Origin of the sequence: Paraburkholderia bannensis, from assembly GCF_014200455.1 — a bacterium.
In the GTDB taxonomy this organism is placed as follows: Bacteria; Pseudomonadota; Gammaproteobacteria; order Burkholderiales; family Burkholderiaceae; genus Paraburkholderia; species Paraburkholderia bannensis_A.
This window is the reverse complement of record NZ_JACHBW010000001.1, coordinates 342068-396430: the sequence shown is the minus strand read 5'-3', so window position 1 is coordinate 396430 and position 54363 is coordinate 342068. Positions and strand designations below refer to the sequence as shown.

Here is a 54363-nt window from a genome sequence, read left to right as displayed (position 1 = left end):
GCCGGCGACCAGTGTGTCATCGACATGGTTTTCCACGCTGTCGGCCGAATCGAGCACCGCCGCAATGCCGCCTTGCGCGCGATCGCTCGCGCCTTCGGTCATCGCGCGCTTGGCGATCACCACCACGCGGCGCGTCTCGGCGAGGTTCAGGGCGACGCTCAATCCCGCCAGCCCGCTGCCGACGATCGCTACATCGAAATTCATGGTCCCGCTTCTCCGTCTCGCTTGTTCTGCTCTTTGCGCTGTCTGCCGCTGTCATGCGCGTGTCCACATCGCGTGGTAGCTGCGCTGGCGGCGGGTGAAGCGGCAAGCATACTCCGAGTAGGGAGCGTAGGAAAAGCCGCACTTGAGGAGGGAGGGGATTAAGGGGAGGGCAAAAAGGAAAAGCCCCGCCAGAGGCGGGGCTTTTCTTGTCTTCGTCAGGCTCGAAACCGGATCAATTACTTGATCTTGGTTTCCTTGTACTCGACGTGCTTACGAACAACCGGGTCGAACTTCTTGATCGACATTTTTTCCGGCATGTTGCGCTTGTTCTTCGTGGTCGTGTAGAAGTGACCCGTACCTGCGGTCGATTCGAGCTTGATCTTGTCGCGGATGCCCTTGGCCATGATTTACTCCTTACAGTTCGCCGCGTGCGCGCAGATCTGCGAGCACGGAATCGATGCCGTTCTTGTCGATCAGGCGCAGGCCTGCGTTCGAGATGCGCAGACGCACCCAACGGTTCTCGCTTTCAACCCAGAATCGGCGGTTTTGCAGATTCGGGAGGAAACGACGCTTGGTCTTGTTGTTCGCGTGGGAAACGTTGTTGCCGCTCATCGGCGCTTTCCCAGTGACTTGACATACGCGTGCCATGAGAGCACTCCTACGTATTCTGAGTTCGAAAGCCGCTGAGTTTTCTGGGCGAGAAATGGCCGGAAAAGAGAGCGCTCACGTATGGATGAGAGACAACCTCGAACCCAGGCCATATTTCCGCCGGTATGCCTCAAAGGGCTTCGGACAGGGTTGGAAATAGGCAAACCACGATTCTAGCAGGAAAATGCGTGGAAAATCAAACTCGATTTGGCGATAGTGTGGCGGCGCGTGTGTCGTGTTGCGGTTGCGCGCCGCCATCGGCTTAAAAGGGTTTGAGCAAATCGGGTTTGAGCAAATCGCGCGACATTAATCCAGACCGTGGCGCGCGAACGAAAACGTCTCCTGTGTGCCGATGATCAGATGGTCGACGAGCTGCACGTCGACTAGGGCCAGCGCTTCGCGCAGAATCCGCGTGAGGCGCCGGTCGCTCGCGCTGGGCTGCACGGCCCCGGACGGGTGATTGTGCGCAACGATCAGACGCGCGGCATTGAGCATCAGTGCGCGCCGCACGATCTCGCGAGGATACACGGCCATGCGCGTGAGCGTGCCGCGCGTACTCTCCTCGGTGCGGATCAGCCGGTGCCGGATGTCCAGAAAGAGGCAGACGAACACTTCATGCGCGCGCCCACCTATCAGCAAGCGCAGATAGTCCTCCACCGCGCCCGGCGAATCGATCAGCGGTTTTTCCTCGATCTGTTCGGCGAGCGCGCGCCGCGCCAGTTCCAGCACGGCCACGAATTTCGATGACTTGGCCGGGCCGATGCCGCGGATGCCCTCGAACTCCTCGCGCCCGGCGTCGAGCATCGCGCGCAGCGAGCCGAAGTGCTTGAGCAGCGAGCGCGCGACTTCGAATACGTCGTGACCCGGCAGGCCGGAGCCGAGCAGCAGCGCGACGAGCTCAAGATCTGACAGCGAGCCAGGCCCGGCTTCGCGCAGCCGCTCGCGCGGCATGGCCGGGCGGCGCGGCACGCCGGGCTCGGGCGGAGCGAACGCGACCGCTCCGCCAGGGCCCAGACCCGGCAACGGCGGCAGCGCGCTGGCACACGCGGCAGCGCTACCCCGGTGCGGCTTGTCACAGGCAATTTCGAACATTCGACCTCCTCTGCGAGGGCGGCTCCGGCCATGCGCGCGGCGTCCGTCCTGGAACTATGTGGCTTACAATACGGGTTTTCCGACCGCTGTCAGGCGGCGGCCGGGCCGGCCCCCAGGGGCGCCAGGGGCGAGCACGCACGGCGGGCGCGCCCAGACGAAAATGAGTACCGCATGAGCATCATCGACATCTCCGAGGTGAAACCCGGTTCCCACGTCACGTTGCACTACCGGCTTTCGCTCGCCGATGGCACCGAGATCGTCAACACCTTTGTCGACCGGCCCGCCACGCTGCTGCTTGGCGCCGGTCAGCTCGCGCCGCCGCTGGAAGATATTCTGCGGGGTCTCAAGGTGGGGCACCACTCCACCTTTCAGCTAGAACCGGGCGTTGCCTTCGGTCAGCGCAACCCCGACCTGATCCAGCGCATTTCGCTCAAGACCCTGCGCGACAACGCAGTGATCGGCGAGAGCTTCCGCCCCGGCGATCTGGTCGAATTCAACGCGCCCAACGGCGACCGTTACGCCGGCGTGCTCAAGGAAGTGAACGAAACCTCGGCGCTGTTCGATTTCAACCACCCGCTCGCAGGCCAGGCGGTTGCGTTCGAAGTGCAAATCATTGGAATCCTGTAAAGAAAGCCCATGACCACGGACACGTCCTTTCTCGCCAACGCTGAAATTCTGCTAGCCCAGCCGCGCGGTTTCTGCGCCGGCGTCGATCGCGCCATCGAGATCGTCGAGCGGGCCATCCAGATCCACGGCGCGCCCATCTACGTGCGCCACGAGATCGTCCACAACGCGTATGTCGTCGAGGATCTGCGCAAGAAGGGGGCGATCTTCATCGAGCAGCTCGAAGAAGTGCCGGCGGGCAACACGGTGATCTTCAGCGCCCACGGCGTCTCCAAGGCGGTGCGCGCCGACGCCGAAGCACGCGGCCTGCGCGTCTACGACGCCACGTGCCCGCTCGTGACCAAGGTGCACGTGGAAGTCGCGAAGATGCGCGACGAAGGCCTCGACATCGTCATGATCGGCCACAAGGGCCACCCGGAAGTGGAAGGCACGATGGGGCAGGTCGGCGAGGGCATGTATCTCGTCGAGGACATCGCCGACGTCGAAGCGCTCACGCTGCGCGACCCCGAGCGCGTTGCGTTCGTCACGCAGACCACGCTTTCCGTGGACGATGCCGCCGACATCATCGCTGCGCTCAAAACGCGCTTCCCCGCGATTCGCGAGCCGAAGAAGCAGGACATCTGCTACGCCACGCAAAACCGTCAGGACGCGGTCAAGTTCATGGCGCCGCAGTGCGACGTCGTGATCGTGGTGGGCAGCCCGAACAGCTCGAACTCGAACCGCCTGCGAGAAGTCGCGGAAAAGCGCGGCATCCCCGCCTATATGGTGGATGCGCCCGAGCAGATCGATCCGAAGTGGCTTGAGGGCAAGCGTCGTATCGGCCTGACGGCCGGCGCGTCCGCGCCCGAGGCGCTCGCGCAGCAGATCATTCAGCGTCTGAACGAACTGGGCGTGCGCAACGTGCGGGCGCTCGAAGGCATCGAGGAAAACATCGCGTTCCCGTTGCCGCGCGGTCTCGGTCAGCCCGTCTGACACGCAAGCCCCGCTTTTCGCTTGATGTCTGAAGCGCGCCAATGGCGCGCTTTTTTCTTGTCCGCACGCTGCAGTCGAAAGCCGACCGCATCCAATAATTGGGGATCAATCATGAGAAACGTGAGGTAAACCGCGTTGCTACACCCTGCTCGTATCAGTGTTTTCGCTATAGGGCAGGGTCGATTCCGAAGATATGACCCCGTTTAATCGGGTGTGCGCAGTCCTGAACAAATTCATCGCACCAACTTGGTGCTAGCACTCAATAATTGCTTAAATCCCCGGTATCACAGATGCGATGCCCGCCCCATAAGGGACAGCGGCCGCTGCTCACAACACTTGATGCGAATCGCGCCGAATTCTGGTGCAACTGATGCACGAAAATGCGGCGCAACCAAGGGTGCAACCTCTGTCGGCTTCTTCTTTCGGAGAGTGGTTGCAATGCAGGAAAACCCTGTCGGTTCAACAATATTGCCGGCCGCATAATTGGAGTTACAATGCGCGCGTTCTGAAGGGCCAAACGTCCGCGTGAGGCCCGCCAGGCAAGCATTTCGGAAGGTGCAGGAGACCTGTTTAAATGCAATTCGAGTTTGCTTTCGCCGCCTCTTTCGCGGCTGCGGTTGGCCACCCCTCAGGTGGTTTTCCCGTGGTCCTGAATCGGGCATGAATGCGACTTCGATGACCGTTGCGCTCCCGGAGAGAACCGATATGCATTCCGGAAACGACGATGACAACGGCCACGAACGCCTTGGGGAAAGGCGTTTGAGCCACGTGTGCCTGAAGCAGGTGCACGCTGCCGAGCCGACCGGAACCGCAATCCTCTCCGTTGTCATGAAAACTGGCACGCATGTTGCATATAGCAACGGCGCCGCGAAACCCGCAGAAGCGGATTTCGTAACGGACCCAAAAGTTGGTGTCGATGCTGCCGTAAAAGGTAGCGCGGCTCGAACCCAGGAACTGTTTGCCAGTTCGACCGCAGGACTGCGCGGCTCCACAGCGTCGATCGACGCCGTGACCGCGAGTGCCGCGATCCGCCTGGAAAGGGGAGTCATGACGCAAGGCGCAGATGTAGCTGGCCGCGAGGCTCGCTACATGCGCGTCGCAGCGAACGTGACAGGTAGTTGAACCCGACGGCACCGAACCATCCGACGGTGCCGTTTTTGCATCCGCCTCTGGCGAGCCTGCCGCTGCGACACAGCGGCAACGCGAACCAGATGTGGCCAACCGTTACCGGTCTTTTACTTCAGTACCCGAGAGTGTCGTTGCGGTTCCGTAAAACATCGCCCACCGGCTGATGACAAGCGCGAATCCGGTCGCACGGGCAAAGGAGCATTAAATGGATATTTTCATCCAGCAGGTCCTGAATGGGCTGGTGCTAGGCAGCATCTACGCCATCATCGCGCTGGGCTACACGATGGTGTACGGGATTCTGGGCATCATCAACTTCGCGCACGGCGACGTGCTGATGGTCGGCGCGATGGTTGCGCTGTCCGCGATCACGGTGCTGCAGAACCATTTCCCGGGCCTTGGGAACATCCCCACGCTGTGCATCGCGCTGGTGATCGCCGCCGTGGTCTGTGCATTCGTGGGCTACACCATTGAACGGGTGGCGTACCGGCCGCTGCGCCGTGCGCCGCGCCTCGCCCCGCTGATCACCGCGATCGGCGTGTCGATCCTGCTGCAGACGCTCGCGATGCTGATCTGGGGCCGCAATCCGCTGCCGTTCCCGCAACTCATCTCGACCGATCCGATCAACGTCATCAAGCCGACTGATACCGGCGTGGGCGCGGTGATCTCGCCGACCGAAATCGTCATCATTGTCGTCGCGTTCCTCGTGATGGGGGGCCTGCTGCTGCTGGTGCACCGCACCAAGCTCGGCCGCGCCATGCGTGCGATCGCGGAGAACCCGAACAACGCCTCGTTGATGGGCGTGAACCCGAACTTCGTGATTTCGGCCACCTTCATGATCGGGTCGGCGCTTGCGGCGCTGGCTGGCGTGATGATCGCTTCGGAATACGGCAACGCGCACTTCTACATGGGCTTCATCCCGGGTATGAAGGCATTCACCGCAGCGGTGCTGGGCGGTATCGGCAACCTCGGCGGTGCGATGGTCGGCGGCGTGGTGCTCGGTCTGATCGAGCAGCTTGGCGCAGGCTACATCGGCAATCTGACCGGTGGGGTATTCGGAAGTAACTATCAGGACGTCTTCGCATTCGTCGTGCTGATCGTCGTGCTCGTGTTCCGTCCGTCGGGGCTGCTGGGCGAACGTGTCGCGGACCGCGCATAAGAGGGGGTAGGACAACATGACTTCCATTCAACCGATCGAGCCGTCGACGACGCTCATCCCCGAAAAGAACATGACGAAGACGCTGACCGTGGGCGTTCTCACGGCGGCCTTCGTGATCGCGCTGCCGATGGTGGTGGGCGCAACGGGCGGCAATTACTGGGTGCGCGTGCTGGACTTCGCGATGCTCTATGTGATGCTCGCGCTGGGCCTGAACGTGGTGGTGGGCTTTGCCGGCCTGCTGGACCTGGGCTACATCGCGTTCTACGCGGTGGGCGCCTACGTGGCCGCGCTGCTGTCGTCGCCGCATTTGACCAGCCAGTTCGAGTGGATCGCACACATGTTCCCCAACGGGCTGCATGCGCCGTTCTGGGTCATCATCCCGTGTGCGATGGCGTTGGCAGCGTTGTTCGGCGTGCTGCTCGGCGCTCCGACGCTGCGACTGCGCGGCGACTACCTCGCGATCGTGACGCTGGGCTTCGGGGAAATCGTTCGTATCTTCATGAACAACCTCGACCGTCCGGTGAACATCACCAACGGCCCGAAGGGCATCACGGGTATCGATCCGCTGACGATCGGCGGCTTCAATCTCTCGCAGACACACACCTTCCTCGGGTTCTCGTTCCCGTCGGTGTACATGTATTACTACGCGTTCGTGGTGTGCGCGCTGTTCGTGATCTGGGTCTGTACGCGTTTGCAGCACTCGCGTATCGGCCGCGCATGGGCCGCGATCCGCGAAGACGAAATCGCCGCCAAGGCGATGGGCATCAACACGCGTAACGTCAAGCTGCTCGCTTTCGCGATGGGCGCGTCGTTCGGCGGTCTGTCGGGCGCGATGTTCGGCTCGTTCCAGGGCTTCGTGTCGCCGGAATCGTTCACGTTCTGGGAATCGGTCGTGGTGCTGGCCTGCGTGGTGCTGGGCGGCATGGGCCATATTCCGGGCGTGATCCTGGGCGCGGTGCTGCTCGCCATCTTCCCGGAATTCCTGCGCTCGACCATGGGTCCGCTGCAGAACGCGATCTTCGGTCATGAGATCGTCGATACGGAAGTGATTCGCCAGCTGCTCTACGGTCTCGCCATGGTCGTGATCATGCTGTACCGCTCGGAAGGCCTCTGGCCCGCGCCGAAGCACGAAGACAAGATCGCGAAAATCGCCAAACGCGGCAGCAAGAAGCCGGTGCGCGCTTAAGGGGGCCACACATATGAGCAACAAGCAAATCCGCCTCTCCGTCCAGGGCGTGAACAAGCGCTTCGGCGGCCTCCAGGCTTTGTCGGATGTGGGCCTGCAGATCGAAGAAGGCACCATTTACGGCCTGATCGGCCCGAACGGCGCCGGCAAGACCACGTTCTTCAACGTGATCACGGGCCTCTACACGCCGGATTCGGGCGAGTTCAAGCTCGACGGCACGGCCTATACGCCGACCGCCGTGTACCAGGTCGCCAAGGCCGGTATCGCGCGCACCTTCCAGAACATTCGCCTGTTCGGCGGTATGACGGCGCTCGAAAACGTGATGGTCGGCCGTCACGTGCGGACCAAACACGGCCTCTTGGGCGCCGTGTTCCAGACGCCTTCGGAGCGCAAGGAAGAGCGTGAGATCAAGGAACGCGCGATCGAACTGCTCGAATACGTGGGCATCGCGCAATACGCGGACTACACCTCGCGCAATCTGTCCTACGGCCACCAGCGCCGTCTGGAAATTGCGCGTGCGCTCGCAACCGATCCGAAGCTGCTGGCGCTCGACGAGCCGGCAGCGGGCATGAACGCGACCGAGAAGGTCGAACTCACGCGCCTGCTCGACAAGATCCGCGCCGATGGCAAGACCATCCTGCTGATCGAGCACGACGTGAAACTGGTGATGGGCCTGTGCAACCGCATGACAGTGCTCGACTATGGCAAGGTGATCGCCGAAGGGCTGCCGCAGGACGTGCAGAAGGACCCGAAGGTTATCGAAGCATATCTGGGCGCGGGAGTTCACTGATGGCTACACCGATGTTGAAAATCAAAGGCCTGCAGGTCAATTACGGCGGCATCCAGGCAGTGAAGGGCGTGGACATGGAGGTCCAGCAGGGCGAACTCGTCACGCTGATCGGCGCGAACGGCGCCGGCAAGACCACCACCATGAAGGCGATCACGGGCCTGAAGGCGTATTCGGCCGGCGACATCGAGTACATGGGCAAGTCGATCAAGGGCATCCCTGCGCACGAACTGCTCAAGCAGGGGCTGGCGATGGTGCCGGAAGGCCGCGGCATCTTCGCGCGCATGTCGATCGTCGAGAACATGCAGATGGGCGCGTACCTGCGCAACGACAAGGATGGCATCGCGAAGGACGTCGATCGCATGTTCGGCTTCTTCCCGCGCCTGAAGGAACGCGCCACGCAGCTCGCGGGCACGCTCTCGGGCGGCGAGCAGCAGATGCTGGCGATGGCGCGCGCGATCATCAGCCGTCCGAAGCTGCTGTTGTTGGACGAGCCGTCGATGGGTCTGTCGCCGATCATGGTCGAGAAGATCTTCGAAGTGGTGCGTACGATTTCGTCGGAAGGCATCACCGTGCTGCTGGTCGAGCAGAACGCGCGTCTGGCGCTGCAGGCGGCGAACCGCGGCTACGTGATGGATTCGGGTCTCGTGACGATGGAAGGCGACGCCAAGCAGATGCTCGACGATCCGAAGGTGCGTGCTGCTTACCTCGGTGAATAAGATGCTGCGGTCCGTGTGACCGCATCGCAGAAGGACAAAAAGCCGCATGAGCGTGATGCTCATGCGGCTTTTTTCATGGCCGATAGCGCGGCGCGTGGTTCAGGCGATCGCTTCGGACTCCTGCGGTACAGCGAGCCGCTTGCCAAGGCTCACCACCGCATCCGCGCGGTAGCCGAGCGCATCATAGAACGCGATCACCTCGGGTTTATCGGCGAGCACCTGCAGATTGAGCTTGAGGCAGCCCATCGCGGCTAGCGCGCTTTCCGCATGGCGCACGAGACGGGTGCCGATGCCCAGCCGCCGCGCGTCGGGCGAAACCGCCAGCGAGTAGAGCCAGCCGCGATGTCCGTCGTAACCCGCCATCGCCGTGCCGACGACCGCGCCATCCTCATCGCCGCCCTCGCGCACGGCGACGAAGAACAGCTCCGGCTGCGTGCCGAGCTTGTTCGCAATCGACAGGCGCGGATCGCGGTGCGGGCGGCTCGCGTCGTTGTACTCGGGAAACGCCTGCAGCCAGAGCGCGAGCACGGCTTCGGTATCGGCTTCCGAGAAAACCCGCAGGGTGAAAGACATCGCGTGCTCCGTGTGCTTACAGCGAATCGAGGATGGTGCGCAGCATCGCCATCATCTGGTCGATTTCCTCGTTCGTGACGTTCAGCGCAGGCATGAAGCGCAGCAGGTTCGGGCGCGCGGCGTTGAGCAGCAGGCCGTCCGGCTGCATGACGCGCGCCTTTTCGACGATTTCCGGGCCGATGTCCTTGCCAAGCATCAGCGCACGCAGCAGACCTTCGCCGCGCTCGCCCTGGAAGCCGCGTTCGGCCGACAGTTCGAGCAGCTTTTCGCGCAGATATTCGCCACGAGCGCGCACGCCTTCGAGGAAGCCCGGCGCGACCAGTTGCGAGATCACCGAGTAGCCGACCGCCGTCATCAGCGGGTTGCCGTTGTAGGTGCCGCCCTGATCGCCCGCTTCGAACACGCAGACTTCCTGCTTCGCGCACAGCGCCGCGAGCGGCACGCCCCCGCCGATGCCCTTGCCGAGCGTCATGATGTCCGGCTCGATACCCGAGAGTTCGTAGGCGAACAGGGTGCCCGCGCGGCCGCAACCGGTCTGCACTTCGTCGACGATCAGCAGGATGCCGTGCTTCCTGGTGAGCGCACGCAGTGCCTGCATGAATTCACGCGTGGCGGGAATCACGCCGCCTTCGCCCTGGATCGGTTCGAGCATCACGGCCACCGTCTTGCCGGTGATGAGCTTTTCGACCGAGGCGATGTCGTTCAGATCGGCCTTCGGGAAGCCCGGCACTTGCGGTGCGTAGATCGTGTCCCAGCCCGGCTTGCCGCTCGCCGACATCGTCGCGATCGTGCGGCCGTGGAAGCTGTGGTCGAACGTGATGATCTCGAACGCGCCGTCGCGATGCTTCTTGCCCCACTTGCGCGCGAGCTTGATCGCGCCTTCGTTGGCTTCCGCGCCGCTGTTGGCGAAGAACACCTTGTCGAAGCAGCTATGTTCGGTGAGCAGGCCCGCGAGCTTCGCCATCGGCTCGTTGTAGAAGGCGGGCGACGGGTTGATCAGCAGGCGCGCCTGCCTTTCCAGTGCTTCGATCATGCCTTCGTTGCCATGACCGAGGCTGTTGACGGCCCAGCCCTGGATGAAGTCAAGGTAGCGCTTGCCTTCGTTGTCGTAGAGCCACGACCCCTTGCCATGCGTGAAAACGATTTCGGGCCGGTTGGTGATGTACATCAGCGACTCGATCGGGTACTCGGAAAAATTCATGGCAACGGGCTCCGCGCTGGGATGGCAAAAAGGGTTGAAAACAGGGTTGAATAGATACCGCAGAAAAACAAAAAGCCACGGGCTGGCCGTGGCTTTCGTGATTCGAACTTCCTGTGCGTTGGGTTGTGCAACGCGCGTCCGCGACTAGCCAGGCCCTAAAGGTGGGGCGAGCGGCGACGTCGGAGAGCGGACGGGATGCAGTTCATGGGCGCAAGAATACGACAAGCGGATCGGCGATGTAAACCGTCAATGTGCAGGCCCCCGAAGAAATTTTCGTGACGGCGGGCGGGCTTGCGCGCAAAACGGGTGCGGCGCAAGCCTCTGGCAAGCGGCGTTACACCGCGTTCGCGAGATCAGCGGCGCTGGTGAACGAGTCCGCGTAGAACTCGTCTTCGGGCAGGCCGTGGTGCATCGTGAAGTCGCGTTGAGCCGATTCCACCATGACCGGCGCGCCGCAGGCGTAGACCTGGTAGGCCGACAGATCGGGCAGATCCTCGATCACCGCGCGGTGCACGAACCCGGTGCGACCGCTCCAGCCGTCTTCGGCGGCGGGTTCGGAGAGCACCGGCACGAAACGGAAGTTCGGGATCTCCTTCGCCCACTGTTCGGCGAGTTCCATCAGGTACAGATCCTTCTTCTGGCGCGCGCCCCAGTAGAGCGTCATCGGGCGGTCCAGGTTCTTGTGAACCGCATGCTCGACGATCGCCTTGAGCGGCGCGAAGCCGGTGCCCGAGGCAAGCAGTACGATGGGCTTGTCCGAATCCTCGCGCAGGAAGAAGGTGCCGAGCGGCGCCTCGAAGCGCAGGATGTCGCGCTCCTTAAGCTGCGTGAAGACGTGGTCGGTGAACTTGCCGCCGGGCATGTGGCGGATGTGCAGCTCGATCGGACCCTCCTCGTGCGGGGCGCTGGCCATCGAGTAGCAGCGGCGCGTGCCGTCCTTGAGGATGAATTCGAGGTACTGGCCGGCGAGGTATTGGAGGCGCTCGTTGGCGGGCAACTGCAGCTTGAGCACGACGACGTCGTCGGCCCGGCGCTCGATCGCGGCGATGCGGGTAGGCAGTTTGCGCACCTGCATGTCGCCCACGCCCGCGACTTCGCGGATGTCGACTTCGAGGTCGGTCTGGGCGGTTGCGCAGCACAGGAGCGCCATGCCGCGCGTGCGTTCGTCGTTCGAAAGCGCCGAGGCCGCGTGGGCGCGTTGTTCGATTTCGCCGCTGCAGATCGTGCCCTTGCACGAACCGCACGCGCCGTTCTTGCAGCCGTAGGGAATGCCGACGCCCTGACGCAGGGCTGCGTTGAGAACGGTTTCGTCGGGCTCGACCTGGAATTGCCGGCCACTTTGCTTAAGCGTTACGTTGAAAGCCATATTCGAGAAAGCGTAAGTCTGTCATTCGGGGATGAACCGGCTTGAGTCATTAAGTCATTGAGTCATTGAGTCAGTCTGAGCCGGTTCGGACCGTCGTCGCAGGGTTCGTCGCGGGTCACTGCGCCCGGCGGCGGATAAAATAGGTCCACCATGATTGCCACACGAACCTTGCGCCGTGCGCGCATCCTTATCGTCGGTTGCGGCGACGTCGGCCTGCGCTGCGTCGAGCAACTGCAGGCGCGCCGCGCGCGCCCGCGCGTATTCGCCTTGACCCGCCAACCTGAGCGCGTCGATCTGCTGCGCGCCGCCGGCGCCGTGCCGGTGCTAGGCGACCTCGACCAGCGTTCGCGCATGGCGCGGCTGGCGGGGCTCGCCGGTACCGTGCTGCATCTCGCGCCACCGCAGAAAGACGGCGACGACGACTTGCGCACCCGCAGGCTCATCGCCGCGCTCAAGGCGCGCCGCCGATCGCCCGCACGTCACTTCGGTCGCAAAATGCGCGCCGCCTGGAGCACGAAGTTGGGCACGTCCTTGCGCACGGCATCAGGCACTTTTTCGGCGCCAAGGCTATCCTCTATTGTACCCGAGCGCACCTTACGAACCCGTCGCGCCCAACCCGCCCCACGACTGCGCCCGACACTCGTCTATGCCAGCACCACGGGCGTATACGGCGATTGCGGCGGGGCGCGCATCGACGAAACGCGCACGCCGCGCCCGGCCAACGCGCGGGCCAAACGTCGCGTAGCCGCCGAGCGTCAGATGCGGCGCGCCACGGCAAGCGGCGCGCTCAAGGCGACCATCGCCCGCATTCCCGGCATTTATGCGGCGAGCCGCCTGCCGCTCGCGCGGCTGGAAAAGCGCACACCGGCGCTCGCAGCCGAGGATGACGTCTACACCAGCCACATCCACGCCGACGATCTCGCCGCCATCCTCGTGCGCATGGCCACCCACGGCAAAGCGGGCCGCATCGTCCACGCGAGCGACGATAGCGAGCTGAAGATGGGGGAATATTTCGACCGGGTCGCGGACGCCTTCGGTCTGGAGCGCGCGCCGCGCGTGAGCCGCGCCGTGGCCGAGCGCCAGCTCGACCCGGTGCTGCTGTCGTTCATGCGGGAATCGCGGCGGCTGGACAATACGCGGCTCAAGCGCGAATTGCGCGTGCGCCTGCGTTATCCCGATGTGGATGCGTTTTTGAGCGAGACCATGCGCTCGCTGCCGCCGCACCCGTAAGGGCGGATGGGCGGCGCGGCGCAAGCGTGCCGTTCACGTGATTGCCGGCAGCGCCTCGATCAGGAGGAAGCACAGCAAAGCCCCGATGAGCGCTCCGATCAGATTCGGATGGTATTGATGCCGATAGTGCATCGACGCCAGCAAGCCGCCGATCAGAATCACCCCTAGACCCATGAAAGCCATCAACACGAATGGAATCCCGAATGTGTCGTTGATGTCCATGATGCCCCTCCTTGAAACTTGTAATCGTTGTTTAAGGGAGTATAGGGCGGGGTGTCAGCAAGAGCATGCTGCGGCGCGGCGAAAAAGGGCGCATTCAACCGATGAAAACGCCGGCCGCCCGGAGGGACAAGGCCGCGCGGCATGCGCCGTGGTTTACCCCGTGTTGCGCAATGCGGCCAGGGCGGCGTCGTCGAGCCACTTCCAGGCGCCCGGCGCGAGGTTCGCGGGCAGCGTATAGCCGCCGATGCGCTCGCGATGCAGCGCCTCCACACGGTTGCCCGCTGCGGCCACCATGCGCTTGACTTGGTGATACTTGCCTTCGAGCACGCTCAACTCCAGTTCGTGCCCGCTGCGTGCGCTGGCCGCGAGCGCCGCGCTCGGCGTGCGTTCGCCGTGCAGCAGGACGCCGTCGCGCAGCGCCTGCAACTGCGTATCGTCGATTGGATGGCGCGTCGTCGCCACGTAGATCTTCGGCACCTTGCGTTTGGGCGAAGTGAACGCGTGCACGAACTGCCCGTCGTCGGAGAGCAGCAAGAGGCCGGTCGTGTCCTGATCGAGACGGCCCACGCATTGCACGTTGCGCTCGGCGAACTGCGGCGGCAGCAGATGAAACACGCTCAAATGATGCTGCGGATCGCGCGAGCACTCGTAGCCCGCTGGCTTGTTCAGCGCGAGATAAGCGCGTTCGTGAAACGGCCACGATGCACCATCGACGCTAAAGACCAGACCGGCCGTGTCGAAGTCGGCGAGCGGGTCGGTGCAGGGCTCGCCTGAGACGCTCACGCGCCCGTCGGCGACCAGGCCGCGGCATTGGCGGCGCGTGCCGAAGCCCTGCGAGAAAAGAATACTTTCGAGATTCATGACGAGACGCCGGCTACCTGAAACCGCAGCATTTTAGCGAAGCACGGGGCGCGGCACGCGCGCATCGCTGCGCTCGCCGACGATCGGCTTGCACTTCGCATCCAATCCGGTTGCAGTTGAACGCTGTTCGCGACGTGTTTCGCGAGGTTGGCGTAACGTATCGCGATGCAGTGGCCCAAGGTCCATCTTGCCATCGCGCGTGGGCTGCTCGCTTCCCCTTTTTCTTTCGCGCAGCGCCGCGCCGCCGTCGTGCGGTGTGCGTTGCGCCTGTCAGCTTACGTGGAGGACAGCATGGCGAAGACGATTGCGGATTTTCTGGCGAAGACGCTCGAAACGGTAGGTGTCGAGCGGATCTGGGGGGTGACGGGCGACAGCCTGAACGGGCTGTCGGCGAGCCTGCGCAAGCTCGGTACGATCCGCTGGATGCATACGCGTCACGAGGAAGTAGCCGCCTTCGCGGCCGGCGCCGAAGCTGCCGCGACCGGTCGGCTTGCGGTCTGCGCGGGCAGTTGCGGCCCCGGCAACCTGCACCTGATCAACGGCCTCTACGACTGTCATCGCAACCGTTCGCCGGTGCTGGCGATTGCCGCGCATATCCCGTCGACGGAAATCGGTCTCGGCTACTTCCAGGAAACCCACCCGACCGAACTTTTTCGCGAGTGCGCTCACTATGTCGAGCTCGTCACCAACCCGTCGCAGTTTCCGCGCGTGCTGGCCACGGCGCTGCGCACGGCGATCGACCAGAAGGGCGTGGCCGTGATCGTGCTGCCGGGCGACGTCGCGCTGCTCGACGCGCCCGAGGAGGAGCCGAACTGGGCGCAGACCGAGCGGCCCGCGACCTTGCCCACGGCGGCGGATCTCGACCGGCTGGCTGAACTGCTCAACCGCTCGGAGGCCGTGACGCTGCTGTGCGGCAGCGGCTGCAAGGGTGCGCACGACGAAGTGGTGGCCTTCGCGGATGCGCTGGGCGCGCCGACCGTTCACGCGTTACGCGGCAAGCAATATGTCGAATGGGATAACCCGTACGACGTGGGCATGACCGGCCTGATCGGCTTCAGTTCTGGCTATCACGCGATGATGTCGTGCGACACGCTGGTGATGCTCGGCACGGATTTCCCGTATCGCAACTTTTATCCCGCACACGCCAACATTGTGCAGATCGACCGGGATGCGGCGGCGCTGGGCAAACGCGCGCCGCTCGCGCAGGGTTTGATCGGCGATGTGCGCGAGACCTTGCGCGCGCTCATGCCGAAGCTCGCGCGCAAGACCAACCGCCATTTCATCACCAAGGCGCGCGGACATTACGCCGAGGCGCGCAAGGGGCTCGACGATCTCGCGCGCCCGGCGCCCGCGGGCAAGCCGCTGCATCCGCAATACGTGACCGCGCGCCTCGATGCGCTCGCCGCCGACGATGCGATCTTCGCCGTCGACGTCGGAACACCCACGCTATGGGCCGCGCGCTATCTGACGATGAACGGCCGCCGCAGGCTGCATGGCTCGTTCAACCACGGCTCGATGGCGAACGCAATGCCGCAGGCGCTCGGCGCGCAGGCCGCGCACGTGGGGCGTCAGGTGATTTCGCTGTCGGGCGACGGCGGACTGTCGATGCTGCTCGGCGATATTCTCACCGCGCGCCAGCTCGACCTGCCGATCAAGATCGTTGTCCTGAATAACGGCTCGCTCGGTTTCGTGGCGATGGAGATGAAGGCGGGCGGCTACGTGGAAACCGGCACCGATCTCGCGGCGACCAACTTCGCGGATATCGCCAGGGGGGCGGGACTGTTCAGCGTGCGGGTGGAAACCTCGGAGGCGCTCGACGATGCGCTGCGCGAAGCGTTCGCACATCCGGGACCGGCGCTCGTCGATGTGGTGACCGCGAAGCACGAACTGGCGATGCCGCCGAAGCTGCAATGGGCGCAAGCCAAGGGCTTCAGCCTGTACATGCTGCGCGCGGTGCTGAGCGGGCGCGGCGATGAGGTGTTGGAGCTGGCGGAAACGAATCTGCGGTGATGTTACCGAGGCGCGTTTTGGCGCGCCGGAAACGACAAAGCCCCGCGCAAGCGGGGCTTTGTCGTCTGGTATCTGGTGCTCGGGCCGGAATGAAAAAATTCCCGCTATCTCAAGTCTGGCATGGCTGTGTAGTTTTTTTGATAGCGAGATACCATCAAAAATACCATCAGACACATGGTGCTGCCCGGTTATCGCAGGCGGTGCGTAGCAGTCGCCACGATTCTGAGAGCTATGCAGGGGGCGAATGGTGCTCGCCACTAACGCCCGTCTTGCAGATAGCGCAATGCGCGTTTTTGTCGTTCGAGCGCTGTCAGTGTGCTTGCAATATCTAGTCAGCGGGATAGTCCGACTGGCAGTAATTTTTGCATCAGACAACATCGCAAACAGTATTCGAAGTCCCTGATAGATTTAATAAATATCCGAATTTTTGATGCGGATTTGATATAGATAAATCTATGAGGCGGATGTTGTTGGGATAATTTATAAATCTATGCCGATGCTATGTGGTTAAGTATAGATTTATCTATGTTGTTGAAATAAAAAGAAAATTATTTTCTTGAAATTTCATTTGCGCTATGAAATTATTCGCCCCTTAATTCCCGGGATGTACCGGGGCGTACCAAGGAGGCGCCTGTGGCCGCGCAAATTAATTCTGCACTTCAGATCCTTCGCCGACGGCAAGTTGAAATCGCGACGGGATTTTCTAGGACCACAATTTATCGTCGGGTTGGCGAAAAAACCTTCCCAGCACCTATCAAGCTGGGTCCCCGCTGCGTAGGCTGGCGGTTGGCAGATGTAGAGAAATTCCTGGTAGACCCTGCGGGCTACCGCGCCCCGGAGGCCGCGTAATGAATCCGGCGAGCAATTCGGGCAATCGCGTCATTGCGGCAGGCGCGCCTCGCTCTGGGCTGCACTTGCCGCGCGAGCTTCGTGCGCCTGACGTGCTGCCGTTCTCGTTCGACGGGGCGGCCGTTCGCGTCGTCACGATCGACGGCGAGCCGTGGTTTGTGACGCGCGACCTGTGCTCGATTCTCGGTATCAGAAAGGCAGAGGCAGCGATGCGCGGGCTCGAAGCAAGTGAAAAGGGTGCTACTACTATTAGCACCCTTGGCGGCCCGCAGAAACTCAACATATGCAACGAGTCTGGCATGTACGCGCTGATTTTCAACAGCCGCAAGCCAGAGGCAAGGACCTTCCGTCAGTGGGTCACGTCCGAAGTCCTGCCGTCGATCCGCAAGACTGGCCGCTACGCTGCGCCGAGCGCGCCGCAGACCCCTCCGCGCCCACAAGCTACGGTTACGGGCGACCTTGCGCTGGCGGAGGCTGCCGCGCGCATGTTGAACGTATCGCAGTCCGGCCGTGTAACGCTGCTCACGCGTGTCGCGAAGATTCACGGCTTGAGCGCGGAAATCCTGCCGCGCCACGCCATCGACGCGCCGAGCGATTCGAACACGGGATCGAGCGAGGCCACCAGTTCGGCAACCGATTTGCTGAAAGCGCACGGCTCTGCGATGAATGCCGCGCGCTTCAATGCGGCGCTGGCGCGTCTCGGGTATATGCACAAGCGCATGCGCAAAACGTCGCAGAAGGCCCGCTACCCGTCCGGCGAGAAGGCGTATTGGGTCATCACCCAGCACGGCCTTGCGTACGGCAAGAACGTCGTGGATGCGCAGTCGCCGCGCGAAACTCAGCCGCAATGGTTTGTCTCTCGCTTCGCTGACTTGCTCGAAATCGTGCGCAATGCTGACGAAGAGGAGGGAGCGTGAATATCGCAACCGCCGCCGTAGCCTGCGCTCTTGCCATCGCAGTACGTGATGCGAAGGGGGATTGCGCCCCAACGTTGCCGGGGTATACTTCACGGACGGTGCTTGAAAACACCATACGTAGCGGCTACCCCGCGCCCGTAAGCGCGGTATTTTTGCGTCCAGATTTCCACTCAATGGGTGGGGTGCGCCTGTCCGTAAGGCTGGCGGCGCGGCTACGTACGCGTTTTCAACACCCCACCCACCCCCATTGCTTGAAAACAGTGGCGGTGGCTTCCAAGTCTCACGTAGGAGCACCCGCTATGGCGATCACCGCCCGTAGTGCGCGTTCGCGCACGTCTGTACCCCAACACTCTCCCGTTCTCGAAATCATCCGTGCCGCACTGCGTGACGCAGCGACCGCGCCGACGGTATTTGATGCGCTCGACTTAACCGGCGACGCTCTGCGCCGTCTGGCCGACATTGCCCGCGAGGAGGCTCGTGATGCGTGACACCCTCCTTAAGCAGTTCTGCGACAACGCATTGCCCGAGAGCGTCTCTGGCCTGCTGGAGCACGCACACAGCGTCGCACGTGGCACCGCTGCAGCGATCAGCCTTGCGCGCATAGCTACGGTTGAGCGCACCCATGGCAACGCCGAAACCCTTGCCAGTGCTGAATCCGACCATCTTTTAGCTCTCGCGTCATCAGCAGCGGCATTGCTCGGTGACCGCCTCGAATCTCTGAGCCTGCATCTGCACGACAAAGCCGAACGCCTCTCGGGAGTAGGCGCATGATGGCGATCACTGGCGAAGAGCGCATTCGCGCTGCGATGGGCTTCATTCCGGCCGATCTGGAACGTGACGAGTGGGTGCGCGTCGGCGCGTCTCTCAAGCACGAAATGGGTGACGGTGGCTTTGAGCTATTCGACGAGTGGAGCCAGCGCGGCAAGAGCTACGATGCAGCGGCGGTGCGCAGCACGTGGCGCTCGCTGTCAGCAGACGGCGGCATCGCGATCAATACGCTGTTCCATATCGCCAAGGGGTTCGGGTTCGATACGCGCAGCCCTGCTGCGGCTACGGTTGATTCTGCGTTGCAGGCTCGATCTCGCGCAGAGCGCGAGCAGCGTGCGGCGCAGGACGCGCAGAATCGTGAAGCAAGGGCCAGCCACGCGGCGGCGACGTCGTTCGCTGTGCTGGCGAACGCAGCGGCCGTCAGCGCTACAAATCCGTATCTGGTGCTCAAGGGCATCCAGCCCGTCGACGGCCTGTGCGAGATTGTGGCGGCCAAGCTGGCGACCCTGATCGATTATCAGCCGAAAAGCGGCGACATGCCGCTGGAGGGCCGCATCCTGATCGTGCCGGTGATGGTGGGCGGCAAGCTCTCGACGATCGAAATGATTGACGGCGGCGGCCGCAAGGCCGCGCTGGCGGGCGGCGTGAAGGCTGGCGGGTTCTGGGCCACCGGGCCGATTGCAGAGGATGCGCCGCTGATCCATATCTGCGAAGGCGTGGCGACCGCGCTATCGGTTCACGAATGCACTGGCGCGCCTGCTGTCGCTGCATTGTCGTGCGGCAATCTGCTCAAGGTTGCAGAGGCGCTGAAGGCGAAGCATCCGGCCGCGAGGCTTGTCGTATGCGGGGACCTCGGGAATGGGGCTGAGAAGGCGCGAGAGGCCGCGCAGGCGGTCGGTGGCGTGGCTGTATACCCTACGTTCGACGGCGAGCGCGATGCGGGCCTGAGTGATTTCAACGATATGCACGCAGCGCGCGGCGCGAGCGCCGTGACGGCCGTACTTGATGCGGCGATGGCGGCCGTTATTGAAGGCAAGCGCGAGAGCGCCTATGGGCCGAATGGCGATCCAGTGGAGCACGTTTCGGTTAGCCCGTCGGGGACGTACTTCGTCGGCGTCAAGGTCGATTCTGAAACCGGCGATTTGACTCATGCCGCGCCGCTTTGGTTGTGTGACCCGCTCGAAATTCTCGGTATCGGCTCTGATGACTCGGGCCGTCAGGTGCGCGTGCTTCGCTGGAACCGCCCCGGAAACAAGCAGGCTGTGACTACCGCCATGCCGTGCGCCGAAATCGGCGAGCGCGAGGGCTGGTCTCGGTTGCGCAATGGCGGGCTGGCGGTTGCTGTGGGGCGCTCTGCCCGCGAGCGATTGGCTTTGTGGTTGCAAACGTGGAACCGCGAGACGCACTACAAAATCATTAGCCTGCCCGGCTGGCAATGCCGCTCGTTTGTGATGCCGGACGGCACGGTGATCGGTACGCCGGATGGCCGCATGCACTTCGATGGCCGCCTGAGCAATCCTGCGGCATACGCCGCGTGCGGAACGCTCGACGAGTGGCGCGCGTCAGTTGGCAGGCTCGCGCGTGGAAATGCGCTGCCAATGGCAGCAATTGCGTGCGCGCTGGCTGGGCCTCTGCTGCCGATCGCAGGCGAGAAAGACGGCATTGGGCTGCATTTGTACGCGAACACGTCATCAGGCAAGACGACGTGCGGCGACGTTGCCGCGAGCGTTTGGGGCGATCCGCTGCGCACAAAGACAAGCTGGAGCGGCACGTCTCTCGGGCACGCGCTGAATGCCGAGGCCGCTAACCATCGGCTGCTGTATCTCGACGAAATTGGTGCGGGCGACGCGAGCCGCATTGGCCCCGCGCTTTACCTGATGTTGAACGGGCAGTCTAAGTCGCAGGGCGCGCGCGACGGCGGTACGGTCGCGGCCCGATCGTGGCTCTCGACGCTCCTATCGACGGGCGAAGTCGCTATGAGCCGCTATCTGAGCGAGGGAGGCTTGCAACCTCGGGGCGGTCAGGAAATCCGTATGCTCGACGTGCCTGCCGACGGGGGCGCGCATCGCGCATTCGACTGCTTGCATGAATTCGCGACGGCGGGCGAGTTTGCTGAAGCATTCTCGTCGGCATCGCACGAGTGCCACGGCTCGCTCGGGCGTGCATTTGTGGAATGGCTGGTTTCCAGGTGGGATGAAGCTCGCGATACGATCAATCGCGAGCGCGAACGCATGGCCGCGATGGTTCCAGACGGATCGGCCCCGCCAGTGCGCCGCGCGACGCGCAAGTTTGCGATCCTGTCGGCCGCCGCTGTCCTCGCCGCCCGCGCAGGACTGACGGGATGGACTCAAGAGGAGGCGCGCGCTGCCATTGATTGCGTATGGAAGCGCTGGCTCGACGTGTTCGGTACGGGCGATCGTGATGACGCGCGCTTGATCGAGCAGGCGAACGCTGTGTTGCTGTCAAACGAGTTTGGCCGCTTCATCCTGCTTTCTACTGAGGCAGACCCGCAAGAGCCGAGCGTGCGCGACGCAATGGGTTTTCGTCGTTACAAGGACGATCAAGTCACGTTCTATGTGCGTGAGCACGCTTTCCGCAACGAAGTCATCGCCGGGTTTGACATGCTTCGCGCGTGCCGCGTGTTGCATGAGGCGGGCATGTTGCACCGTAACGAGAAGCGGCGCTCCTACAAGGTCAACATCGGCAAATTCAAGGGCATCAATCTCGGCGACGGATATCGAATGCGGTCGCGCGCAGGTGAGGCTCCGCCTGATGACGATGACGAATAATGCCGCGCTCACGTAACAAGGGCCACCGTCGCGGTAGTTTTTGTCGTCTACGCGCGCACGTATAGAGAAAACCATGCGCCAACTGCGCCAACTGCGCCAACTGCGCCAACGATCCATGAATGCCTTGCTGGATAGGGCTTTCAGCGTTGGCGCATTGTTGGCGCATTGTTGGCGCTTTTGCAATATGAAAGAAGAAGCGCAGGCTTGTCCGTGCTGATGCGCCAACGTTGGCGCAGATTCTGAAAAGTGCGCCAATGTTGAAAGCCTTGCTGGATAAGGCTTTTCGGGCCGCGTTGGCGCATTGGCGCAGTTGGCGCACGATTTCCCTATACATATCGGATGTAGGGACCCGATCTTCAATAAACGGATTTGATACGCATGAGAGCATCCACCCTCGAAAAGAACGCCTCCCTGTTTGCCGAAACACTTCGGCGGCTTGGGGAACCTGAAGAAGAAGTACAGCGCCGCGTGCAATGCGCATTAGTGCGCGCTCGTGCGGGAAGCAAGCTGAAGCCGGGGCACGAGACGGTCAACCGGTATGCCGGGTGTTGTCCCATAACCGCCATTGCACGCGAGCTGCGCATGAAGCGCGCCGATTTGTTCGAACGGCTCTCTCGTGAGGGCTGGCTGTACCGTACGGCCGTCGGCTGGCGCGCAACTGATGCGGCGTTATCTGCTGGATGGGCGGTGCTGCGGGGCCGTGGCGTGGTTCGTTGGGCGCAACTCACTCCGACAGGTGCGCAGGAAATTGCACGCCGCCTCGGCGTGGCACCGGGACATTTCGATGACTAAATTCGACATTCTCCCGCGCCTTCGTGCAGCGGCAGAGCTTCGCCAAGCGTTAGTCGAGCGCGACGCCGTTCGCAGGCGTCCATCGGGCGGTCGCCCTGGAGACGTGGTCGCGAGCCTGCAAGCGAATAGCCGCGTTCTGCTCGCCGTGCGGGCGTTGATCGATGACTATCCCGCGCGAGGACCGAAGTAATTTTCTTACGCCTACGCGCACGCGCGCTCGCGCGTAGGACGAACGAAAACGCAGAAAGCGACCTGACTCACCAGAGTTTCCCCATGCCTATGCGGACGCGCGCGTGCGTATGTCACGTTTGATCGGACACGTCGGAGATTTTTAGGACGGTCGAGCGGAATTTTAGGAAAATGCGACGAGGCCACTGCGAAAGAAGCGGAGAAACTGTGCGTTCTCCCACAAGAAATGTAAGCAACCCATGAATTCGAATTTCGCAGTTGACCCAGCTTGCCCCGGAATGCACCACCAGTCGCTTTACGCGGCGCTTCGCGATCCGGTCGTTCGCCGCTTGGCCGATGAGGCGGTATTTGCCGCCTCGAAGCTATTCGCGGCGTACGGCCGTCTCAATGAGATTACCCGGGCGGTCGAGATGGCCGATGACTGCGGCCAGAGTGTGGCCATCGTCCTTCGCGCACGCATTGGCGATTTGCTTTCGCGACACGACGTGATGCGGCAGCACAAAGCCGACCTTGACCGCTTCGCGGCTGATCAGCGTGAACGCTTCCGCGTCGATATCGCGCGCTGCACGGCGCTGCTGATCAATGCGCCACGTAAGATCGAAGCGCTTCAGATGGAGGTTCGTACTTACGATCAGGCTCGCGCCAAATTTGCTGAAAAGCTTAGTGAGGCGGGCCTCGACGCTGAGGCGATTCAGCGCGCGGGCGTCAAGCCGGACGAGAGCGACCTCGCCGAATGGGCGCGCGCAATCGAAACCGCCGAGCGCGACCTTCAGATTGCGCGAGAGTTCCTTGCGGGTGCCCCCTTGTACCATGCGGAGCTTCTGAGCGGTCTGAGCAATGGGTAAGCGCCTGCCTCCCGTGGCTTGGGCCGAGATTGGCCGTCGCTACGTAGCTGGTGGGGCGACGGCAAAGTCGCTCGCGCGTGAATACGGGGTCAGCGCATCGAGCATTTACAAACGCAGTGCGGCGGGCGACTGGCCCGCTCCTGACGGCCGCTCGCAGCAGTCGGAATTGCTCGATCTCAACAATCTTGTCGAGCGCCTGGAGCAGGTCGCAAGCCGGTTTGAAACTGGATTTTCCGTGGAGTGTTCGCGTGAGCGTTGATTCAACACGTCACATGAGCCAGCGCGATTGGGGCCGTGCTCGCAAAATGTTCGAGTGCGGCGCACCTATTGCTAATATCGCGACGCGGTTTGCCCTTTCATGTTCTGCCGTCGCGCATGCGGCGAGGCGCGAGGGCTGGGTGAACGCAGTCGAGGGCGGCGAAACGGGGCAGATCGAACCAGTCGGCGATGACTCGCGCGCCGACGAGAATTTGCTGTCGGGCCGTTCGCGTACGAAACCAGGCGTCACTGACGCGCAACGCGATGCACTGGCGCAGCAGACTCTTAAGCGCTTCGTGCGCGACAAGAACAAGCCTGAAGAACTGGAGACGCTGCGTTACAACCTGATCGTCGCGCGCGTTATGTCTGGCATGACCGCCGTGGAGGCCGCCGAGAAGTTCGGCTACGCCAACTCGACGCAGATCAGCCTGATCGAATCCGGCCAGCGCAAGATTCCTGACGACTATCAGTTCATTCGGCGAGCGTCGCAGGTCTATGCCGTGTCGTGCGATTTCCTGTTTGGACTCTCACCGCACATGGAGTATGACGGCCGCGCCGCGCACCAGCACGCGCTCATGCGCGGCACCGAGTCGATACTCGGCGGTATAGCTGCGCAGTTCGCCACGGTGATGATCGAGTTCACCAATCAGACGCAGCCCGTCCCCGAGGACTTCATGCGCGTGTGCGACGCCTCGCAGGAGGTCGAGACGGCACTCGCCGCCGCTCGCAGGCATGGGCTCGATGAGGTTCGCGGCAGTTCCGCGCTCATCGCCAACATCGAACGCCTCTCGAACGCGATTGGGCCGCTACGCCAAAAGGTCACACGCTATTGCGCCATTGACAGCTATTTCGATGAGCTTCGCGCAGGACGGATGCCACCGATTGCTTACCTGACGGAGCGCTACGCCCCGGATGCCCGATGAGATGCCTAGCGGCAGACGGGTCAGCTTCGGCTGGCCCGTTTGCTTTTGCGCCCGTTGATAATCACGTTGCTGTCGTCGCCGCTTGCGGCGTCATCGTCAAGCAGGTCGTCAATCGGCTCGATGACGGTGATGCCCAATTCGGGCCGCTGGCAAAACGCCATATCGTCAGGCTGAAGTGCGGCGAACTGCACGAGCGCGCCGCCGCGCGCAGAAATCGGGTTGAGGTCGAGCACCGACTTGAAAAACGCGATAGCGTCCGCGTCGCCGACATAGGCGACGGGGATTTCATCGTCCTCATCCCACTGCGCCTCAAAACCGCCGTGCGGCGTTAGAACCCGGTAAGCGGTCGTGATCGTCATCGACTCTGCCCAAGCGGTTTGCGACCGGCTCGCCGCCTCCAGTCCATCGCGCTCGCTGCTTTGGAGGTAGTCGCCGGATCGGATTTTTCGTTCTTTGCTCTCGCGCGGGCTACAGTGTCGAGCGCCCGTTGATAAACCGCTGGGTCGGCGTCGCGTTCTGCTTCGGCCAGGTACGCAGCAATGGTTTCCTCATCTGTCAGGATTTCGGCCGGGTCCCCCTCTGGCAATTCACTGATCTTCACGACCTGAAGCTCCTATAAACGGCAGTCCGCGAGCTAGATCTTCGCGCGCTCGCCTTATCCACCATCATTGAATGTAATGTTCCTTGATCTTCTGTGCAACATACAGGGCAGTTGCTTCCTGCACGATTTTTCGAATAGAGAGCTTCGGCACGTTTTCTATGAGCCAGACCATCTGCATGTGAAGTTCCTCAGTAAATTCGGTAGAAAATTTCTTGGTCACGCGCGGGTGCGCATCCGCCCAAGGCGTCTTGCGGATTGAGGAGATATTCGATTTCGCACCTTTTTTTGATTTTTGTGACATTTCAGTCCTTGAAAAGTCGGCAGCTTATATCGAAAAATAGATAAACTCAAATCGATGTAACTATTTGTTTTGAAATATAAATATGTCTATTTTTCAAAAATAGATGCACCAATATTCGGTGGCTTCGAGTTAGTACATAAAGTACAAATAGATCCCGCGTAGAACTTATGCATAAGCGCGACGCAAGGGCACATCTGGATATGGCAGGTTCAGCCTGATGGGTATATTGTGGAGAGATCTGATATTTTGAGAGGAAAGTTACGTGACCAAGCAGCACAATCGGCGGCAGCGCAAAAAGCTTCACCTCGGTGAATTTACGCAACTGGGCTTCGCAATCTCCGCGCGACTCGCGTCGCCGCTAACTGACGGGGCTTGCGACAAGCTCCTGGACGAGTTCATCCAAGATTGCATCGAGCCTTTGGGGTTGCGCTTCGGCGGTGGGCTGGACGAAGATCTCAGCGGATATGTGACGTCGGCGGCCCGAGGCCGCTCGGCGTCTGATAGTCAGCGCGACAAAGTACGTATGTGGCTTAGCTTGCGGCCCGAATTCTCTATGTCTGAGGTTGCTCTCCTCACGGATGCATGGCAGGCGTGAGAGCATTGACTCCGTAGGGGCGCTACTCCGGGGCGTGACGTTTGGAGTTCGCGGCAAGGGCGCGGATCACATCCTCTTCTGCATCACTCAGCAGTTTGGGATTATCCGCTTCGCGTGCGAACCACAGATACGCTTGAATGCTCGCTTCGTCTGTTAGGTATTTTGCTGCATCAAATTCTTGCAGCTTGCTGAGCTTCTTTCGCCGTGCGGCTTCTAAGTCGAGTTCGATTTGCGATTTCGTTTGAAGTTCGTGTGCACTCACTCGGAAGGCTCCTCGTTTTCGTCGAGCAATCGACTATTCGCAGACACGGACTTAATGGCGTCACTGGGGATGCATCAAGCGTCGTAAGAGCAAAAGGCCCGGCTTCTTGTGTAAGGTGCCGGGAAGCCCCTCGCCAGCAGCCCATCCTGTTTTCGCCGAGTCGGAGGCTGGTACAAACGCTCAGGCCCGCCAAAATCGATAGTACACGAATCGCTGACGCGCCTTCTTGATTTACGCCAGTAACGTGCTGAATACCGGGTTTGCGATCGGACGTCGTTGCGGTGCATAGTGCACCGAACGGCGCTGCACTATGCACCGCCTGCTGCGGTGATGGGAATGATTTTCGCCCCAGATTTCAGCCGCTCAAGATAGTCCGCCCACCGTTGCATCATTGCGCGCCGTTCCTTGATGAAGCGGGTGCGGTTATATGCGCCGCCCAGATTGTCTGGCACTGCGTGAGCAAGTTGATGCTCAATCACTTCCGGCTTTTGCTCCAACTCCTCGTGCAGGATGGTGCGCGCCATGGCCCTGAAACCGTGGCCGGTTATCTCTGTGCGGGTGTCGTAGCCGAGACGTCGCAAAGCCGCATTGATGGTGGCCTCACTCATGGGGCGCTTGCGGTCGCGCGCACCAGGGAAGACGTAGCGAGCCGAGCCAGTAAGCGCATACAGTTCGCGCAGGATCGCGACTGCCTGAGTTGAAAGCGGCACGAGGTGGGCCGTCGTCGTCTTTGTCACGAGGTAACGCCACTCGCCCTTATCGAGGTCAAACTGCTCCCATTCCGCCTTGCGCAGTTCGCCGGGGCGCACGAACAGCATGGGAGCGAGGCGAAGCGCGCAGAGCACGGGAAACGTGCCGGTAAAGCCATCGAACGCGCGCAGCATCTCACCTACCTTTTCAGGTTCCGTGATAGAGGCAAAATGCGTCGTTTGGGCTGGCGGAATCGCGCCGACTAGGTCACGTGCCGGATCGAATTTGCACAAGCCTTCCTTGATGCCGTAGCGGAACACGCGGCTAATCTCGCCGCGCAGGCGGTGGGCCGTGAAGCGCGTGCCACGGCTATCCACCCGCTTAAGGACATCTAAAATGTCCGGGGCTTCGATTTCAACTACGGGACGCGTGCCGAGCCACGGGAACGCGTCTTTCTTGAAGCGCGCCAGCGTTTTGTCGTACTGCGCAGGCTGCACGTAAGGGCGGCGTTCGTCCATCCACGCCAAGGCCACCGCCTCAAACGTGTTGACTGCCGCGATCCGGGCAGCGCGTTTGCTCGCCTTCTTCGCCTCGGCAGGGTCGATGCCCGCAGCAAGCTGTTTCGTGGCGGCAGCGTTCGCCTCCCGCGCGGCAGCGGATGACACGTCTGGGTAGGTGCCGAAAGACAGGGTGTTTTGCTTGCCAGTCACGGGGCGGCGGTAATTGCGCCGCCAGTATTTCGAACCTGAGGCGGTGACTTCGAGATACAGCCCGTCTCCATCCGTGATCCTGTTCGGCTTCCCGTCCGGCTTCGCCTTGGCGTTCTTGCACTGAAGGTCGGTCAGCATATTGGTATTTCCGATGGTATTTTTCGCGATGGTATCGCAGAAACGGCGGGACACCATCAAAAGTACCATCAGATACCATCGGCTGTCTTGGGATCAGACGGGAACATCTGGGAAAGAAAAAACCCGCGAAGGCTTATGCTGTCGCGGGTTTCGGTACTTCTTAGGAACTTGCAGGAATATTCTTTGGTGCCTCGGGCCGGAATCGAACCGGCACTCCTTTCGGAACCGGATTTTGAGTCCGGCGCGTCTACCAATTTCACCACCGAGGCAGCTCTAGCAACCCGTCAAGAGGGCGGGCGCTCAAAGTAGCCATAAATTATGACGTAAAACCGCAGCCTCGGCAAGCTGCGCTCAGATCGTGCGCGAAAAGCGCTCCGCCTGCTGGGTGCCCAGATAGCGGTCGAACACCATCGCGATATTGCGCACGAACATGCGCCCGGCGGCCAGCACTTCCAGCCGGTTGGTGCTGCGCGCGACCAGCCCGTCGGCCTCGAAGGTGCGCAGACGCTCCAGTTCCGGCGCAAAGGCCGCTGGAAAACGCACACCATAAGCCGCCTCGAACTCATCGAAACGCAATTCGAGATTACACATCAGCTCGGTGATGATGTCGCGGCGCAGCCGGTCGTCGGCGGTGAGGCGCACGCCGCGCGAGATCGCCAGCCGCCCGGCATCGATCGCCGCGCCGTAACCCGGCAGATCCTTCGCGTTCTGCGCGTACACATCGCCGACCTTGCCGATCGAGGAAGCGCCGAAGCCGATCAGATCGCAGTCCGCGCGCGTGCTGTAGCCCTGGAAATTGCGGTGCAGCGTGCGTTGCTGCTGGGCGCATGCGAGCTCGTCGGTGGGCAGCGCGAAGTGATCCATGCCGATGTACACATAGCCGGCGTCGGTCAGCTGTTCGATCACCAGTTGCAGCAGCGCAAGGCGCGTGGCGGGCGCAGGCAGCGCGGCGGAGTCGATCTGCCGCTGCATCTTGAACAGCTGCGGCATGTGCGCGTAGCCAAACACGGAAATGCGCTCAGGCGCGAGCAGCAGGATCGTGTCGAGCGTGCGCCGGAAGCTCTTGACGTTCTGATGTGGCAGTCCGTAGATCAGATCGACGCTGATCGAATCGAAGCCGTTCGCGCGCGCTGCGTTCATGACGTCGATGGTCAGTTCGAGCGGCTGCACGCGGTTGACGGCATGTTGCACCACCGGATCGAAATCCTGCACGCCAAGACTCAAGCGGTTGAAGCCCAGGCTGCGCAGGTGGCCGATGGTTTCCGCCGAGGCCTCGCGCGGATCGATCTCGATCGAATATTCAGCCTCGTTTTCGGGCTGCAGCGCGAAATGCTCGCGGGTGGCCGCCATCAACGTGCTCATTTCTTCGAGCGAGAGAAAAGTGGGCGTGCCGCCGCCCCAGTGCAATTGCGAGACGGGTCGCCTGGTATCGAACAGCGCCGCCTGCGAAGCCATTTCGCGCACGAGCTGCCGGACGTACGGCTTCGCGCGCCCGCGGTTTTTTGTCGCGACCTTGTTGCAGCCGCAATAAAAGCAGACGGTGTCGCAGAACGGGATGTGGAAGTAGAGCGAGAGATCGGTGTCGGCGGCGCCGGGATCGGCCGCCGCGCGCCGGTAGTGGTCGAGGTCGAAATCGTCGCGGAACTGCAGGGCAGTGGGATAGGACGTATACCGTGGGCCGTTTGCGCCGTACTTGGCGAGCAGGTCGGGGCGGAAGAGGAGGTCGGCGTCGCTCATGCGTGGCTCTCTGGGATGGGGCGCGGGCAGCGCCGCGCGCGCATCTCATCGTTCGCGCGGGCAGGCGGCTCTGACAGCGCCGGATAAATCCAGTGTAAGAGGGCGACGGCTTGCGTCGTTTGTGTAAAAAGGTCGCAGTCCGAGCCAATCCAGGCCGATGCGCGCGAGGTGGCACAATGCGGGCAGTGCCGCGTGCAAAAGGGCGCGAGGGTTCGCGTGGGTTTGTATGCCGATTGCGCCGTGCGGCCGTTTTGATTCAGCAACAGTTTTGTTTCAGGAAGCCGATGTGAGTGCCGCTTCAACTTCTAGCGCGTCCGCGCACGCCTGCCGTCCCGGTTGTGGCGCGTGCTGCATCGCGCCCTCCATCAGCTCGCCGATCCCCGGCATGCCCAATGGCAAGCCCGCTGGCGTGCGTTGTGCGCAGTTAGGCGAGGACTTGCAGTGCAAGATTTTCGGTTCGCCGTTGCGGCCCGCCTGCTGCTCCGGGCTGCAGCCGCAGGCCGAGATGTGCGGCACGTCGCGCGAAGAAGCGCTGTTCTGGCTCGATCAGCTCGAAGCCGCCACGCAGCCGCTGTCCACGCCTCGGGGCGCGCATTGACGCGCTCGTTGAGCATCGCCGTTCTTCAAGGAGATTTCGCATGATCCGACGCGCGCCGCGCGCTCCCCACCTCTTGCGCAGCCCGCATGCGCCTCGCGCCACGCGGCGCGCTTTCCTGCTGTCGGCCTGCGCGGCCGCTGGCGCGGCGATGTCGCTCGGCGCCTGCGCGACGGGCACCTTCCCGTTCATCCCCGATCACTACACGTTCTCGCAGCAGCAGGTGCAGGATGCAGTGCTGCGCAAATTCCCGTATCACCGCTCGGTTCAGCAGCTGTTCGAGGTCGCATTGACGAATCCAGTCGTCACCTTGCTGCCCGATCGCAACCGCGTGGCCGTGCACGTCGACGCCCACCTCGAAAGCCCGCTCATGCAGCAGCCCGTCAATGGCGCGTTCACGCTGTCGAGCGAGCTGGCCTACGATGCGACAAGCCGCTCGGTCGTCCTGCGCTCGCCATCGGTCGATAGCGTCGATATGGCGGGCAACGCCGCCGCGTACGCGCAGCAGGTCAATGCCGTGGCGGCGCTCGCCGCCACCCAGCTGCTCACCAACTATCCCGTCTATACGTTCAAGCCCGATCAACTGCAGTTCGCCGGCGTCAATTACGAACCCGATACAATCACCATCCTTACAAACGGCATACGCGTGCAGATTGTCGAGAAATAGCGACAGAAGCCAGGCTCGGCGCGCGCGACGCCACTATCGCGAGGTGCAGGGATGGACTGGATCGTAACGTGCAAGGCCCTGATTCTGGGTATCGTCGAGGGGCTGACGGAATTTCTGCCGGTTTCCAGCACGGGCCATTTGATCGTGGCGGGAAGCGTGCTCGGCTTCGACGGCGAGTACGAAAAGACCTTCGACGTCGTGATCCAGTTCGGCGCGATTCTCGCGGTGTGCTGGGAGTTTCGACGCAAGATTGGCGGCGTGGTGGCGGGCCTTCCCTCGCGGCCCGATGCGCGGCGCTTCGCGCTCAACGTGATCGTGGCGACGATTCCCGCCGTCGTGCTCGGCCTGATGTTCGAGAAGGCGATCAAGTCGGTGCTGTTCTCGCCAGTGCCGGTGGCATGCGCACTGGTCTTTGGCGGTTTGATCATTCTGTGGGTGGAAGGGCGCATGCGGGCGGCTGGCGGCGTGGTGAGCAACCCGGCCGGCAGTGCCGCAGGGGCGGTGGCCGTCAGCACGGCGCGGCCCGCCCGCGTCAATTCGCTCGACGAAATCACGCTGCTCGACGCCTTCAAGATTGGCTGTGCGCAATGCTGCGCGCTGATCCCTGGCATGTCGCGCTCCGGCTCGACGATCATCGGGGCGATGCTGTTCGGCGTCGAACGGCGCGTCGCCACCGAGTTCTCGTTTTTCCTCGCGATACCGGTGATCTTCGGCGCGACGCTCTATGAGCTCCACAAGACCTGGCAGACGCTGTCGATGGACTGGTTTGGTTTGTTCGGCGTGGGCTTTATCGCCGCCTTCGTGAGTGCGTTTGCCTGCGTGCGCTGGCTGCTGCGCTATGTCGCCTCGCACGATTTCACGGCGTTTGCGTGGTATCGCATCGTGTTCGGCCTGGTGATCCTGCTGGTTGGCTATAGCGGCGGGCTGGACTGGGGCGATTGACGTCTGGCTTCGCGCTTCGATCTTCGATCCAGAAATGCAAGACGGGCGCCGTGGAGGCGCCCGTTTCGTTTCTTCATCGTCGTTTGAGCCGATTTCAGACCGCGCGGCGCTTGAACACCAGATCCCAGACGCCATGACCCAGGCGCAGGCCGCGTCGCTCGAACTTCGTCACCGGACGATAGTCGGGGCGCGGCGCGTAATCGGCGGCCGTGTTTTCGAGCGCGGCCTCCCCGCCGAGCACCTCAAGCATTTGTTCGGCGTAGTTCTGCCAGTCGGTCGCGCAATGCAAATACGCACCCGGCTTCATGCGCGAGATCAGCAACTGCACGAACTTCGGCTGGATCAGGCGGCGCTTGTGATGACGCGCCTTGTGCCACGGATCGGGGAAGAAGATGTGCACGCCGTCGAGGCTATCCGGCGCGATCATGTTTTCGAGCACTTCCACGGCGTCGTGCTGGATGATGCGGATGTTCGTGAGCTCCTGCTCGCCGATCAGCTTGAGCAGCGCGCCCACGCCCGGTTCGTGCACTTCCACGCCGAGAAAATCGTCGTTCGGACGCAGCGCGGCAATTTCCGCCGTGCTCGCGCCCATGCCGAAACCGATCTCCAGCACGCGCGGCGCTTCCCGGCCGAACAAGGCGTTCAAGTCGGCCGCCTGGGGGGTATAGGGCACGACGAAGCGCGGACCCAGTTCGTCCATCGCGCGGCGCTGACCTGTCGACACGCGCCCGGCGCGCGTCACGAAGCTGCGGATGCGGCGATGGCGCAGGCTGGCTTGCGCGCCGCCTTCGGCGTTGGTGTCAGCGTCGGCTGCGGCGGGCATTTCAGCGGCGTCGTCCGCCGGATCGTTCGGTTCGTGGTTCATCTTCGAGGCTGGGAAATAGAGGCAGCAGGCCACGTCTGGCGCAGAGGCAGACATCGCTTGCTGCGCGGCTCGCTGCTGGCGGACAAGGTGCCGCTTGTGTTCGGGCAGATCGGCGTGCGCAGGCGCGCACGGGCATATATAGGCATACCTGCGCGCAATACGGCGGAGCACGACCGCGGACCGCGGATTATAACAGCGCGGCTTGTGGCCCCTGACGCGCCGCTGGGCCAGGCTGCTTGCCCGTTTCTGGTCAGTCCGACGAGATAGTGATGTGCATCGACGCCGGATCTTTCAGCTCGAACACGCTGACGCGTCCGGCGCGCACGTCGAACAGCAGGCGCGTGAGAGCGGCAACGCGCTCCTGCTGACGCTGGGCGTTGGCAACTGACGGGTCGTCGTTTTGGGCCAGCAGTGATGTGCGCACTCTCACGATAAGCGCAACCGCACTGCGGCGGGACATGAAAAATCGTTCCATCGATGACGCCTGCGTGCGGGCACGCAGGGGAAAAACGCGGGTGGTTGGCCGAGGATCGGGTCGCGCCGATCATGTGGATCGAAATCGGATCAAACCTGGATCGAGCCATGTAAACAAGATGCTAGCGCAACGACCGATCGACGCGCAGCGAACTGCGCAAGCATGCCGAAAGCCGGACGCGCGAAGGCATCGGCGGAAAGCCGCGGATTTTGCTAAAGCAGGGAGCAGGTTTGGCGCTTGATACCGTTTCGTCACGACGACGAAGAGCGGCGAGGAATACTGGAGCGGGCGATGGGAATCGAACCCACGTCATCAGCTTGGGAAGCTGAGGTAATGGCCATTATACGACGCCCGCAGAGCGCGCCATTTTACGCGGTTTTCGCCGGCTTGCGCAAATTCGCGCAATCTGAAAAACCCGGCGACGCGATTTAAACGATGATTCTACGATCCGGTCAGACCCGGATCAGATGCCGAACAGCGTGAGCGAAACCGCCGCGCGCGTGACGATCATCAGCAGCACCTGGACGATCACGAACAGCAGGATCGGCGAAAGATCGAGGCCGCCGAAGTTCGGCAGGATCCGGCGCAGCGGGTTGAGGAACGGCGCGGTGACCTGGAACAACACCGGCATGGCCGGCGAGCGCGGGTTCAGCCACGACAGCAGCGCCATCAGAATCGTGAGCCAGATCAGCAGGTTGAGCGCCCACTTGACGAGCGTGAGCACCGCGACGATCAGCAGCGTGGGCAACAGGCCGAGCGGATCGACCCCCACCAGCCACACCATCAGCAGCACGTAGACGACCGACGCAAGCAGAGCGGCAACGATGCTCGCCCAGTCGACGCCGCGCACGCCCGGAATTACCCGGCGCAGCGGCAGTACGAGCCAGTTGGTGGCCTGCTGGATGGCGTGCGTGACCGGGTTGTAGGGCGGCACGCGAACGAACTGGAGCCAGGCGCGCATCAGCAGGGCGGCGCCGAACAACGTGAAGATCGTGTTGAGCAGAAAACGGGCGATATCGCCGAACATCGGAGTTTTTTCCTTCTTTTGGTGAATGACGGCACGTGATGGCGCGGCCAGGCGCCTGCACGCGTGCGATGGCTCGCGGCGCGCGGATCAGACCGTGATCTTGATCTCGCTGATGAGGATCGTGCCGTTGCCGCCGTCGGTGTAGTTGGGAATATCGTCGATGAGCACCTTGTCGTGGGCGGCGAACACCGCGTAAAAGGCGTCGAGCGTTTCGAACAGGAAGTGCCCCGTCGCCACATAGGGCGGCGGTGTACCCGGCGGCCCCGCGTTGATGCCGATGTCGACCGACCAGCCCTTGCAGGCGTCGCCGAACAGTTGCGCCGCGAGCGGCATGTGCCGCGTCACGTAGTACTCGCTGTCGAACCGGCCGTTTTCCCGATACGGATAGAGGATGCTGACCTTGATCATTGTGCGTTCTCGTCGATGAATCCCTTAAGCGTGCGCCCCGTGCCGCCTTGCGCCGACATCTGCGCGCCGTTGCCACATTACCACGGCTTACGCCTTGCCAGTATGGGTGCAGGATGGCGGCTGCCCATGGCACGCGCACATGATTCTGACAGGCTTCCGGGTAAACCGTTACAGTGGTTTCAATGGCCGTCCGGCGCGCTGTGTCGCGCAGTGTTCGCTGACGTACCGAAGCACAGCGCATGGTCCGGCTAAAAAGGACGCGAGGGCATATCGGCGTCAGCCCAAAAAAGACAGGATGGCTGCCGCCGGCAGAATTGATGACGAACCCGTGGCACGGGTTCTGCTGCGCGAACTTGGGCGCGCAAGGAAGGGGTCTCGATCGCAGGTCGCAGCCGGCACCCGGAGAAGCGGGAATTCGCCTGGCGCGCGCGATACAGGCCGGGGGCGAACTGTCCGACCCGCAGCGTGACTGGCCCAGGGCCGCCGCTGCCATGTTCGCTGAGCACGTTGCACGTGCGACGAACAGGTCCCGGACGTTATGTCCCGCGCACGCGGCTATCTCGCTACACCGCGTTCGGCGCTCGCGCGATCTGCGCACAATGGTTTCCATGACTACGGTTTTCCCGGCTCTTTTCTGTTGCTGTCTTGCAATTGGGCTGTTTCCTGTCGGTACAACGATTCGGGAGGTCACCATGAGCATTTTTGCTTACCGTAAGCATCTGCGGTTTCTCACCCCCCATCAGCGTCGCCGTTGGTGGGATCAGAAGAAGCGTCTCACGCCACGCGTGCAGATCAGCGGCGCCTACGTTCCGCCGAGCGTCTCACGCGAATTCGCCTACGTGAAAGTCGGCTAGCGTTCGGCATCCCGATTCGATCCGACGAAGCCCGGTCCTGGCACCGGGCTTCGTCGTTTACGGCTTCGCGCTCGTGAAAGGCCATACGCCGCGACCAATTTGTAATCAAACATTACCTACGTATGAGGGGCCTTGGCTGACAGCGCCGGTAACTCTGACCGGGCGAACGCCATGCGCCGCCGCCAAGCCGCCTGGCGGCGCGATACGGCGTCATTTGGGGGCCTTTTTGTCGGAAATGTTTTATCGGCCTTTATTGCGGCGCATCCCATACGTATAAGGCAATTGCAATTTGCAACAAATGGCAACCATTGGCGAGGGCGCTTTTGGATAGAGTCATTACGTGGGCAGTGCCCGTCATGTGGAGCGACGCCTTCGTCGGCCGCCAGGAGAAGAGAAGTGAAAAAGACCGTTTCGTTTATCGTTGCCGCAGCGCTGGGTGTGGGGCTCGTCAGCGCAGCGCAGGCGCACGTTTCGGTGGGTATCGGCATTGGCATTCCGGTCGCACCGGCATATCCCGTCTACGCAGCGCCGGTCTATGCGCCGCCGCCCCCGCCGGTGTACTACGCACCGCCGCCTCCGGTGGTGTACGCGCCGCCGCCCGCAGTGGTGGTTGGCGGATACGGTGGTTATGGCTACTACGGCCACCCGTATTACCACCATGGCTATGGTTACTACCACGGCTATCACGGTGGCTGGTATCGCCGTTAAGTTTTGAGGGTGAGGCGGCGGATGGCGGGGGCCATCCGCCTGTCTTGTCAGTTCGTTGATTGTTTGGATCTGCAAAGGCGCAACGCCGGCTCTCGCCGCGTTGCGCCTTTGTCGTTCCGGGAGCGAAACCGACGGCCGTGACTCAGGACGCGCCTGGGCTTTGAACGATCAGATCGCGATAGCCATTCACGATCACGCTATAAGAAAACCACGCGAAAAGCAGTGCTGAAAGCACGTGACACGCGCGCAGCAGGCCGGTGCCTGCGCGCTTGCGACCGTGGCTTGCAAGACCGCAGAGAAAGAGCGTCCAGCCAAGCCCGCCGAGGAAGAATCCCGACAGAAATAGCGCCGCCGATGCCGCGCTCGTCGCGCCCGATTTGGCGATGAGTGCGCCGCCCACGGCCGCGAACCAGAGAATCGCGCTAGGCGACGACACGGCCAGCAGCACGCCGCGCATAAAGCTGCGCCAGGGGTTCGGCAAGGGCGAGGCGCTGTCCGCCTCGCCTTCGACCGGAGGCGCTTTGGCCGGATTGAGCGCTTCGCGCGCCATTTTCCATGTGAGCATCAGCAGCACCGCCGCGCCGCCAATCCATACCACCCAGCGCACCGCATCGAACTGCAGCAGCGCCGCCATGCCGGCGAGCGCGAGCGCCGCGTAAATCAGATCGCCAAAACACGAGCCGAAGCCGAGCCAGAAGCCCGGCCGGAAGCCGTGCGAAAGCGTGAGCGAGATAATCGCGACATTGACCAGACCGATGTCGAGACACAGCGAAAGCGACAGAAAAAAGCCGTCTGAAAGCAGAGAAACGTGAGACATAAAGCGGAATTTGTTGTTGTCGTGCGCCGCGCGCGGCTGCATCCGAAGCATGCCCAAAGGGTGCCCAAAGCGTGCTCGAAGCGAACCGCGCGGCAAGATCCTGCAGGTTCAGCCAGGCATCGGCTCACACGCCGATGCACAGATATTTCAGTTCGACATATTCGTCGATGCCGTACTTCGAGCCTTCGCGCCCAAGCCCCGACTGCTTCACGCCGCCGAACGGCGCAACTTCGTTCGAGATCAGCCCGGTATTGATGCCCACCATGCCGTATTCGAGCGCTTCGGCCACGCGCCAGACGCGGCCGATATCGCGGCTATAAAAGTAGGAGGCGAGGCCGAATTCGGTGTCGTTGGCGAGTTCGATCACTTCGGCTTCGTCGCTGAAGCGGAACACGGCCGCGACTGGCCCGAAGGTTTCTTCGCGCGCGATCAGCATGTCGCGCGTGACTTCGGCAAGCACTGTGGGCTCGACGAAGCGGCCCTCGGTCACGTGGCCGCCCGCGACGAGTTTCGCGCCCTTCGCCGTGGCGTCTTCGACGTGTTTCGCGACCTTGGCCACCGCATCGTCATCGATCAGCGGGCCTTGATTCACGCCCGCGTCGAAGCCGTTGCCGACCTTGATCCTGCGTGAGGCGGCCGCCAGTTTTTCGATGAATGCGTCATAGATCGCGTCGTGCACATAGAAGCGGTTCGTGCACACGCAGGTCTGCCCGGCATTGCGATATTTCGAAATCACCGCGCCTTCGACGGCGGCATCAATATCCGCATCGTCGAACACAATGAAGGGCGCGTGGCCGCCCAGTTCCAGCGCAATTTTCTTCACCGTCGGCGCGCATTGCTGCATGAGGATGCGACCCACCGGCGTCGATCCGGTGAATGAAAGATGGCGCACGACGTCGCTTTCGCAGAGCGTTTTGCCGACTTCGATCGAATTCGCCGAATCGGCGGTAATCACGTTGAACACGCCCTTGGGCACGCCCGCGCGCTGCGCGAGTTCGGCCAGCGCCAGCGCGCACAGCGGCGTCTGTTCGGCAGGCTTGACGACGATCGTGCAGCCGGCCGCAAGCGCCGGCGCCACCTTGCGGGTGATCATCGCGATCGGGAAATTCCAGGGCGTGATGGACGCGCACACGCCAATCGGCTGCTTGAGCACGACCAGCTTTCGATCGGCGGCGGGGCTGGCGAGCACGTCGCCGTTCACGCGCTTCGCTTCCTCCGCGAACCATTCGAGAAAGGACGCGCCGTACAGCACTTCGCCGCGTGCTTCGGCGAGCGGCTTGCCTTGCTCGGCGGTCATGATCGCGGCGAGGTCGTCGGCGTGCTCGATCACGAGGTCGTACCAGCGGCGCAGCACGGCGGCGCGCTCCTTGCCGGTTTTCGCGCGCCAGGCCGGCAGCGCGGCGTGCGCGGCGGCGATGGCGCGGCTGGCCTCGGCCGCGCCGAAGTCCGGCACGCGGGCGATTTCGGCGTTATCGGCGGGATCGAGCACGGCGAAAGTCGCCGTACCGCCGCTCCATTCGCCGTCGATCCAGGCGCGCGTCTTGAAGAGGGCGGGGTCCTTCAGCTGGGTCAGGCGTTCGGATGCCAACTGGCTCATCGTCGTGTCTCCTCTATGCATGAGCGCTGCGGCTCACGGCGAGCCACAGCGGGCGCGGCGTCGCAAAAGGCGTCGCGGATGAACGACAGGGCGCGCGCCGCGGCTCGTCATGAGTCGCGGCGCGGCGCACTCAGGCGCGGCCGAGTCCGAGTTCGTCGTAGAGACGGTCTATGCGCATTTTCACGTCCTGACTCATCTCGATGGCCTGGCCCCATTCGCGGTCGGTTTCGCCGGGCCATTTGTTGGTGGCGTCGAGGCCCATTTTCGAGCCAAGACCCGCCACCGGCGAGGCAAAATCGAGATAGTCGATCGGCGTGTTTTCGACCAGCACGGTATCGCGCGCCGGGTCGATACGCGTGGTGATGGCCCAGATCACTTCCTTCCAGTCGCGGATATCGACGTCCTCGTCGACCACGACGATGAACTTCGTATACATGAACTGGCGCAGGAAGCTCCATACGCCGAACATCACGCGTTTGGCGTGCCCGGCGTAGCTCTTCTTCATCTGCACGATCGCCATGCGATAGCTGCAGCCTTCGGGCGGCAGATAGAAGTCGGTGATCTCCGGAAACTGCTTCTGCAACAGCGGCACGAACACTTCGTTGAGCGCGACGCCGAGCACGGCAGGCTCATCGGGCGGCTTGCCGGTATACGTAGAGTGATAGATCGCATCGCGGCGCATCGTGATGCGCTCGACGGTGAAGACAGGGAACCACTCCTGCTCGTTGTAGTAACCGGTGTGGTCGCCGTAAGGGCCTTCGAGCGCGTGCTCGTAGGCGGCGCTCGCACCCTTCACCGGGCGCGGCGGCGCGCCTGCCGGAGCGGGCGAGGCTGCGCCTTCCGGCACGCTGTCAGCCGGATAGATGAACCCTTCGAGCACGATCTCGGCGCGCGCGGGCACCTGCAGCGTGTCGACGCCCGGCGTCAGACATTTCGCGAGTTCGGTGCGGCCGCCGCGCAGGAGACCCGCGAACTGGTATTCGGACAGCGTATCGGGCACCGGCGTGACCGCGCCGAGGATCGTCGCCGGATCGGCGCCGAGCACCACGGCCACGGGATAAGGTTTGCCAGGATTGCGCAGCGCGAATTCGCGGAAATCGAGCGCGCCGCCCCGATGCGCGAGCCAGCGCATGATGAGCTTGTTGCGGCCAATCAGCTGCTGACGGTAGATGCCCAGATTCTGTCGCGTCTTGTTCGGCCCGCGTGTGACCGTGAGGCCCCAAGTGATGAGCGGACCGGCGTCGCCGGGCCAGCAGGTCTGGATCGGCAGCTTCGCGAGATCGACATCATTGCCCTCCCAGACGATCTCCTGGCAGGGAGGCGCGCTCACCGTCTTCGGCGCCATGTCCCACACGGCCTTGGCGAGCGTGAAGAGCTTGCCCGCGTCTTTCAGGCCACGCGGCGGCTCGGGTTCCTTGAGCGCGGAGAGCAGGCGGCCCACGTCGCGCAGCGATTCGAGCGCGGCGGCATCGCCTGCGCCGCCATGGTCCGTTGCGCCCGCATCGATACCCATGCCGAGCGCGACGCGCCGCGGCGTGCCAAACAGATTGCCGAGCACAGGGAACGCATGCGTCTGGCGATTCTCAAACAACAATGCCGGACCGCCGGCGCGCAGCACGCGGTCGCACAGCTCGGTCATTTCCAGCACGGGAGAGACGGCCTGCGGCACGCGGCGCAGTTCGCCAAGCGTCTCCAGGCGACCGACGAAGTCACGTAAGTCTTTGTATTTCATCAGGATAGGGTCGGAGCCGCAGCGCGCGGCACAGCAGGAGTCAGGGCCGGAGCCGAAGCTGAACGAAATCGATTGTCGATTTTACCTGCGTTGCCTGGCGCACGCTGGCGGCAGATCCGCAAACTCGCCGCAGACGCGCGCACCACGCGGGTTCGCCCGGATTGAACACCGTTCATTATTACAATTAGTTATAGATTTGACGTTCTATAGTGTTGACGGTCTATAAATCCCTGCTAGAATTCGCCGACATTGGTTGCAGGGCTTGCAATTTTAACCATCGTCCCGGTCCTGCAGACGCAACGCGTCGCCGTTAGCCGACTCCCTGCACGGCTTTGCACGGTCTAGATTGGTTGTCCTCGCCGGCGCCCTTGCGCCGGCTGTTCGCGTGCGAACCCCCACGCGCCGCTCACGGCGCGTCTGCTGTTCCTGAGGGGTTCCACCCACGGCGTACTTTGCCGTTTTCCCGACGCCGCTGCCGCACCAGCCAGGGCGCGCGGCGTCTTGATCCTGCGATTGGCCTTCGGCCTCGCGCCGAGTTTCGCTCGCCGGATCATGCACCATGGGGAGATCTGTTAGATGAATACCTGGTTATCGTGGTGGCGCGCCGATGAGCGTCTCGCTCTTGGCTTGCGTGCGCTGCTGCGCCGCGGCACGCGTCTGAGCCATCACCTGTTCAGCATCGTCGGCGGTTGCGCCGTTGTGCTCGCGCTCGCCGTGTGGCTGCTGCCCACGTGGCGCGGCACACTCGCCGCGCGCATGATGCCCTTCGTTTCCGCTGCCGTGCAGGCGGGTCCCGCCCGTCTGCTGCAAGGCAATCCGCTGCCGTCGCTGATGCCCTCGGGCGCAGCGTCCAACGACGACAACAACCCTGCCGATGGCGCGACCCTGCCCACGGCGCTCGTCCCCGACACCGGCCTGCCCGGCGCGGGCATCACCCCGGCCGGTTCGAACGGCGCGGTGGCTCATGTGGCCAGCAGCGTCTCGAACGGCGGCATGGCCACGCTCGACGCGGTCACGCTCAATGGTCTGGACCCGCGTTCGCTGCCGAGCGTCGGCACGCTGGCGCGTATGATTCCGGCGCAACGCATCACGCCTGACGCCCGCGATGACCGCGTGCTCGTCTCGGCGCGCGAACAGGCGCTGGTCGCCACCTATCTCTCGCGCCGCTACCGCGTCGCGCAGGAACCGGTGGGCGAACTCGTCAAGGCTGCCTTCGACACGGGCCGCGAAGTGGGTCTCGATCCGCTGCTGCTGCTCGCCGTGATGGCGATTGAATCGGGCTTCAATCCGTATGCCGAAAGCGGCGTGGGCGCGCAAGGGCTCATGCAGGTCATGTCGAAGGTGCACTCGGACAAGTTCCAGTACTTCGGCGGCCAGAGCGCGGCGCTCGATCCGCTCGCCAACATCAAGGTTGGCGCGCTGGTCCTGAAGGACTGCATCGCACGCGGCGGCTCGCTGCCCGGCGGTCTGCGCCTTTATGTCGGCTCGACTTCGCCGGACGACGGCGGCTACGGCGCCAAGGTGATGGCCGAGCGCTCGCGTCTGCGCGATGTGGCTCGCGGCCGCAATGTGCCGATCAACGCGCCGCAGGCGCCCACGACCACGACGGCCAGCATCGCTGGCACGCAGAAAGTGGCGAGTGTGACGGGCCCGAACGGCGACAAGCGCGTGCATATGACGCTCGACGGTGCGCATGCGCTGATGGAGAAGACTTCGGCCTCCTCGTCGCCCTCGCAGGACGATGCGAGTACCGGCGGCGCGGCTGCGAAGCATGGGCCCGAGCTTGGCGCTTGAGGCTTGAGGCCTGAGGCGTGATTCGGGCCGAGGCCACAGTGAAGACCGGACGTAACGAAAAAGGCACCCTCGGGTGCCTTTTTCCATTTCTGCTTCTGTACGACGTTTGCGCCGTCTAGCGCTCGAACAGGACGCGCAGTCGCGCGACGGCTTCTTCCAGCCGCTCGTAGGCGGTCGCGTAGGACAAGCGCACGTACTGACGCGGCGCAGCGACGCCGAAGTCCATGCCCGGCACCATCACCGCGCCCGCTTCGTGCAACATCGCGCGGGTGAGCGCGTCGCTGTCACCGGCGGCGGGGTGGTTGACGTTCGTGCAGTCGGCGTAGACGTAGAACGCGCCGTCCGGCATCACGGGCACCGTGAAGCCAAGCGATTCGAGCGCGGGCGCGATGAAATCGCGGCGGCGCTTGAATTCCAGCCGGCGCGCTTCGTAGATCTTGAGCGTATCGGGCTCGAAGCAGGCGAGCGCCGCATGCTGGGCGAGCGCCGAGGCGCAGATGAAAAGATTCTGCGTCAGCTTTTCGAACGCGCCGACCAGCGAAGGCGGCACCACGAGCCAGCCCAGACGCCAGCCCGTCATATTGAAGTACTTCGAAAAACTGTTGACCGTCACCACGTCGTCGCCAAAGGAGAGGGCGCTGACGGGCGGCTCGCCATAAGAAAGGCCCTGGTAAATCTCGTCGACGATGGTGAAACCGCCGCGCGCACGCACGCTCTTCACGATGCGCTTGAGTTCCTCGGGTTCGATCGAGGTACCGGTGGGATTGGACGGCGAAGCCAGCAGCACGCCGCGGGTGCGGGGCGTCCACAGACGCTCGACGTCGGCGGCGGTGAGCTGGAAGCGGGCTTCGGGGCCGCTCGGCACGAGCACCGGCTTGCCTTCCGCGGCAGCCACGAAATGCCGGTTGCACGGATAGGAGGGGTCAGGCATGAGCACTTCGTCGTCGCGATCGACCAGCGCCGTGCAGGCAAGCAGCAACGCCGCCGATGCGCCCGCGGTCACCACGATGCGCGCCGGATCGATCGTCAGCCCGTACGCGTGCTGATAGTGCGCGGCGATTGCCTCGCGCAGCGCGTGAATGCCAAGCGAATTGGTGTACTGCGTGACGCCTTTGCGCAGCGCGGCCGCTGCGGCTTCGACCACAGGCTCGGGCGCCGTGAAATCCGGCTCGCCGATGCCCATGTGGATGATGTCGCGCCCGGCGCGTTCAAGCTTCGCGGCTTCCTTCGCCAGTTCCATGACGTAGAACGGCTGGATCGCGTCGACGCGTGCGGCAAGCCGCAGGAGCGGTTCGGCAACGGTGTTCATGCTTGGGGAATTCCGGTACTGGCGGCCATGACGCGCGCCGGGGCGGGCGCGGACCTGATGGCCCGGCTCCGCGCCAGCTGCGTCATGACGCGCGATCAAGAACTACAACGACTTACGACTTGCGGGCGTTCTGGGCTTCGGTGGCGCGCAGTTGCGCCGCAAGCTTGTCGAGCACGCCGTTCACGTACTTGTAGCCATCCGAGCCGCCGAAGGTCTTCGTGAGTTCGACGGCTTCGTTGATGACGACGCGATACGGAATATCGACGTGGTGCTTGAACTCGTAGGTCGCGACCAGCAGCACGGCGCGTTCGACGGGCGAAAGCTGCTCGATCGGACGGTCCAGACACGGCGCGATTGCGCCGGACAGTTCGTCCGCTTCACGGATCACGCCGTGCAGCAGCGTGTCCAGATGCTCGTGGTCGGCTTTGTCGTAGCCCTGCGAACCGCGCAATTGCGCATCAATCTCGCCGGCGGGCACACCCGACAGCAGCCACTGATACAGACCCTGCGTGGCCAGTTCGCGGGAGCGGCGGCGCGCGCTCTTCATTGCTGTTCCTCTTCGTCTTCTTCGTCCTCGTCGTCGTCGCCGCCGTCGAGTTGTTCCAGCGCAACCGTCAGGTTCGCCATTTCGACTGCGACGCGTGCGGCGTCACGACCCTTTTCGGTCATGCGCGCGACGGCCTGCTCGTCGTTTTCGGTGGTCAGGACCGCGTTCGCAACCGGCACGCCGAAGTCGAGCGCGATGCGCGTGATGCCCGCGCCGCTTTCGTTCGAGACCAGTTCGAAGTGGTAGGTTTCGCCGCGCACGACCGCGCCGAGCGCGATCAGGGCGTCGAACTGGCCGCTTTCGGCGAGCTTTTGCAGCGCCAGCGGGATTTCCAGTGCGCCCGGCACGGTGACGAGCAGCACGTCTTCGCCCGTCACGCCAAGGCGTTCGAGTTCTTCGATGCAGGCGTCGGCGAGGCCGTTGCAGACGGGTTCGTTAAAGCGCGACTGGACGATGCCGATGCGCAGTCCGTCGCCGTCGAGGTTCGGTTGGTATTGTCCGATTTCCATGTGGTATCCGTAAGTTCGGTTGAGCGTGGTGACGCGTGAAAATGGGGCGTGCGGTGCGGCGTAGTGTATGTCAGCGAGTCAGCGATGCCGACTTTACTGCGCCGCGCGCTCGGTCGATTCCGGCGGGCAGGGCGCTTCGGTCTGGCTGCCCGGCATCGGCACGAAGCCGGTGACTTCGAGGCCGTAGCCCGACATGCTGCCGAGCCGGCGCGGCTTGGAGAGCACCTGCATGCGGCCCACGCCGAGTTCGCGAAGGATCTGCGCGCCGACGCCGTAGGTCTTGAAATCCACGGGCCGCCGTGCGAGCGCCTCCGCGCGCTCTTTCTGGTCGAACGCCTTGAAGACGTCGACCAGATGTTCCTTGCTCTCGCCGCAGTTGAGCATGACGATCACGCCGAGATCGCGTTCGGCGATCTCGCGCATGGCGGCGTCGAGCGTCCACGAGTGCGTGGACGAGCCCGTTTCCAGCAGATCCAGCAGCGAGATCGGCTCGTGCACGCGCACGGGCGTATCGGCCTGCGGCGAGGGCGTGCCGCGCACTAGCGCGATATGCGGCGTACCCGTCGGGCGATCGACATACATGATCGCGCGGAAGGCGCCGTGGGCCGTCTGCATGATGCGTTCGCCCACGCGTTCGACGATCGACTCCGTGCGGCTGCGATAGTGAATCAGATCGGCGATGGTGCCGATCTTGATGCCGTGCTCTTTCGCGAACTCCATGAGGTCGGGCAGGCGCGCCATCGTGCCGTCGTCCTTGATGATCTCGCAGATCACCGAGGCGGGCGTGAGGCCCGCGAGCGCCGTGAAGTCGCAGCCCGCTTCCGTGTGGCCGGCGCGCACCAGCACGCCGCCAGGCTGGGCCATGATGGGGAACACGTGGCCCGGCTGCACGATATGTTCGGCGCGGGCGTTGGGCGCCACCGCCGTCTGGATCGTGCGCGCGCGGTCGGCGGCGGAAATGCCCGTGGTGACCCCTTCGGCCGCCTCGATGCTCACCGTGAACGCGGTGCCGTACTGCGTGCCGTTGCGCGAGGTCATCAGCGGCAGATTGAGCAGCTTGCAGCGCTCCTGGGTGAGCGTGAGGCAGATCAGCCCGCGCCCGTACTTCGCCATGAAGTTGATGGCTTCGGGCGTGACGAATTCAGCCGCGATGACGAGGTCGCCCTCGTTTTCCCGGTCTTCTTCGTCAACAAGGATCACCATCTTGCCGGCTTTCAGTTCGGCGATGATCTCAAGAGTGGAGGCGAGCGTCATGATGGGATTCTGGCTGGAAAGCGCACATTTTACGCCACGCGGGCGGGCGCGTCGCCCAGAACGGGGGCGAGTCGGCGGCTTTTGGATGCGGCGCGGCCGTCCGGAACGCGGCGCGAGGGGGCGTGGCCCGCTCCCGCATTGGCCGAACGGCTGACTGGGCGGAGCGTGGCGTCGTCGCGACAATAGTAACGTTTGACGTTATTAACGTGAGGCGTTATTATGGCAATCACATCATTTGCTTGCCGCGACACCGCTGCATTATTCGCTGGTCGTCGCGTGAACCGGTTCGGGGCAATCGAAAAGGTCGCTATGCGCAAGCTTCAGCAGATCCACGCGGCGTGCACGCTGTCTTTTCTGCGCGCGCTGCCGGGCAACCGGCTGGAGTCGTTGGGCGGCGATCTTGTCGGCGAATACAGCATCCGTATCAATGCGCAATGGCGCATCTGCTTTGGCTTCGCCGTGGGCGAAGCTTCGCAGGTCCGCATCATCGACTACCACTGAAGGAGCATGACCATGGCCCGCGAAGTCCCGCTCGCCACACCGGGAGAAATCCTGAACGGAGACTGGCTCAAGCCGCTGGGCATCAGCCAGTACGCACTTGCCAAGGCGATTGGCGTACCGCCGCGCCGCATCAACGAAATCGTGCTGGGCAAGCGCGCGATTACCGCCGATACGGCGCTGCGCCTCGCCGTCTACTTCGGCACCGACGCGCGCAGCTGGATGGAACTGCAGGCGCACTACGACACCGAACTCGCGCGCGAGACGCTCGCCGATGTGCTGGCCGCCATTCAGCCCCACACGCGCGTCAAAGCTGCCTGAAACTGCATCGGCGCGCGCATGCAGGTGCGCGCAAAGGACCGCACGCTCAGCGCAGCATCACATCGTCGGCGAGACCTTTGGTCAGTTCCAGCGCCTGGCGCTCGAACAGACGCCGGTACAGCCCGTTCTCGCGGCGCACGAGTTCGTCGTGCGTGCCTTCTTCGGCCACGCGCCCGCGCTCCAGCACCAGCAGACGGTCGAGCGAGCGCACGGTCGAAAGCCGGTGCGCCACCACGACCGTCGTGCGGCCTTGCATCAGCCGCTCCATCGCCTGCTGGATCAGCACTTCGCTTTCGCTGTCGAGGCTGGAGGTGGCTTCATCGAAGATCAGGATCGGCGCGTTGGCGAGGAACGCCCGCGCAATCGCCACGCGCTGGCGCTCGCCGCCCGAGAGCTTCACGCCGCGCTCGCCCACCAGCGTGTCGTAGCCGCGCGGCAGCGCAATGATGAAGTCGTGCGCGCTCGCCAGCTTCGCTGCGTGCATGATCTCGGCGTGCGTGGCGCCCGGGCGCGCATAGGCGATGTTCTCCGCGAGCGTACGGTGAAACAGCACCGGCTCTTGCTGGACGATGGCGATCTGCGAGCGCAGCGACGCTTGCTGCACCCGCGCGATATCCTGGCCGTCGATCGTGATGCGGCCGTCCGTTGCGTCGTACAGGCGCTGGATCAGCTTGATGAGCGTCGTCTTGCCCGATCCCGAATGACCCACCAGCCCCACGCGTTCGCCTGGTGCGATGCGCAGATTCAGATCCGTATAGAGCGGCCGCTCCAGCGCGCCGTAGCGGAACGTCATGTCCTCGAAGCGGATGTCGCCGCGATCGATCACGATGGGCGGCGCGCCAGGCATGTCCTCGATGCCGAGCGGCTGGGCGTCGAGCATCACCAGCTCTTCCATATCGTTGACCGAGCGCTGCAGATTGCGCACGTGCATCCCCACATCGCGCAGATAGCCCTTGAGCAGAAAGAACAGCGTGAGCGCGAAGGTGATGTCGCCCACGCTCGCGAGCCCGCGCGCCCACAGCATCAGCGCCGCGCCGAGAATCGCCGCCTGCATCGCCACCAGCAGCGCGCCCTGCACGCCGCCGTTGAAGGTGCCGCGCCGCCATGTGCGCCGCGTGCGGCTGTCCCACTTGTCGATCACGCGCGCAAGCCGCGCTTCTTCGCGCGCCTCTGCGCCGAAGGCTTTCACGACGGGATTGCAGGACACCGCATCCGCGAGCGCGCCGCCCATCTTTGTGTCCCACTGGTTCGCCAGACGCGCGGACGGCGCGACATAGAACAGCGAGAGCGAAACCGTGATGGCGAGATAAATCGCCGAGCCCGCGCCGACCACGAGCCCCATTACATGCCACTGCACCGCGAGCAGCACGGTCGAGCCCACCAACATCACGAGCGACGGAAACAGCGCGACCAGCAGCGTGTCGTTGAGCAGGTCGAGCGCCCACATGCCGCGCGTGATCTTGCGCACGGTGGAGCCCGCGAAACTGTTCGCGTGCCAGTCGGTCGAGAAGCGTTGCACGCGATGGAATGCGTGCGTGGCGACTTCGCCCATCATGCGCAGCGTGAGCACGATGATGTTCTGGAACGCGGCCTGGCGCATCAGCGTGCCCGCGAGGCCGAGCGCAGTGAGCGCCGCGAACGCCATGACGGCCGCATGCCACGCGGCGGCGTTGCCGTTCGCGTCGTGCGCGAGCGCATCGACGAGCTGGCCGGCATAGTGCGGCGTGAAAACGTCGGCGAGCGCGCCGAGCAGGGCGGTAAGCGCGACCGCGCTCACGCGCCACGGCTGGCTCGACCAGTGCCGGAAGGTAAAGCCGAGCACCTTGCGAAAGGTGTGGCCGCCGGAAACGGATTGTTTGTCTTGATCTGTCATGGACAGCTTGCTCCGGTCGCGAAAACCGGAGACTTCCCTGAAGAAGAGGAATGTAAAGGCGCAACAAAAAGCGCAAAGCGACAGCAGCGCATTCCGGCATGACAAGCCGGACGCAAAACCACGAAACAATCGCTGGAAAGTGGCGCAGCCAGAATTGACGGCTGGCGCCGCGACAACCTAGGGCCGCGGTCGGCGCGCTCGACGGAGCATGCCAGCGGCACCGCCAGCGCCACGAGACATCACCCAAACCGGCGGCATGACAGCGGCCATCTCGATCGTTGCCATCTTTGCCTCCTTGACAAGTTCGGGTGAAAGTAGAGTGCGGCCAGCCGGGGCAGGCCGCGAGAGGAATAGTCTGAATATTAGCAGCGCTATGGATCTTGCGCTTGCAGACCGCGCGCCGCGGGAACGGTGCGCATGCGGCGCTCGGTCCGCGCTCAATCCGCCCTCAATTTGCGTTCAATCCTGTGCCGGCGTTTGCTTCGCGCCAGCCGAGAGCATCCGCTCCACGTAACGCGCGATCAGATCGATTTCCAGATTGACCTTGGCGCCCGCCACGAGATGCTTGAGCGTTGTCACTTCGACGGTATGCGGGATCAGGTTGATCGAGAACTCGCAGCCATCGGCGCGATCGTCCACCGAATTCACCGTCAGGCTCACGCCATTGACCGTGACCGAGCCCTTGTAGGCCAGATAGCGACCGATTTCCACGGGCGCGAGGATGCGCAACTCGTGCGATTCGCCAACGGGTGCGAAACGCGTCACCGTGCCCAACCCGTCGACGTGGCCCGACACGATATGGCCGCCCAGGCGGTCGTGCGCGCGCAGCGCCTTTTCGAGGTTCACCTCGCCGGTATCGGCCAGACCCACGGTGCGGTTCAGGCTTTCGCGCGAGACGTCGACGTCGAAGGTCGTCGCGGTCTTCGCAATGGCCGTCATGCACGCGCCCTGGATGGCGATGCTGTCGCCCATCTGCACGTCGTCGAGGTCGAGGCCGCCCGCGTGGACGGTGAGGCGCACGCCCGCGTCGGCGTCGTTGCCCAGCGGCTTGATCGATTCAATGCGGCCCACGGCCGCGACGATTCCGGTAAACATCTGGCTGTCCTTGATAGATTCGTTCAGTACGTTCGTGAGATTCATCGTGCGTCCTCCAGCGTGCCGGGCGCGCCATCTTCGGCGCTGTCCGCGCCGTCGTGCGGCACGAGGCGCGCAAGAATGCGCAGGTCGTCGCCCACGCGCTCGACCGAGTGGAAGTTCAGGCGCGTGCGTGCGTCGAGCGTGGCCGGTGCGGCCAGATCGGCCATGCCGAGCGACTGCGTGCCGAGCAGCGAGGGCGCGAGATAGACCAGCAATTCGTCCACACAGCCTTCGCGCAGCAGCGAGCCGTTGAGCTTGTAGCCCGCTTCGACGTGCAACTCGTTCACGCCGCGCGCGGCGAGTTCGGCGAGCATCGCGGGCAGATCGACCTTGCCGTGCTCGTTGCCGAGCGCGACGATTTCCGCGCCGCGCGCACGCAGCGCATCGGCGCGTTCTTCATTGCTGGCATCGAGCGACGCGCAGAACACCAGCGTGGGCGCGCCCACGAAAATCTGCGCGAGCGGCGAGGCGTCCAGGCGGCTGTCGATCAGCACGCGTTTGGGCTGGCGCGGCGTATCGATCGCGCGCACGGTCATGCGCGGATCGTCTTCCTTCACCGTGCCGATGCCGGTGAGGATCGCCGAGGCGCGTGCGCGCCAGGCGTGGCCATCGGCGCGTGCGGCTGCGCCGGTGATCCACTGGCTTTCGCCCGAGGGCAGGCCGGTGCGGCCGTCGAGCGTCGCGGCCACTTTCATGCGCACCCAGGGACGCTTCCTCGTCATGCGCGAAACGAAGCCGATATTGAGTTCGCGCGCCTCGTTGGCGAGCAGGCCGCAGCGCACGTCGATGCCTGCATCGCGCAGGATCGACAGGCCGCGCCCGGACACCAGCGGGTTCGGGTCTTCCATCGCGGCGATCACGCGCGCGACCTTGGCTTCGATGAGCGCGTTCGCGCACGGCGGCGTGCGGCCGAAGTGGCTGCACGGCTCCAGCGTCACGTAGGCGGTCGCGCCGCGCAGGTCGTGGCCGCGCGCCCGCGCGTCCTTCATCGCCTGGATTTCGGCGTGATCGAAACCGGCGGGCTGGGTGAAGCCTTCGCCGATCACTGCGCCGTCCTTGACCAGCACGCAGCCGACGCGCGGGTTGGGATCGGTCGTGTAAAGGCCGCGCGTCGCGAGGGCGAGCGCGCGCTCCATATGAACGAAATCGGATTGCGAGAACATCGTCGAGCTTTTCTCCGCGGCGGCGGTCGGTGGAACCGGCGAGGCCTGTGTGCCTTTGCCTCGCCTGCGGCTTTTTCTAAAGCGCTTCGCGCTTATTGCCCAGCGAAAGCGCGGCGCGCGGCGGCGATGGTTTCGTCGAGGATCGCGTCGTCATGCATGCTAGACACGAAGCCCGCTTCGTACGCCGACGGCGCGAAGTACACGCCCGCATCCAGCATCTGATGGAAGAAGTGGTTGAAACGCGCGACGTCGCTCTTCGTGACTTCGGCGAAGCTGCCCGGCACTTTTTCCGCGAAGTAGAGGCCGAACATCGCGCCCACCGAATCGGCGACGAAGGGCACGCCCGCTTCGCGCGCGGCTTGCGTGAGACCTTGCGTCAGACGTGCGGTCTTCGCGGCGAGGTTCTCGTAGAAACCCGGCGCCTGGATCAGTTGCAGCGTCTTCAGACCCGCCGCCACGGCGATCGGGTTGCCCGAAAGCGTGCCTGCCTGATAGACCGTGCCGTTGGGCGCGAGGTGATCCATGATTTCGCGTCGGCCGCCGAATGCCGCTGCCGGCATGCCGCCGCCGATCACCTTGCCCAGACACACGAGATCGGCCTCGACGTTGTAGAGCGCCTGCGCGCCGCGCAGGCCCACGCGGAAGCCGCACATCACTTCGTCGAAAATCAGCACGCTGCCGTGCTTGCGCGTGAGCGCGCGCAGCGTGTGGATGAACTCCGGCGTGGCCTTCACGAGGTTCATATTGCCCGCGACCGGCTCGATGATGACCGCTGCGATTTCATCGCCGAACGCCTTGAACGCTTCTTCGAGCGCCGCGACGTTGTTGTATTCGAGCACCGTGGTGTGCTTCGCGGTATCGACCGGCACGCCCGCCGAGGTGGGGTTGCCGAACGTCAGCAGACCGGAACCTGCCTTCACGAGCAGGCTGTCGGCGTGGCCGTGATAGCAGCCTTCGAACTTCACAATGCGGTCGCGCTTCGTGTAGCCGCGCGCCAGACGCAGCGCGCTCATGGTCGCTTCGGTGCCGCTCGACACCATGCGCACCTGTTCCATCGACGGGACGATCTTGCAGATTTCCTCGGCGATCTCGATTTCGGCTTCGGTCGGCGCGCCGAACGAGAAGCCGTTGGCCAGCACCTTCTGCACGGCTTCGAGCACTTCCGGATGCACGTGGCCGACGATCATCGGGCCCCACGAGCCGATGTAGTCGATGTAGCGCTTGCCTTCCGCATCCCACATGTACGGTCCTTGCGCGCGCTCGATGAAGCGCGGCGTGCCGCCCACCGAACGGAACGCACGCACGGGCGAATTCACGCCGCCCGGGATGGTGCGCTGCGCGCGCTCGAAGAGGGCTTCGTTGGTGACCTGGTTCGCGGCCTGATGCGTGGCCTGGTTCGTGGCCTGGGTGCTGGAAGTGGAAGACATGAGTGCTGGACCTGCGAGAGTGGTATCGGATGTCGGCGCTGTCTGGAGTGCCGCAAGGGTGCCGCATGATGCGCCCGGCTGCCACCGGACCCGCGAAATGGCGGGCCGTGGGCGAGGGGCGTGGTGCCTGAAATTGTACCGGACTCGCGCGGAACGGGCCGGCGGGGCCGGGGGCCGGACTGGACGGCGCGGCGCGCGCCGGCCGCTCCGGCGAGCGTCCGGCCGATCAGGTGGCGCTGCGCGAGACCGTACGCTTGCTCGCGGCGGCCAGGCGCGGAGTCTCTTTTGCCGCTTTCGCGTCTTGTTGCGCCTGCGCGAGGCGCGCATCCTCCGCCGCATGCATCGCCGCGACGGCCAACGCCGGCATGGGCCGCTTGCCGGTCAGTTCGGCCCAGCGCTTTTCCAGCGCGCCCAGCGCAATCGGCTTGATGACGGTGCCCGAACTTTGCGCATCCCACGTCTGCACCGACCAAGGATGCGCGCGCAGCGCATCGCGCCCGATCACAACTGCGCCGCTCGCGTCCACGAGCCAGTCGTAGACGAAGTCGATACACAGGCGATAGCCGCGCTTGTACGCCGCATCGGGCACCTCATAGGGCCCGCGCGTGACGTAGCCGGAGCCGAACAGGCCGCGCGGCTCGGCGGCGAGGCGATGCAGGAACACGCGGTCGCCGGGCAGGATGCCGCGCGCGAAGCCGCAACCCCACGTGTCGGTGACGGTTTCGCCCGCCTGCACGCGGCGCGCGAAGTCGGGCAGTTCGGGCCAGGGCCACTTTTTGGGGCTCCAGATCAGCAGATAGGCGCTCATTCGGGATCGAGGCGGGTGGTGCGTTGCTTGCCGCGAGGCAAAGCGCGCAGCTTAGCGCATGGCGGGCCAGACTGGTCCCGTCCGGCCCCATCAGGCCCCATCCGGTCCCCCCCCCCGCGTAAGGCAAATGTAGCGCTCGGGTACAATGCATGGGCTTCATGGCCGCCGCGCCGCGCGGGGACTTCATGCCCGCACAACCCGCACGCGGTCCGCTCCCAGCCGATTTTCCAGCCGCAGTTTTCGAACTCATGTCCCATTCCCCGCGACGCCGGCCCGATGGCCGGCTGATCCTGTTGCTCGGTGCGCTTGCCGCCTGCGGCCCGATCGCCACCGACATGTACCTGCCAAGCCTGCCCGCCATCGCCCAGTCGTTCGGCGTGACGGCGGCGGCCGCCGCAGCGACGCTCACCAGTTTCATGGCCGGTTTTTCGATCGGCATGCTGCTGTACGGCCCGATGTCCGACGCCTACGGCCGCCGTCCCGTGCTGCTCGGCGGCATTGCGCTTTTCACGATTGCGAGCATCGCGTGCTGGCTCTCGTGGTCCGTGGGCGAACTGGCGATCGTGCGCTTTCTGCAGGCGCTTGGCGCGGGCGCGGCTTCGGTGCTCGCGCGGGCCATTGCGCGCGATGCGCACGAACCGTCCGACGCCGCCAAGGTGCTCTCGATGGTCGCCATCGTCACGTCGATCGGCCCGCTGCTCGCGCCCTTGATCGGCGGCCAGTTGCTGCTGCTTGGGGGCTGGCGCATCGTGTTCGTCGCGCTCACGCTGTTCGGTCTTGCGTGCGGCGCGGCGGCGTGGCTGCGCGTGCCCGAAACCTGGCCCGCCGAAAAGCGCGAAAGCGCCGCCGTGCTGCGCTCATTCGCGGCCTACGGACGGCTCTTGCGCGACCCGCTGGTCTGGGGCCATATGCTGTGCGGCGGCATGGCGTTCGCGGCGATGTTCACCTATATCTCGGCCACGCCCTTCGTCTATATCGAATACTTCCACGTCTCGCCGCAGCACTACGGGCTGTTCTTCGGCATGAACGTGTTCGGCATCATGCTCGGCAATCTTCTGAACACGCGCTTTATCGGGCGGCTCGGCACGCTGAAGATGGTGTCGATGGCGTCGACGGTGAGCTTCGTCGCATCGCTCTTCGTTGCGCTCGTGTGCGTGACGGGGTGGGGCGGCTTGTGGTCGATCGTGTTTGGCCTGTTCTTCGTGGTGAGCGTGGTGGGCTTGCTCGGTGCGAACTGTGCGACCGATCTGATGTACCGGTATCCGAAGAATGCGGGCGCGGCCGCCGCTGTGTTCGGCGCGGCGCAACTGGGCCTGGGCGCGTTCGCAAGCGCCGTGGTGGGCTGGTTTCCAGGTGTCTCGCCGTTCGGCATGGGCTGCACGATCGGCACTTGCGGTCTGCTGACGTGGCTGGGCCGTCGCATCGTCGTGAAATGGCATGGCCATCCCGCGCCAGGCGCGGCGGCTGCAGCGCCAAACACCTGAGCGCTGCACGTTCGCCGATCTGCCAATGAAAACGGGACGCCTGAGCGTCCCGTTTTTTATGCCGAAGCCAGATTGTCGTATTCGCGCTTTACTCGCGCGGCGAGGACGAAGCCCCGTGGCTCAGCCAGTCGAGCACCGCGGACGTATCGTCGTCGGCCTGTTCGCGTGCCTGCGCCACTGCGCTGCGCACGTCGTTATCGGGCGAGGCG

60 protein-coding genes and 2 tRNA genes (2 of these 62 only partly in view) are annotated in these 54363 nt (G+C 63.6%); 28 read left to right on the top strand and 34 right to left on the bottom strand.

Annotation, left to right across the window (positions count from 1 at the left end; all coding sequences use genetic code 11):
* From nadB to radC, 4 genes are all read right to left on the bottom strand, one after another.
* Positions 1–204, bottom strand: the 5' portion of a protein-coding gene (gene nadB, locus F4827_RS01865) for an L-aspartate oxidase (protein WP_183720357.1). The gene continues 1398 nt to the left of window position 1, outside the view; the window shows 204 of its 1602 coding nt (coding positions 1–204); its start codon is at positions 202–204; its stop codon lies beyond the left edge, outside the window.
* A gap of 236 nt (positions 205–440) precedes the next feature.
* On the bottom strand, positions 441–608 hold the full coding sequence (gene rpmG, locus F4827_RS01860; RefSeq protein WP_027817504.1) for a 50S ribosomal protein L33: 168 nt from the start codon (positions 606–608) through the stop codon (positions 441–443).
* 10 nt (positions 609–618) lie between these two features.
* On the bottom strand, positions 619–852 hold the full coding sequence (gene rpmB / locus F4827_RS01855) for a 50S ribosomal protein L28 (RefSeq protein WP_027794135.1): 234 nt from the start codon (positions 850–852) through the stop codon (positions 619–621).
* 306 nt (positions 853–1158) lie between these two features.
* Complete coding sequence (radC, locus tag F4827_RS01850; protein ID WP_183720360.1) at positions 1159–1944, bottom strand: RadC family protein; 786 nt, start codon at positions 1942–1944, stop codon at positions 1159–1161.
* 171 nt (positions 1945–2115) lie between these two features.
* Between radC and F4827_RS01845 the strand changes: the two genes are divergently transcribed.
* The 7 genes from F4827_RS01845 (at position 2116) to F4827_RS01815 (ending at position 8516) form a co-directional block, all read left to right on the top strand.
* On the top strand, positions 2116–2571 hold the full coding sequence (locus F4827_RS01845) for a peptidylprolyl isomerase (protein WP_183720364.1): 456 nt from the start codon (positions 2116–2118) through the stop codon (positions 2569–2571).
* Positions 2572–2580: 9 nt separating this feature from the next.
* Positions 2581–3540 (top strand): 4-hydroxy-3-methylbut-2-enyl diphosphate reductase, encoded by a 960-nt coding sequence (gene ispH / locus F4827_RS01840; RefSeq protein ID WP_183720367.1) that lies wholly within the window; start codon positions 2581–2583, stop codon positions 3538–3540.
* Between the two features lie 660 nt (positions 3541–4200).
* Positions 4201–4662 carry a hypothetical protein gene (locus F4827_RS01835; RefSeq protein ID WP_183720370.1) on the top strand — a complete coding sequence of 154 codons (462 nt, stop codon included), beginning with the start codon at positions 4201–4203 and terminating at the stop codon, positions 4660–4662.
* A 211-nt stretch (positions 4663–4873) separates the two neighbouring features.
* Positions 4874–5824 carry a branched-chain amino acid ABC transporter permease gene (locus tag F4827_RS01830; RefSeq protein ID WP_183720373.1) on the top strand — a complete coding sequence of 317 codons (951 nt, stop codon included), beginning with the start codon at positions 4874–4876 and terminating at the stop codon, positions 5822–5824.
* Positions 5825–5840: 16 nt separating this feature from the next.
* Positions 5841–7010: an ABC transporter permease subunit gene (locus F4827_RS01825; RefSeq protein WP_183720376.1), complete on the top strand. Its 1170-nt coding sequence runs from the start codon at positions 5841–5843 to the stop codon at positions 7008–7010.
* A gap of 13 nt (positions 7011–7023) precedes the next feature.
* On the top strand, positions 7024–7800 hold the full coding sequence (locus F4827_RS01820) for an ABC transporter ATP-binding protein (protein WP_183720379.1): 777 nt from the start codon (positions 7024–7026) through the stop codon (positions 7798–7800).
* Positions 7800–8516 (top strand): ABC transporter ATP-binding protein, encoded by a 717-nt coding sequence (locus F4827_RS01815; protein ID WP_183720383.1) that lies wholly within the window; start codon positions 7800–7802, stop codon positions 8514–8516. Before F4827_RS01820 ends, F4827_RS01815 begins: the two co-directional genes overlap by 1 nt.
* Before the next feature lie 99 nt (positions 8517–8615).
* On the opposite strand, the gene F4827_RS01810 is transcribed toward F4827_RS01815, so the two are convergent.
* The 3 genes from F4827_RS01810 to F4827_RS01800 form a co-directional block, all read right to left on the bottom strand.
* Positions 8616–9089 carry a GNAT family acetyltransferase gene (locus F4827_RS01810; RefSeq protein ID WP_183720386.1) on the bottom strand — a complete coding sequence of 158 codons (474 nt, stop codon included), beginning with the start codon at positions 9087–9089 and terminating at the stop codon, positions 8616–8618.
* Positions 9090–9105: 16 nt separating this feature from the next.
* On the bottom strand, positions 9106–10290 hold the full coding sequence (locus tag F4827_RS01805) for an acetylornithine transaminase (RefSeq protein WP_183720389.1): 1185 nt from the start codon (positions 10288–10290) through the stop codon (positions 9106–9108).
* Positions 10291–10624: 334 nt separating this feature from the next.
* A complete protein-coding gene (locus F4827_RS01800; RefSeq protein ID WP_183720392.1) occupies positions 10625–11656 on the bottom strand; it encodes a CDP-6-deoxy-delta-3,4-glucoseen reductase in 1032 nt (343 codons plus the stop codon).
* 150 nt (positions 11657–11806) lie between these two features.
* Here F4827_RS01800 and F4827_RS01795 point away from each other — a divergent pair, with 150 nt between their 5' ends.
* On the top strand, positions 11807–12886 hold the full coding sequence (locus tag F4827_RS01795) for an NAD-dependent epimerase/dehydratase family protein (RefSeq protein ID WP_183720394.1): 1080 nt from the start codon (positions 11807–11809) through the stop codon (positions 12884–12886).
* Positions 12887–12919: 33 nt separating this feature from the next.
* Here the strand turns inward: F4827_RS01795 and F4827_RS01790 are convergent, their stop codons facing one another.
* Entirely contained in the window at positions 12920–13108 is a 189-nt protein-coding gene (locus tag F4827_RS01790) for a hypothetical protein (RefSeq protein WP_103706452.1), read from the bottom strand.
* A gap of 153 nt (positions 13109–13261) precedes the next feature.
* Entirely contained in the window at positions 13262–13969 is a 708-nt protein-coding gene (locus F4827_RS01785; protein WP_183720397.1) for a pseudouridine synthase, read from the bottom strand.
* 291 nt (positions 13970–14260) lie between these two features.
* On the opposite strand from F4827_RS01785, the gene poxB reads away from it, so the two are divergent.
* The 10 genes from poxB to F4827_RS01735 all read left to right on the top strand — a co-directional run bounded on the left by poxB (position 14261) and on the right by F4827_RS01735 (position 24309).
* Positions 14261–15979 carry a ubiquinone-dependent pyruvate dehydrogenase gene (gene poxB / locus F4827_RS01780; RefSeq protein ID WP_183720400.1) on the top strand — a complete coding sequence of 573 codons (1719 nt, stop codon included), beginning with the start codon at positions 14261–14263 and terminating at the stop codon, positions 15977–15979.
* 633 nt (positions 15980–16612) lie between these two features.
* On the top strand, positions 16613–16828 hold the full coding sequence (locus tag F4827_RS01775; RefSeq protein ID WP_183720403.1) for an AlpA family transcriptional regulator: 216 nt from the start codon (positions 16613–16615) through the stop codon (positions 16826–16828).
* Positions 16828–17745 (top strand): Bro-N domain-containing protein, encoded by a 918-nt coding sequence (locus tag F4827_RS01770; RefSeq protein ID WP_183720406.1) that lies wholly within the window; start codon positions 16828–16830, stop codon positions 17743–17745. The genes F4827_RS01775 and F4827_RS01770 overlap by 1 nt, the downstream gene beginning before the upstream one ends.
* A gap of 299 nt (positions 17746–18044) precedes the next feature.
* Positions 18045–18233: a hypothetical protein gene (locus F4827_RS01765; protein WP_183721394.1), complete on the top strand. Its 189-nt coding sequence runs from the start codon at positions 18045–18047 to the stop codon at positions 18231–18233.
* Positions 18226–18516 (top strand): hypothetical protein, encoded by a 291-nt coding sequence (locus F4827_RS01760; protein ID WP_183720409.1) that lies wholly within the window; start codon positions 18226–18228, stop codon positions 18514–18516. The genes F4827_RS01765 and F4827_RS01760 overlap by 8 nt, the downstream gene beginning before the upstream one ends.
* Positions 18513–21302 (top strand): DUF927 domain-containing protein, encoded by a 2790-nt coding sequence (locus tag F4827_RS01755; protein ID WP_183720412.1) that lies wholly within the window; start codon positions 18513–18515, stop codon positions 21300–21302. The genes F4827_RS01760 and F4827_RS01755 overlap by 4 nt, the downstream gene beginning before the upstream one ends.
* Positions 21303–21680: 378 nt before the next feature.
* Positions 21681–22094, top strand: coding sequence for a phage antirepressor KilAC domain-containing protein (locus tag F4827_RS01750; RefSeq protein ID WP_183720415.1), 414 nt, complete (start codon positions 21681–21683; stop codon positions 22092–22094).
* A 428-nt stretch (positions 22095–22522) separates the two neighbouring features.
* Positions 22523–23128, top strand: coding sequence for a hypothetical protein (locus F4827_RS01745; protein WP_183720417.1), 606 nt, complete (start codon positions 22523–22525; stop codon positions 23126–23128).
* Positions 23121–23387 carry a hypothetical protein gene (locus F4827_RS01740; RefSeq protein ID WP_183720420.1) on the top strand — a complete coding sequence of 89 codons (267 nt, stop codon included), beginning with the start codon at positions 23121–23123 and terminating at the stop codon, positions 23385–23387. The genes F4827_RS01745 and F4827_RS01740 overlap by 8 nt, the downstream gene beginning before the upstream one ends.
* Positions 23377–24309 (top strand): helix-turn-helix transcriptional regulator, encoded by a 933-nt coding sequence (locus F4827_RS01735; protein ID WP_184123768.1) that lies wholly within the window; start codon positions 23377–23379, stop codon positions 24307–24309. Before F4827_RS01740 ends, F4827_RS01735 begins: the two co-directional genes overlap by 11 nt.
* A gap of 20 nt (positions 24310–24329) precedes the next feature.
* On the opposite strand, the gene F4827_RS01730 is transcribed toward F4827_RS01735, so the two are convergent.
* The 3 genes from F4827_RS01730 to F4827_RS01720 form a co-directional block, all read right to left on the bottom strand.
* Positions 24330–24668: a hypothetical protein gene (locus F4827_RS01730; protein WP_183720426.1), complete on the bottom strand. Its 339-nt coding sequence runs from the start codon at positions 24666–24668 to the stop codon at positions 24330–24332.
* Positions 24665–24910, bottom strand: a complete 246-nt coding sequence (locus tag F4827_RS01725; RefSeq protein ID WP_183720429.1) for a hypothetical protein — start codon at positions 24908–24910, stop codon at positions 24665–24667. The genes F4827_RS01730 and F4827_RS01725 overlap by 4 nt, the downstream gene beginning before the upstream one ends.
* Before the next feature lie 64 nt (positions 24911–24974).
* Positions 24975–25211 (bottom strand): hypothetical protein, encoded by a 237-nt coding sequence (locus F4827_RS01720; protein ID WP_183720432.1) that lies wholly within the window; start codon positions 25209–25211, stop codon positions 24975–24977.
* Between the two features lie 262 nt (positions 25212–25473).
* Between F4827_RS01720 and F4827_RS01715 the strand changes: the two genes are divergently transcribed.
* Positions 25474–25806, top strand: a complete 333-nt coding sequence (locus tag F4827_RS01715; protein WP_183720435.1) for a YggL family protein — start codon at positions 25474–25476, stop codon at positions 25804–25806.
* A gap of 22 nt (positions 25807–25828) precedes the next feature.
* Here F4827_RS01715 and F4827_RS01710 read toward each other — a convergent pair whose 3' ends face one another.
* The 4 genes from F4827_RS01710 to hemN all read right to left on the bottom strand — a co-directional run bounded on the left by F4827_RS01710 (position 25829) and on the right by hemN (position 29343).
* Positions 25829–26068 carry a hypothetical protein gene (locus tag F4827_RS01710; RefSeq protein WP_183720438.1) on the bottom strand — a complete coding sequence of 80 codons (240 nt, stop codon included), beginning with the start codon at positions 26066–26068 and terminating at the stop codon, positions 25829–25831.
* A gap of 308 nt (positions 26069–26376) precedes the next feature.
* The gene (locus F4827_RS01705) at positions 26377–27606 is read right to left on the bottom strand and encodes a phage integrase central domain-containing protein (RefSeq protein WP_183721331.1); all 1230 of its coding nucleotides are present in this window, start codon (positions 27604–27606) and stop codon (positions 26377–26379) included.
* A gap of 184 nt (positions 27607–27790) precedes the next feature.
* A tRNA-Leu gene (locus tag F4827_RS01700) sits at positions 27791–27875 on the bottom strand.
* 82 nt (positions 27876–27957) lie between these two features.
* Positions 27958–29343, bottom strand: a complete 1386-nt coding sequence (gene hemN / locus F4827_RS01695; RefSeq protein WP_183720442.1) for an oxygen-independent coproporphyrinogen III oxidase — start codon at positions 29341–29343, stop codon at positions 27958–27960.
* Between the two features lie 226 nt (positions 29344–29569).
* Between hemN and F4827_RS01690 the strand changes: the two genes are divergently transcribed.
* From F4827_RS01690 to F4827_RS01680, 3 genes are all read left to right on the top strand, one after another.
* Positions 29570–29941 (top strand): YkgJ family cysteine cluster protein, encoded by a 372-nt coding sequence (locus F4827_RS01690; RefSeq protein ID WP_409258748.1) that lies wholly within the window; start codon positions 29570–29572, stop codon positions 29939–29941.
* Between the two features lie 148 nt (positions 29942–30089).
* On the top strand, positions 30090–30605 hold the full coding sequence (locus F4827_RS01685; protein WP_260174931.1) for a DUF1439 domain-containing protein: 516 nt from the start codon (positions 30090–30092) through the stop codon (positions 30603–30605).
* 51 nt (positions 30606–30656) lie between these two features.
* Complete coding sequence (locus F4827_RS01680; protein ID WP_183720453.1) at positions 30657–31547, top strand: undecaprenyl-diphosphate phosphatase; 891 nt, start codon at positions 30657–30659, stop codon at positions 31545–31547.
* Positions 31548–31641: 94 nt separating this feature from the next.
* Here F4827_RS01680 and trmB read toward each other — a convergent pair whose 3' ends face one another.
* From trmB to F4827_RS01655, 5 genes are all read right to left on the bottom strand, one after another.
* Positions 31642–32412 carry a tRNA (guanosine(46)-N7)-methyltransferase TrmB gene (trmB, locus tag F4827_RS01675; protein ID WP_183720456.1) on the bottom strand — a complete coding sequence of 257 codons (771 nt, stop codon included), beginning with the start codon at positions 32410–32412 and terminating at the stop codon, positions 31642–31644.
* 250 nt (positions 32413–32662) lie between these two features.
* Positions 32663–32887, bottom strand: a complete 225-nt coding sequence (locus F4827_RS01670) for a hypothetical protein (RefSeq protein WP_183720459.1) — start codon at positions 32885–32887, stop codon at positions 32663–32665.
* Between the two features lie 280 nt (positions 32888–33167).
* A tRNA-Gly gene (locus tag F4827_RS01665) sits at positions 33168–33242 on the bottom strand.
* Positions 33243–33350: 108 nt separating this feature from the next.
* Complete coding sequence (locus tag F4827_RS01660) at positions 33351–33914, bottom strand: YggT family protein (protein WP_183720462.1); 564 nt, start codon at positions 33912–33914, stop codon at positions 33351–33353.
* Between the two features lie 87 nt (positions 33915–34001).
* Positions 34002–34322, bottom strand: a complete 321-nt coding sequence (locus tag F4827_RS01655) for an EthD family reductase (protein WP_167066689.1) — start codon at positions 34320–34322, stop codon at positions 34002–34004.
* A 692-nt stretch (positions 34323–35014) separates the two neighbouring features.
* Between F4827_RS01655 and F4827_RS01650 the strand changes: the two genes are divergently transcribed.
* Both F4827_RS01650 and F4827_RS01645 read left to right on the top strand, forming a co-directional pair.
* A complete protein-coding gene (locus F4827_RS01650; RefSeq protein WP_167336019.1) occupies positions 35015–35176 on the top strand; it encodes a hypothetical protein in 162 nt (53 codons plus the stop codon).
* A gap of 396 nt (positions 35177–35572) precedes the next feature.
* The gene (locus tag F4827_RS01645; RefSeq protein WP_167066686.1) at positions 35573–35884 is read left to right on the top strand and encodes a hypothetical protein; all 312 of its coding nucleotides are present in this window, start codon (positions 35573–35575) and stop codon (positions 35882–35884) included.
* Between the two features lie 142 nt (positions 35885–36026).
* Here F4827_RS01645 and F4827_RS01640 read toward each other — a convergent pair whose 3' ends face one another.
* The 3 genes from F4827_RS01640 to F4827_RS01630 all read right to left on the bottom strand — a co-directional run bounded on the left by F4827_RS01640 (position 36027) and on the right by F4827_RS01630 (position 40030).
* On the bottom strand, positions 36027–36701 hold the full coding sequence (locus F4827_RS01640) for a LysE family translocator (protein WP_183720465.1): 675 nt from the start codon (positions 36699–36701) through the stop codon (positions 36027–36029).
* Positions 36702–36825: 124 nt separating this feature from the next.
* Complete coding sequence (locus F4827_RS01635) at positions 36826–38298, bottom strand: NAD-dependent succinate-semialdehyde dehydrogenase (RefSeq protein WP_183720468.1); 1473 nt, start codon at positions 38296–38298, stop codon at positions 36826–36828.
* A 130-nt stretch (positions 38299–38428) separates the two neighbouring features.
* A complete protein-coding gene (locus tag F4827_RS01630) occupies positions 38429–40030 on the bottom strand; it encodes a UbiD family decarboxylase (protein ID WP_183720471.1) in 1602 nt (533 codons plus the stop codon).
* 576 nt (positions 40031–40606) lie between these two features.
* Between F4827_RS01630 and F4827_RS01625 the strand changes: the two genes are divergently transcribed.
* Positions 40607–41824: a transglycosylase SLT domain-containing protein gene (locus tag F4827_RS01625; protein ID WP_183720474.1), complete on the top strand. Its 1218-nt coding sequence runs from the start codon at positions 40607–40609 to the stop codon at positions 41822–41824.
* Between the two features lie 115 nt (positions 41825–41939).
* Here F4827_RS01625 and F4827_RS01620 read toward each other — a convergent pair whose 3' ends face one another.
* From F4827_RS01620 to ribBA, 4 genes are all read right to left on the bottom strand, one after another.
* The gene (locus tag F4827_RS01620) at positions 41940–43133 is read right to left on the bottom strand and encodes a pyridoxal phosphate-dependent aminotransferase (RefSeq protein ID WP_183720477.1); all 1194 of its coding nucleotides are present in this window, start codon (positions 43131–43133) and stop codon (positions 41940–41942) included.
* A 112-nt stretch (positions 43134–43245) separates the two neighbouring features.
* Positions 43246–43680, bottom strand: coding sequence for a transcription antitermination factor NusB (gene nusB / locus F4827_RS01615; RefSeq protein WP_027817474.1), 435 nt, complete (start codon positions 43678–43680; stop codon positions 43246–43248).
* Entirely contained in the window at positions 43677–44189 is a 513-nt protein-coding gene (gene ribH / locus F4827_RS01610; RefSeq protein WP_027817473.1) for a 6,7-dimethyl-8-ribityllumazine synthase, read from the bottom strand. Before ribH ends, nusB begins: the two co-directional genes overlap by 4 nt.
* A gap of 93 nt (positions 44190–44282) precedes the next feature.
* Positions 44283–45443, bottom strand: a complete 1161-nt coding sequence (gene ribBA / locus F4827_RS01605; RefSeq protein ID WP_183720480.1) for a bifunctional 3,4-dihydroxy-2-butanone-4-phosphate synthase/GTP cyclohydrolase II — start codon at positions 45441–45443, stop codon at positions 44283–44285.
* 219 nt (positions 45444–45662) lie between these two features.
* On the opposite strand from ribBA, the gene F4827_RS01600 reads away from it, so the two are divergent.
* Together F4827_RS01600 and F4827_RS01595 are read left to right on the top strand one after the other, a co-directional pair.
* The gene (locus F4827_RS01600) at positions 45663–45944 is read left to right on the top strand and encodes a type II toxin-antitoxin system RelE/ParE family toxin (RefSeq protein ID WP_183720483.1); all 282 of its coding nucleotides are present in this window, start codon (positions 45663–45665) and stop codon (positions 45942–45944) included.
* Positions 45945–45956: 12 nt separating this feature from the next.
* Positions 45957–46262 carry a HigA family addiction module antitoxin gene (locus F4827_RS01595; protein ID WP_183720486.1) on the top strand — a complete coding sequence of 102 codons (306 nt, stop codon included), beginning with the start codon at positions 45957–45959 and terminating at the stop codon, positions 46260–46262.
* Between the two features lie 46 nt (positions 46263–46308).
* Here the strand turns inward: F4827_RS01595 and F4827_RS01590 are convergent, their stop codons facing one another.
* The 5 genes from F4827_RS01590 to F4827_RS01570 all read right to left on the bottom strand — a co-directional run bounded on the left by F4827_RS01590 (position 46309) and on the right by F4827_RS01570 (position 52670).
* Positions 46309–48135: an ABC transporter ATP-binding protein gene (locus F4827_RS01590; protein WP_183720489.1), complete on the bottom strand. Its 1827-nt coding sequence runs from the start codon at positions 48133–48135 to the stop codon at positions 46309–46311.
* 459 nt (positions 48136–48594) lie between these two features.
* Positions 48595–49230 (bottom strand): riboflavin synthase, encoded by a 636-nt coding sequence (locus tag F4827_RS01585; RefSeq protein ID WP_183721334.1) that lies wholly within the window; start codon positions 49228–49230, stop codon positions 48595–48597.
* A gap of 41 nt (positions 49231–49271) precedes the next feature.
* Positions 49272–50435: a bifunctional diaminohydroxyphosphoribosylaminopyrimidine deaminase/5-amino-6-(5-phosphoribosylamino)uracil reductase RibD gene (ribD, locus tag F4827_RS01580; protein WP_183720493.1), complete on the bottom strand. Its 1164-nt coding sequence runs from the start codon at positions 50433–50435 to the stop codon at positions 49272–49274.
* Between the two features lie 92 nt (positions 50436–50527).
* On the bottom strand, positions 50528–51862 hold the full coding sequence (gene hemL, locus F4827_RS01575; RefSeq protein ID WP_183720496.1) for a glutamate-1-semialdehyde 2,1-aminomutase: 1335 nt from the start codon (positions 51860–51862) through the stop codon (positions 50528–50530).
* Between the two features lie 226 nt (positions 51863–52088).
* On the bottom strand, positions 52089–52670 hold the full coding sequence (locus F4827_RS01570; protein WP_260174841.1) for a hypothetical protein: 582 nt from the start codon (positions 52668–52670) through the stop codon (positions 52089–52091).
* Positions 52671–52918: 248 nt separating this feature from the next.
* Here F4827_RS01570 and F4827_RS01565 point away from each other — a divergent pair, with 248 nt between their 5' ends.
* Positions 52919–54154: a Bcr/CflA family multidrug efflux MFS transporter gene (locus tag F4827_RS01565; RefSeq protein ID WP_183720499.1), complete on the top strand. Its 1236-nt coding sequence runs from the start codon at positions 52919–52921 to the stop codon at positions 54152–54154.
* Positions 54155–54242: 88 nt separating this feature from the next.
* On the opposite strand, the gene F4827_RS01560 is transcribed toward F4827_RS01565, so the two are convergent.
* Positions 54243–54363 carry the 3' portion of a bifunctional transcriptional regulator/glucokinase gene (locus F4827_RS01560; RefSeq protein ID WP_183720501.1) on the bottom strand. Its footprint extends 1796 nt past the window's final position, so the window shows 121 of its 1917 coding nt (coding positions 1797–1917); its start codon lies beyond the right edge, outside the window; the stop codon is at positions 54243–54245.

Bases quoted from the DNA above. Each gene is read 5' to 3' on its own strand.
- F4827_RS01750 (WP_183720415.1), top strand. From the start codon at position 21,681: ATGAGAGCATCCACCCTCGAAAAGAACGCCTCCCTGTTTGCCGAAACA.
- ispH (WP_183720367.1), top strand. From the start codon at position 2,581: ATGACCACGGACACGTCCTTTCTCGCCAACGCTGAAATTCTGCTAGCC.
- F4827_RS01590 (WP_183720489.1), bottom strand. From the start codon at position 48,135: ATGACAGATCAAGACAAACAATCCGTTTCCGGCGGCCACACCTTTCGC.
- F4827_RS01730 (WP_183720426.1), bottom strand. From the start codon at position 24,668: ATGACGATCACGACCGCTTACCGGGTTCTAACGCCGCACGGCGGTTTT.
- F4827_RS01585 (WP_183721334.1), bottom strand. From the start codon at position 49,230: ATGTTTACCGGAATCGTCGCGGCCGTGGGCCGCATTGAATCGATCAAG.
- ribBA (WP_183720480.1), bottom strand. From the start codon at position 45,443: ATGACGCTCGCCTCCACTCTTGAGATCATCGCCGAACTGAAAGCCGGC.
- F4827_RS01620 (WP_183720477.1), bottom strand. From the start codon at position 43,133: ATGAACACCGTTGCCGAACCGCTCCTGCGGCTTGCCGCACGCGTCGAC.
- rpmG (WP_027817504.1), bottom strand. From the start codon at position 608: ATGGCCAAGGGCATCCGCGACAAGATCAAGCTCGAATCGACCGCAGGT.
- F4827_RS01660 (WP_183720462.1), bottom strand. From the start codon at position 33,914: ATGTTCGGCGATATCGCCCGTTTTCTGCTCAACACGATCTTCACGTTG.
- F4827_RS01635 (WP_183720468.1), bottom strand. From the start codon at position 38,298: ATGAGCCAGTTGGCATCCGAACGCCTGACCCAGCTGAAGGACCCCGCC.
- F4827_RS01565 (WP_183720499.1), top strand. From the start codon at position 52,919: ATGTCCCATTCCCCGCGACGCCGGCCCGATGGCCGGCTGATCCTGTTG.
- F4827_RS01810 (WP_183720386.1), bottom strand. From the start codon at position 9,089: ATGTCTTTCACCCTGCGGGTTTTCTCGGAAGCCGATACCGAAGCCGTG.
- F4827_RS01740 (WP_183720420.1), top strand. From the start codon at position 23,121: ATGGGTAAGCGCCTGCCTCCCGTGGCTTGGGCCGAGATTGGCCGTCGC.
- F4827_RS01680 (WP_183720453.1), top strand. From the start codon at position 30,657: ATGGACTGGATCGTAACGTGCAAGGCCCTGATTCTGGGTATCGTCGAG.
- F4827_RS01845 (WP_183720364.1), top strand. From the start codon at position 2,116: ATGAGCATCATCGACATCTCCGAGGTGAAACCCGGTTCCCACGTCACG.
- F4827_RS01760 (WP_183720409.1), top strand. From the start codon at position 18,226: ATGCGTGACACCCTCCTTAAGCAGTTCTGCGACAACGCATTGCCCGAG.
- F4827_RS01625 (WP_183720474.1), top strand. From the start codon at position 40,607: ATGAATACCTGGTTATCGTGGTGGCGCGCCGATGAGCGTCTCGCTCTT.
- F4827_RS01640 (WP_183720465.1), bottom strand. From the start codon at position 36,701: ATGTCTCACGTTTCTCTGCTTTCAGACGGCTTTTTTCTGTCGCTTTCG.
- F4827_RS01755 (WP_183720412.1), top strand. From the start codon at position 18,513: ATGATGGCGATCACTGGCGAAGAGCGCATTCGCGCTGCGATGGGCTTC.
- F4827_RS01670 (WP_183720459.1), bottom strand. From the start codon at position 32,887: ATGGAACGATTTTTCATGTCCCGCCGCAGTGCGGTTGCGCTTATCGTG.
- F4827_RS01770 (WP_183720406.1), top strand. From the start codon at position 16,828: ATGAATCCGGCGAGCAATTCGGGCAATCGCGTCATTGCGGCAGGCGCG.
- F4827_RS01765 (WP_183721394.1), top strand. From the start codon at position 18,045: ATGGCGATCACCGCCCGTAGTGCGCGTTCGCGCACGTCTGTACCCCAA.
- F4827_RS01570 (WP_260174841.1), bottom strand. From the start codon at position 52,670: ATGAGCGCCTATCTGCTGATCTGGAGCCCCAAAAAGTGGCCCTGGCCC.
- trmB (WP_183720456.1), bottom strand. From the start codon at position 32,412: ATGAACCACGAACCGAACGATCCGGCGGACGACGCCGCTGAAATGCCC.
- F4827_RS01825 (WP_183720376.1), top strand. From the start codon at position 5,841: ATGACTTCCATTCAACCGATCGAGCCGTCGACGACGCTCATCCCCGAA.
- F4827_RS01655 (WP_167066689.1), bottom strand. From the start codon at position 34,322: ATGATCAAGGTCAGCATCCTCTATCCGTATCGGGAAAACGGCCGGTTC.
- F4827_RS01800 (WP_183720392.1), bottom strand. From the start codon at position 11,656: ATGGCTTTCAACGTAACGCTTAAGCAAAGTGGCCGGCAATTCCAGGTC.
- F4827_RS01795 (WP_183720394.1), top strand. From the start codon at position 11,807: ATGATTGCCACACGAACCTTGCGCCGTGCGCGCATCCTTATCGTCGGT.
- F4827_RS01705 (WP_183721331.1), bottom strand. From the start codon at position 27,606: ATGCTGACCGACCTTCAGTGCAAGAACGCCAAGGCGAAGCCGGACGGG.
- hemN (WP_183720442.1), bottom strand. From the start codon at position 29,343: ATGAGCGACGCCGACCTCCTCTTCCGCCCCGACCTGCTCGCCAAGTAC.
- F4827_RS01835 (WP_183720370.1), top strand. From the start codon at position 4,201: ATGAATGCGACTTCGATGACCGTTGCGCTCCCGGAGAGAACCGATATG.
- F4827_RS01790 (WP_103706452.1), bottom strand. From the start codon at position 13,108: ATGGACATCAACGACACATTCGGGATTCCATTCGTGTTGATGGCTTTC.
- F4827_RS01630 (WP_183720471.1), bottom strand. From the start codon at position 40,030: ATGAAATACAAAGACTTACGTGACTTCGTCGGTCGCCTGGAGACGCTT.
- poxB (WP_183720400.1), top strand. From the start codon at position 14,261: ATGGCGAAGACGATTGCGGATTTTCTGGCGAAGACGCTCGAAACGGTA.
- F4827_RS01745 (WP_183720417.1), top strand. From the start codon at position 22,523: ATGAATTCGAATTTCGCAGTTGACCCAGCTTGCCCCGGAATGCACCAC.
- F4827_RS01805 (WP_183720389.1), bottom strand. From the start codon at position 10,290: ATGAATTTTTCCGAGTACCCGATCGAGTCGCTGATGTACATCACCAAC.
- hemL (WP_183720496.1), bottom strand. From the start codon at position 51,862: ATGTCTTCCACTTCCAGCACCCAGGCCACGAACCAGGCCACGCATCAG.
- F4827_RS01785 (WP_183720397.1), bottom strand. From the start codon at position 13,969: ATGAATCTCGAAAGTATTCTTTTCTCGCAGGGCTTCGGCACGCGCCGC.
- F4827_RS01830 (WP_183720373.1), top strand. From the start codon at position 4,874: ATGGATATTTTCATCCAGCAGGTCCTGAATGGGCTGGTGCTAGGCAGC.
- nusB (WP_027817474.1), bottom strand. From the start codon at position 43,680: ATGAAGAGCGCGCGCCGCCGCTCCCGCGAACTGGCCACGCAGGGTCTG.
- F4827_RS01595 (WP_183720486.1), top strand. From the start codon at position 45,957: ATGGCCCGCGAAGTCCCGCTCGCCACACCGGGAGAAATCCTGAACGGA.
- radC (WP_183720360.1), bottom strand. From the start codon at position 1,944: ATGTTCGAAATTGCCTGTGACAAGCCGCACCGGGGTAGCGCTGCCGCG.
- F4827_RS01650 (WP_167336019.1), top strand. From the start codon at position 35,015: ATGAGCATTTTTGCTTACCGTAAGCATCTGCGGTTTCTCACCCCCCAT.
- F4827_RS01820 (WP_183720379.1), top strand. From the start codon at position 7,024: ATGAGCAACAAGCAAATCCGCCTCTCCGTCCAGGGCGTGAACAAGCGC.
- F4827_RS01600 (WP_183720483.1), top strand. From the start codon at position 45,663: ATGGCAATCACATCATTTGCTTGCCGCGACACCGCTGCATTATTCGCT.
- F4827_RS01720 (WP_183720432.1), bottom strand. From the start codon at position 25,211: ATGTCACAAAAATCAAAAAAAGGTGCGAAATCGAATATCTCCTCAATC.
- ribH (WP_027817473.1), bottom strand. From the start codon at position 44,189: ATGGAAATCGGACAATACCAACCGAACCTCGACGGCGACGGACTGCGC.
- ribD (WP_183720493.1), bottom strand. From the start codon at position 50,435: ATGTTCTCGCAATCCGATTTCGTTCATATGGAGCGCGCGCTCGCCCTC.
- F4827_RS01815 (WP_183720383.1), top strand. From the start codon at position 7,800: ATGGCTACACCGATGTTGAAAATCAAAGGCCTGCAGGTCAATTACGGC.
- F4827_RS01690 (WP_409258748.1), top strand. From the start codon at position 29,570: ATGCCGATTGCGCCGTGCGGCCGTTTTGATTCAGCAACAGTTTTGTTT.
- F4827_RS01685 (WP_260174931.1), top strand. From the start codon at position 30,090: ATGTCGCTCGGCGCCTGCGCGACGGGCACCTTCCCGTTCATCCCCGAT.
- rpmB (WP_027794135.1), bottom strand. From the start codon at position 852: ATGGCACGCGTATGTCAAGTCACTGGGAAAGCGCCGATGAGCGGCAAC.